Consider the following 56706-nt stretch of genomic DNA (forward strand, 5'->3'; position numbering starts at 1 on the left):
GCGCCTGCACACGGGTGAAGGCGGCCGGAGCCGGTCGACCCGTCGAGCAACCGCTCGAACCTGAGAAGTCCGTCCACGCTGATCCGGGCGCCGGCCAGGCCCGGTGAACAGAGGAACCACGCGCACACCTGGACCAGGGGGATCTTGGGAACCGTCCACCACCACCGCTCCTCGGCCGCCCGCCAGCGCTGTGCGGCCTCGGTGGGGTCCTCGCAGACCTCCGCCAGATCCAGCAACTCGTCGAATCGTTCGTCGGCGAAGGCACTCTGCCGGGCGGCACGGCCGGTCGAGCGCCAGAAGGACAGGGATCCCGCTGGATGGTCGAAGACGGGCGATGTCAGGGCGTAGAGGAGGCAGAAGTCCCGGTCGGCCGACGCGCGCACGTACTGCGCGAAAGTCAGCTCGGTGGTGGTGACGGCGACACCCAGGGAGGCACCGAGCTGCGAGGCCAGTTCGGTCACTGCCTCCGCGTTGGGGGCAAATGCCGAGTAGGCGATGTCGAGTCCGTCTTTGGCCGCTCGACGCAGTGCGTCCCGGTCGGCCGGGCTGACGGATTCCCAGACGCCTGTCGACGGAAGCCAGGGTCGGGTCAGCGCCTGCGTGGCCGAACTCAGAGCAGCCCGGTCGATGAGCCCGGCCAGGGCCCGTCGGGCCTGCGGCGCATGCAGAAACCCCTGGGCTCTTCGTCCGAAGTCGAGCGATCCATGGACGGCTATGGGACGCCGGACTCCGTGGGGATGCTCAGCGAATTCTGCGGCCTGTTTCACCCCGAACCCAGTGGTGGCCGTCATGTCAATGGCGCCGCTCAAGTAAGACCGGACGGCCTCCTCGGGTTCGGCGATACAGGTGAAACGCAGCTCGTCCGGGCACGGATCCACCTGTTCCCAGTGGGGATTCCGCCGGAGCACGATTTCCCGATCCTGCCACCGCTCCACGGCAAATGGGCCGAGCGCGACACCACCGGACAGACCCTTCCCCTCCGTGCGGCGACGCGGCGCGAAGTCCGGAATGGACATCAACTCAGGCGCGAAAGTGATCGGCCGCCGGAACCGGTATTCCACGGTGCGTTCGTCGATCGCGACCACAGGCGCGGCTTTTCCGGAGTGGTCGAGGAATGTCGTGGCGGCATTCGACCCGCGCTTGAGCGCATGGGCGATTCCGCGTACGGCGTCCACTGCACGCAGGGGTGCGCCGTCCGACCAGCGCAGGCCCTCATCGAGTCGCACCTGCCATCGCGCACCACCCTCGCGGGGAGATGCTTCGACCGCAGAGTTGACGGCGGAACCACTGGCGAAGAGGGGCGCCAGAACACCTTCGGCGATGAAGCGAGCGCTGTAGTCCACCGGGAGATGGAGGTCACGCGTGAGCGGCATCGCGTCGAGGGCGAATGCTATCGTGGCGCTCATTTCACTGCTCCCCGTTTTCCATTCAATGACCGGGTTCGCAGTGCGGACACATCCACAGACTGCGAACCCGGCATGCCACCGCATTAGCAGCGGTTGACGAAAGCAAGCTGCTCATTGAGCGTCACCTGCTCGAAGTCGAGCTCCTCGTCGACCTCAGCAGCCGCGACGACCTCGATGGTCTCCTCGATGTTGTTCATTCGAATTCACCCCCCCTCGAAATCCCAGGTGATCACGCCATCACGCGTCACCAAAAACCGTCAAGAAGAAACGACATGCATGATCTACGTCACACACACTGCAAAACCCTGAGGGGTGGACGAAACAGACATATGGAAGTGGCCGGATGTGGTCCGTTTGCCTATCGACTGGACAGGGAAAAGCGGCAGTCCAGTCCAGGGGAGGCATTATTCAAGCGACACAGGTGCTGTCTTGCTTCGCTCACCCCGGCAGAGGCAAGCTGCAAGAGCTATGCAACGGAATGGCCCATGCCGCGTTCATGAGAGTGCCGTCGGCAGGCCATCGCGACAGAGAGATCTACTCCTCACTCATGGGCTTTCTTCAGTTCAACGGTGTTCGGTACACAGTCGACGACGGCAGGACGCTCTTCCGGGACGTGAGCTTCTCGTTGAGCTCAGGCGAGGTGGCAGCACTCATCGGCCACAACGGCGCGGGTAAGTCGACCCTCGTCAACATCGCGTCCGGCGCCCTGACACCGCAGGACGGGAGCGTCACCGTCCAAGGCGGCCTCGCGGTGATGCCACAGTTCATCGGATCGCTGAGGGACTCCTCGACTGTGCGTGACCTGCTCCTCGCCACGGCCCCGTCCCGGCTCGCCCGGATCGCGGCGGCCCTCGACACCGCCGAACTGAAGATGATGGAGCAGGACGACGAAGCCACCCAGATGCAGTATGCGGAGGCGCTGACCGAATGGGGCGAGGCCGGCGGTTACGACATGGAGGTGTTGTGGGACGTCGTGACCATAGCGGCCCTCGGCATCCCCTACGAGCGCGCACGGTTCCGCGAGGTCAACACCCTCTCCGGCGGGGAGCAGAAGCGCCTCGCCCTGGAAGCGCTGCTGCGTGGACGCGAGCAGGTCCTCGTCCTCGACGAGCCCGACAACTACCTGGACGTGGCTGGCAAGCAATGGCTTGAGCAGCGGTTGCAGGAGACGGACAAGGCGGTCCTGCTGGTCAGCCACGACCGGGAGTTCTTGGGCAACGTGGCGACCAAGGTGGTCACGTTGGAGGGCCGCGGCTGCTGGGTCCACGGCGGTTCGTTCGCCAGTTGGAAGGAAGCCCGGACAGCCCGCAGGGAACGTCTCGAAGAGCTGCATCGCCGATGGGACGAGGAGCACGACCGGCTCAAGGAACTCGTGCACACGCTCGGCGAGCAGGCCAAGGTCAGTCCGGCCATGGCCGCCCGCTACCGTGCGGCCCAGACCCGGCTGAGGAAGTACGAGGAGGCGGGCCGGCCACCCGAACTGCCGCGCAAGCAGCGCGTGGTGCCCCGGCTGGCGGGCGGGCGCACCGGCACGCGCGTGGTCACCTGCAACCGGCTGGAACTGACCGGCCTCATGCGTCCGTTCGACCTCGACGTGTTCCTGGGCGACCGGGTCGCGGTGCTCGGCTCGAACGGCTCCGGCAAGAGTCACCTGCTGCGGCTGCTCGCCGGTGAGAGCCTCGACCACACCGGTGAGTCGAGACTCGGCGCTCGCGTGGTGCCGGGCCACTTCGCACAGACCCACCAGCACGCCGACTGGGAGGGCCGCACACTGGCCGAGATCCTCGGCCGCGGGCACGGGACGCGGGAGGGGATCGACCGGGCTACTGCAGCGCGAGCGCTCTCCCGCTACGAACTGGCCGACGCGGCGGACCGCCGGTTCGAGGCTCTCTCCGGAGGACAACAGGCCCGATTCCAGATCCTCCTGCTGGAGCTCGGCGGTGCCACGCTCCTGCTGCTGGACGAGCCGACCGACAACCTCGACCTGGTGTCGGCCGAGGCCCTGCAGCAGGCGATCAGCGAGTTCGACGGAACTGTGATCGCCGTGACCCACGACCGTTGGCTCGCCCGCTCCTTCAACCGCTTCCTCCTGTTCCGCGCAGACGGCGAGGTGGTGGAGACAGCGGAGCCGGTGTGGGACGGGGCCCGCGTGAAGCGAGCGCGGTGAGCCCTCGGTTTCCAGGAGTGACCTGACCAGGGCATTGTGAGACCGCGAGGGCACATCCAGGGCACATGGGCATGGGAAACGGCGTAGAACGGTGAGAACTACGTAGAGGTGTCTCCGCAGCTCAGCGCACATTTCAACAAGAAACCCCAGATTCCCCCGGCCCCTCCCATTCGCTGCACGAGTGGCAGGATTTCAGCCATCGGTTGCATGAGGCGGGGCATCAGCCTTATTGCCTTGTGTGGCCCTGAGCTGGGGTTTCGTGGTCAGCGGGCTGTCGTCGAAGATCTCGTTCCCCCGTCGCCGACAGCCCGTCTACGATCAGCGGCCATGGACTGGCTGGAGCGGATCGCCGAGCTGAGGCAGTGGACCAAAGGCGGAACTCGCGCTCCGCACAAGCCGCTGCTGCTCCTGTACGCCCTCGGCCGGTTCCAGAGGGACGCCGACGAAGGTTTGCGATACACCGCCGTGGAGCACGACCTGCAGCGCCTGCTGACCGAGTACGGCCCGCCTCACAAGACGACGCCCGCCTACCCGTTCCACCACCTGGTCAGCGACGGCGTATGGGAGGTCCGCACCGATCGCGGACCGGGCAGCCCCGGCAGCGGAGTACGGGACCTCCGCGAGACGGGCGCCACCGGCCGGCTCGCGCCGGACATGAGAGCCGCCCTGCGACGCGATCCGGACCTGCTCGGCAGAATCGCGCGATCGCTGCTCGACCTGCACTTCCCGCCCTCCCTGCACGGGGAACTGTGCGAAGCCGTCGGCCTCGACCTGGAACCGACGGAGTCCGAGCGACTCTCCGCTGTACGCAGACAGCGGGACCGGACGCTGCGGGAACTCGTGCTGACCGCCTACGAGTACCAGTGTGCCTTCTGCGGATACGACGGCAGGATCGGCGCGGTACCGGTCGGGCTGGAGGCCGCTCACGTGCGCTGGTGGGCGTTCGGCGGACCCGACGAGATCGAGAACGGGCTGTGCCTGTGCGCGCTGCACCACAAGCTCTTCGACAAGGGCGTCCTCGGCGTGGGAGACGGCCAACGCATCCTGGTCTCACAACGCTTCGTCGGCCACAGCCCTGCCGCCCGCGAGCACGTCATAGCCCTCGCGGGCCGCCCGCTCATCGGACCACAGCCCGGCTCACACCCTGTTGCTGCGGTTCACCTCGACTGGCATACCCGGCAGGTCTTCCACGGCGAACCGCGCCCTGCCACGACTGCCTGACCTGAAAGACGGGCACGGTCGCGTGCCAGTTCTGTACGTCGCTCGTCAGGCAACGCAGTCGAAGCGCTGAGTGGGCGAGCGCCGACTTCCAGGTCATGGTGCGCTTCCGATGGCGCAAGCAGGGCATCGCCGAGCGAATGCACAAGGCGCGTTGCAGATCGCCCACCGACATGTGCACGACGAGCTTCTCGTCTCCTAGCCCCGGCGTTCGTCTTCCTCCCGGGCCGTCTGGCGTCCGGTCTCCCCGCCGCGTGAGGACGATTCCTGCGCTCGTTGCGCGAAGGCGAGCTCCACGCCCGCCATCAGCGGGTAGGCGACGGACACCGCGAGCGCCGTCACCGGCCAGGCGGCCACGCCGCCGAGGAAATAGGCGATGCCCCAGGCGAGGGTGGCCGAGGCGCCCACGGACATCAGGCTCAGCGAGATGCCCAGCGCGGTGACCGTGCCGGGCTCCTGCTCCAGCGGGCGTCGGAGGCCGACGGACGCGACGGCCTCCAGCAGGCTGAACGCGAGGGCCGCGCCCAGCGCGAAGTAGACGAAGTGCGCTGATCCGGAGACCTTGGCCTCGGTGTTCAGCAAGCCGAGGGCGGCGGTGATCACCACGGAGAACCCGTAGGCCTGCCCGTTGTTGCGCAGCGAGGCCCGCAGCCCGTGTGCCGTACGCGTCAACCGCATGACTTGCCTGTCTCCGCCCCTGGGAGCGGGAGCCCGCAGTGGCCGTCCACTGCGGGCAAGCTAGCGCGTGCACCCACCGGGCGCGGTGCGCGAACCGCCGATCGAAGTCCCTCGGGAGGGGCCCGGCCGGGGCCCCGCGCTCGCCCGGGGAGCGGGGCTCCCGTGGGCGGGCTACGGCGTCGGCGTCAGCGGGGGCACGTGCCCGTGCTGTGGTCGTAGGTCGCCGTGTGGCGGGAGTGCTGCCACTCCGGGTCGAGGAGGTCCCGCTCCAGCTGCCGTGCGGCGGCCGGGTCCTCGACGATGTAGCCGAAGTCCTGGAGCCAGGACGGGTAGAGGTTCTTCGAGCCGATGTAGAAGGCCGAGTCGTCGACGGAGATCAGCTTGTGGTGCAGGGCGTAGGGCTTGCCGTCCGCCCAGGTGCCCGGGCCGGCCGCGCGGAACGAGGCCAGTTGCAGGTTGGCGCACATCACCCGGTCGGCGTCGGCCGTGCTGCCCGTCGCGAGGGTCAGGCGGTCGCGGAGCGTGTCGCTGATCTCGGTGAGGGACTTGATCTGCGAGTAGCCGCCGCTGCCGATCAGGCCGCGGTTGGCCGGGTCGCTGACGACGATCCTGACCTTCACGCCCGCGGCGAGCCTGGCCGCCAGGGTGTCGTACAGGCGGACGTCGTAGCGGGGCAGCGGAGGGCACGTGGAGTTGAGGTCCTGCTGGGAGATCTCCACGTGGTCACGGGCACTGGCGATCAGGGCGCGCAGCGCGCTCTCCTCGGGGTTGACCGTGTCGTAGTCGCGGTCGGTGTTGGTGCGGTCGCCCAGCACGCGGGGGAAGCAGGTGGCGTCCCTGGGCGAGGCCATGGCAGGGAGCGCGAACGACGAGGCGGGGTCGCGGTCCTCGATGCCGACCCCGAGACCGCCCACGGCGATGACGGGTGTCGTGCCGTCGGCCGGGGCGGGCCCGGGGTTGGCGTCGCGTTCGAGCGAGGCCATGCACGGGGCGTGTCCGGAGGTGGCCAGCCACACCTTCGCGGGGTTGCCCGCGTTGCGGCAGGTCCAGTCCCACAGGGTGTCCAGGTAGGCGCCCGCGGTGCGGGCGGCGGGGCCGCGCAGGGCCAGGTCGACGTCCGTGACCGGGTGGGAGGTGTCGAGATAGTCGCCCTTCCAGTCGTTGATCCCACCGGTGATCACCGACTCGCCGTCGACCACGACGAGTTTGGAGTGGTTCCAGGAGAAGGCGGTCTTCGACGTCGTCATGGAGGCGACGTCGAGGGTGACGGCGTCCGCCGCGTCACCGAGCCGGTCGAGCAGGTCGTTCTTGTACACGGACGGGATGACGTCGGCGTGGTAGAGCGGGGCCGCACCGACGAGGACGCGGACCTTGAGCCGGTGACCGGCGGCCACCGACGCCCGGAGCCCGTCGGCGATCGCGTCGTTGAACGCCCCGTCGGGCAGCGGGGCGAGCGAGGAGATGTCCACGGTGCGCCGGGCACGTGAGATGTCGCGGACCATGGCCGACAGCAGCTTCCGGGAGCCTGTGCGGTGTGCGCAGGAGGCATCGCCCCAGCAGCCCGGGGTCTGCAGCAGCCAGCCGGCCGGGTCGCCGGGCTCCGCGGCGAGGGTGTTGCCGGCGCTCCGCCCCCACACCCTGCCCTCCAGGCCGGGCGACACCTGCCGAAGGACGTCCTCGACCCGGTCGAGATGCGGGGTGCCGACAGGGGCGCCGGAGTCGGCGCCGACGTTGGTGCTGGGGCTGGTGCCGGCAGTGGTACTGGTGCCGGCGGCGTGGGCGGGCGGGGCGCCCAGCGTGGCCAGGGCTGCGGACAGGACTGCGGCCGGGGCCATGACACGGCGGAACTGGCGGTGCACGGAGGTCCTTCGACGGAGGCGGGTCGCGGACCTCGACGGTCGGTCCGGATCACGAGTGCGAAGAAGCTACCGCCTGGTAGCCGCGTGTCGGCGCCGGACCGGTGATGATCGGTCAGCGGAGCGCCCCCGGCGCGCGCCGACCGGACGACGCGGTACCCCCGTGCCCCGCCGTGCGCCCGGGCCCGCGGCCGTCGGGGCCGCCGGCGCCCGCACCGGGGAAGAGTTGACCGGAAAGTGACGCCTACCGGGCGCAACGGGGCCCGTTCCGCCCGAAGCGGTCAACTGGCTGGATCAGTACGATGATTGGCGTGATCTGACTGCACCTGCACGGGGTGGGAGCTGTCTCGCTCTGCAACAGGCGGTGGACCGGTACGGCCGTCCCGAAGGCGGCCGCCGGCACGAGTGCCCCGGTCCACCGACCCCCCTTGACGCAAGAGGTGACGACAGCAGATGACCTCGAATCGCTTCCGGCGCTACGCCGGACGTCTGGTGCCCCTGGTGACCGTCGGCGGACTCGCGCTGGCGGCGGCACCGTCCGCGGTGGCCGACGAGCAGCCGACCCGCCGGCAGCTCCTGACGGACTGCGCGTCCGGCGTGGGCAAGTGCACGTTCAACTCCCCCACGGTCGGCAAGGCCTACCTCGGAGGGTTCCACAAGGTCTCCGACCACCTCTACAACTGCAGCAGCTCCACCGCCACCCAGTCGGTGACCTGGAACGACACCGTGGGGTCGAGCGACTCGCTGGGCGTCTCGGTCACGACGGGCGGCAAGATCGCCGGGATCGTGGACCTGAGTGTGACCGCCAGCTACAACCACAGCTGGTCCACGTCCCACTCGGAGAGCAGCTCGCTCACCATGACGGTGCGGCCCGGTGAGGTCGGCTGGATCTCCCGCGCCCAGGTGATGCGGCAGGTCTCGGGCACGTGGCAGACCCACTACGACAGTCCGAAGTGGGGCCACTACTACTGGTTCTTCGGTGACACCGTCACCAGCCCGGCGCCCAACGGGACGGACGGCGTCACCAACTCACTCGTCGTCAACTCCCGCAAGATGACGGCGACGGAGAAGCGCATGTGCGGCGCCGACGCGCACCGCGGCAAGGCCTTCGCCCGGTAGCCGACGGCGTCACTTCCTCCGGCCCGGGGTGTTCTGCAGAATCCCCAGACGCCGCTGGTACTCGTCCTCGTCGATCTCCCCGCGTGCGAAGCGCTCGGCGAGAAGTTGTTCCGGAGCGCCGGGTCCGGCGGGGGGCGGCGGGGGCGTGTCCGGGTGGGACAGGGCGCGGAAGAGCAGGACGCCGAAGGTGATGAGGACGGCCCAGAAGAGGATCATGCCGGCCGACATCGCGAACCAGCCCCAGCCGCCGACGTCGTGGTCATACCAGAACATCACGGTGCTCACCGCCTCTTCGTGACAGGGGAGCGCGGCTCCGGCGGCTGCGGGGGCGCCCCTGCCCTCCCCTTCACCGTCGCCCTCTCCCGGCGGGACGTCATGGGCCGAAGCGGTCAAGGCGCAGGGCCCTTCGGCCCGGGCCTTCCCTCCGGCGCGGCGGAGGGTACCTCCCCCGGGTACATTGACCCTGCCCGGAAACATCCAGCACGGACGGATCACATGACGACGACGACAGCGGCGGCACCCGCCGCGGCGAGGGACCGGCACACCGCCCGGCCTGTCGTCGCGTCCTGGGCGCGGGCCGCCGTCGTCGCGGTGCTCGCGGTGCTCGCGGTGCTCGTGCACCACGAGACGTCCGCGCCGGTGAGTCATGCGGCGCCGGCCTCCGCGCCGCATCGCGCCTCCGGTCCCTCCACGCCGCACCACCCTTCCGGTCCCTCCACGCCGCACCGCGCCTCCGGTCCCTCCGGCCCTTCCGCTCACGTGTCCCCCGCCCCCGGCGCGTCCGCGCCGTCGCAGGTCACCGCCACCGCCACCGCCGTGGCCCCCGTTCCGGTCGCCATCGGCGACGGCGGACCCTGTTCGGGCTCGGCGGGGCAGCACTGCTCAGCCGCCGGGGTCGACACGGTCAAGATCCTGCCGCCGGCCGGGGCCATCGCCGGGCGGGCTCCGGCCCGGGCCGGGCGCCTGGCCGGCGGGCCCGGCATGCCGGGAACGGTGGGGCGGGCGCCACCCGATCTCTCCGTCCTCTCCCGACTGCTGCTGTAGAGCGCGCCCACGGCCGCGCACGTCCACGGGGAGCCCCCTGTCCTCGTTCGAGGGCCGTAGGCCCCTGTCAGGGTTCCGCCTCCCCCGGGCACACATGTCCCCGGACGCGCCGCCGTGACCGTCAGCCACCACAGCGAAACGCATCGTGAGAAGAGGCCCCCGTGAACAACACCCCTGCGCACAGCACCCCCGCCCACGCCCCTGTGAACAGCACCCGTGTGAGCGAAACCCCTGGAAGCACCCCCGGCCGCCGCTCCTTCCTCCTGGCCGGGCTCGGTGTCGCCGGCGCCGGTGTGCTCGCCGCCTGTGGCGGTGGCTCCGGCGCCGGCCGGCCCGCCCTGGTCAGCCCGTCCGGTGCCGCGGTCGGCGCGGCGGACGGCAAGCGGAACCGGACCGGCCGGACGCACGAGGTGAGCCTGGTCGCCGCGCCGGCCCCGGTGGAGCTGGGCGGCGGTGTCACGGCCGGCACCTGGGCCTTCGCCGGCCGGACGCCCGGCGAGGAGCTGCGGGTCTCGGCCGGTGACCTGGTCGCCGCCACACTGTCCAACCGCCTCCCCGACCGGACCACCACCTCCGTCCACTGGCACGGCATCGCCCTGCGCAACGACATGGACGGCGTACCGCCCGTCACCCAGACGGCCGTCGCCTCCGGCCAGGACTTCACCTACCGCTTCCTCGCCGACGCGCCGGGCACCTACTTCTTCCACCCGCACGTCGGCCTCCAGCTGGACCGGGGCCTGTACGCACCGCTGATCGTGGAGGACCCCAACGAACCGCTGTCGTACGACGACGAGTGGGTCGTCGTGCTGGACGACTGGCTGGACGGAGTCGCGGGCACCCCGGACGAGGTCTACGCCGAGCTGAAGCGGGGCATGGGCGCGATGCACGGCGGCGGCATGGCGATGAAGCACATGCTGATGGGGGCGGAGAGCCCGCTGCTGGGCGGGGACGCCGGCGATGTGAGGTACCCGTACCACCTGGTCAACGGCCGGGTTCCGGGCGACCCGCAGGTCCTGCGGAGCGCCCCCGGCCGGCGGGTCCGGCTGCGGCTGGTCAACGCCGGGGGCGACACCGCGTACCGCGTGGCCCTCGGCGGGCACCGGATGACCGTCACCCACACCGACGGCTTCCCCGTCCGGCACCAGGAGGCCGACGCCCTGCTGATCGGCATGGGCGAACGCTACGACGTGCTGGTCACCCTCGGCGACGGCGTCTTCCCGCTGGTCGCCCTGGCGGAGGGGAAGAACGCCGTCGGGCGGGCTCTCGTCCGCACCGGTTCCGGCGCCGCCCCGGTGGCGGACTTCCGGCCCGGGGAACTGGAGGGGGCGGTCGCGACCGGGTCCCGGCTGAAGGCCGCGGACGACGTCCGGCTGCCGTCGGGGAAGGCCGACCGGGTCCACCGCGTCGAGCTGACCGGCGGCATGATGGCGTACGACTGGGCGATCAACGGCGAGCGGTTCGACATGGACGACCCGGCCCGCCGGCCGATCACCGTGGCCGAGGGGCAGCGCGTCCGGCTGGACTTCGTCAACTCCACCGGGATGTGGCACCCGGTGCACCTGCACGGCCACACCTACCAGCTCGGCGCCGACGGGCCCCGCAAGGACACCGCGATCGTGCTGCCCGGGAGGACGGTGTCGGTCTTCTTCGACGCGGACAACCCCGGCCGGTGGCTGCTGCACTGCCACAACGCGTACCACGGGGAGGCCGGGATGATGGCGCTGCTGGCCTACGAGGACTGACCCCACCGGCGGCGGCCGGGGCCGTTCAGAGGCCGTTCAGAGCCGTACGACGATCAGCGCGACGTCGTCCCGGCCGCCGCCGCGGACGCCGAGGCGGTCCAGGACGGTGTCCGCGAGCTGTTCGGCGCCGAGCCGGCCGGCGTACTCGCCGAGTACGTCGGTCAGCCGGCGCAGGCCGACGTCGATGTCCTCGCCGCGGCGCTCGATGAGCCCGTCGGTGTAGAGCACCAGGGTGTCCCCGGGCCGGTAGGACGCGCTCGACTGGGGGCGCGGGACGTGCTGCGGCCGGGCGCCGAGCGGTGGGTCGGTGGCCCGGTCCAGGAAGTCCCAGCCGCCGTCGGGGCGGACGAGCACCGGCGGCGGATGGCCGGCGCTGCTGTAGGTGATGAGCCGGCTGCGGGCGTCGATGATCGCTTTGAAGGCGGTGGTGCCGAGCGCCCCCTCTACCGACCGGGCGTACAGGCCGAGCACCTCCAGGGCCTGCGCCGGGCGCTCCAGGGCGCGGATGGCGGCGGACAGGGCGGCGCGCAGCATGCCCATGACGGCCGCCGCCTCCAGTCCGTGGCCGATGACGTCGCCGACCGCGACGGCGAGCCGGTCGGGCGGGATGTCGACGACGTCGTACCAGTCGCCGCACACGTTGAGGGAGCCCGCGGCGGGCAGGTAGCGCACCGCGACATCACGGTGGTGGTCCAGGTCGGGGGTGCGCAGCATGGCTTGCTGCAGGGTGACGGCGACCTTGCGTTCGCGGGTGTGCGCCTGCCGCAGCTCCTCGTTCAGCCGCTGCACCTCGCGGGCCCGGGTGTACAGCTCGGCGTGCAGGGCCTGGGCCTCCTCCAGGCGCCGGCCCACCCGGATGCTGTCCGGGGCGAGCGCCTGGTGCTCCTTGACGAAGACGGTGACGTCCTCCACCCAGTGGATGATGTAGGCCACCTGGCCGTCCGAGCCGAGGACGGGCGTGTTCACCGGCGACCACCAGCGCTCGTCGAACGTCCCGGGCCGGCCCGCGACCGGGATGTCGTACTTCTGCAGCACCATGGTGTCGGCCCGGCGGGTCACCAGCACCCGGTCCAGGGAGGCGCGCAGGTTGCGCACCCCGGTGGCCTCCGGATCGGCCGGGTTGTCGGGGAACGCGGTGAAGATGTGGCGGCCGAGGAGGTCGTCGCGGGTGCGTCCGGTGGCCGTCAGATAGGCGCGGTTCACGTCGACGATGACCAGGTGCGGGTCGAGGACCAGGTAGGGGCTCGGTGTCGCGGCGAACAACGCGGCGTGGTCGACCTGCGAGGCCACTGGCAGCACTCCCTTCCCGCCCCCGCCGACTGGTCCTCAATCTACGGGCGCCGGTACCGGAGCGCGCGTTGCCGACGGTGCACGACGGCCGGGGCACGGCGTTCACCAAGCCTCCGCCTCGGTCGTCGGCAGGGACGGCGGCTCCGCCCGGCCCCGGCCGTGCAGGAGCCGCAGTGCCGGCAGGGGCAGCAGGAGCACGGACAGCATGGCGGCGCCGACCAGGGCGGCGGCCTCGTCCGTGCCGATGACCTTCTGGTCCACGCCGATGGTGGTGATGGCCACGACGAGCGGCAGGCAGGTGGACGTGAAGAGGGTGAGCGCCACCCGCTCGGCCCGGCCGAGGCCGCGCGGCGCGAACAGGTACACCGGGCCGCCGCGCACCAGCAGGAACAGCAGCAGGAACACCGGGACCAGCAGCAGGGCCCGCCCGCCGTCCAGCAGGGCGGCCAGGTCGAACTCGATGCCGGTGACGACGTAGAACAGCGGGACGAGGAAGCCGAAGCCCATCGCCTCGACCTTGCCGAAGATCTCGGCGCCGTGGGCGGGCGGGGCGCCGCGCAGGACGAGGCGGGTGAGGAGACCGGCGGCGAACGCGCCGAGCAGGATGTCCAGGCCGAACGCCTCGGCCAGCGCCAGCATGCCGGCCAGCAGCAGCATCACGAAGCGGACCGCGAACTGCCCGCTGGTGTGCAGGGTCTTCTCCACCAGCCGGGAGAACCACGGCGTCCGGGGCCGCAGCGCCCACCACACGGCGCCGGCGGTGATCGCCGCGAACACGACGAGCAGGGCCGCGGACTGAGCCGGCCGGCGCCCGCTGAGCAGCAGCGCCATGGCCACCACCGGGCCGAACTCGCCGATGGCGCCGAACGCCGACATCAGCGTGCCGAAGGGCGTCCGCAGCATGCGCTCGTCGCGCAGGATCGGCAGCACCGTCCCGAGCGCGGTGCTGGTCAGCGCGGTGCCGACGACGTACGCCTCGTACCGGTCGCCGCCGCCCACCAGCAGGCCCAGCCCGATGCCGACGGCCAGGGACACCAGCCAGGCCGCCACCGACCGGCGCAGCGGCGAGCCGCGGACCGCCAGGAAGTCGATCTCGTAGCCGGCGAGGAAGATCAGCATGGCCAGCCCCAGGTGGGACAGGGTGCTCACGACCTGGTCGGGGCCGGCCCAGCCGAGCACATCCGGTCCGAGGAGGATGCCGAGGCCGATCTCGAAGATGACCAGGGGGACGCGGATCCGGCGTGCCACGCCCTCCGCAAGGAGCGGCGCGAGCACGGCGGCCGCCATGATCAGGACAAGGGTGCCGGGATGCGCCATGAACCGCTCGACCGGGGTCGCCGGGTCACGGGGTCACGAGGGCGAAGTCCGGGTCGGGATCACTCAGATGCCCGAGGAGCTCGGTGAGCCTGCCGAGGTCGCCGCCGACCGTGACCCCGTCACGGGCCGCCAGGTCGGCGGGGGCGAGCACGCCGGCCAGGACGGCGCGCAGGTCCGCCTCGGCGAGGGTGATCTCGACGTCCGGGTCGGCGGCGGCCGGCCCGGCGCCCGTGACGTGGGTGAGGACACCGTTGCGCAGCCGCAGGGTGACGCGTTCACCGCCCGTCAGGTTCCAGCGCACCGTGATGTCGGCCTCCCAGCTGCGCGGCCCGTCCACCCGGATGGCCAGCGCGTCGAAGAGCTGGTCGAGGGTCAGCGCGGTCATCAGGTCGGGCGAGTTGCTGGCGGTGGGGGTGCCCACGGAGCCGTGCCGCAGTTCGAGCGCGCCCATGAGGTAGAAGTTGCGCCAGGTGCCGTTCTCACTGCCGTAGCCGAGCTGTTCGAGGGCGTCGGCCTGCAGGGCGCGGGCCTCGGCGTTGTCCGGGTCGGCGAAGACGACGTGGTTGACGACCTGGGCGACCCAGCGGAAGTCGCCGTCGGCGTACGACTGCCGGGCCCGGCGCAGGACTTCGTCGGCACCGCCCATGAACGCGACGTACCGGCGGGCGGACTCGACCGGTGGGTGCTCCCACAGGTGGGCCGGGTTGCCGTCGAACCAGCCCAGGTAACGCTGGTACACCGCCTTGGTGTTGTGGCTGACCGAGCCGTAGTAGCCGTGGGTGTGCCAGGACCGCTCCAGCGCGGGCGGCAACTGCATGCGCTCGGCGATCTCCGCCGCCGTCAGGCCCTGGTTGAGCATGCGCAGGGTCTGGTCGTGCAGATAGGCGTACAGGTCGCGCTGCTCGGACAGGAAGCCGACGACCCGGTCACGGCCCCACACCGGCCAGTGGTGGGAGGCGAAGGCGACGTCGGAGGAGTGGGCGAAGAGACCGATGGCCTCGGTGAGGTAGCGGGCCCAGACCCGCGGGTCGCGGACCTCGGCGCCGCGCAGCGTGAGCAGGTTGTGCAGGTTGTGGGTGGCGTTCTCCGCCATGCACAGGGCCGCGTGGTCGGGGAAGTGCAGGTTCAGCTCGGCGGGGGCCTCGGTGCCGGGGGTGAGCTGGAAGACCATGCGGATGCCGTCGACCGTCTCGGTCTGCCCGGTGCGCGTGATGGAGGCGGTCGGCGGGATCAGGCCGACCGTGCCGGTGGAGACGGTCTGGCCGAGTCCGGCGCCGATCTGCCCGCGCTCGCCCTTCGGCAGGGCGGCACCGTACATGTAGGCGGCGCGGCGGCTCATCGCCGTACCGGCGTAGACGTTCTCGCTGACGGCGTGCGCGAGGAAGCCCTGCGGGGCGAACACCGGGACGCCGCGCTCCACGTCCTCGTCGGTGATCACACCGCGTACGCCGCCGAAGTGGTCGGCGTGGCTGTGGGTGTACAGCACGGCCGTCACCGGCCGCTCACCCCGGTGGGCCCGGTACAGGGCGAGCCCCGCGGCGGCGGTCTCCGCGCACAGCAGCGGGTCGATGACGAGGACACCGCGCCCGCCCTCGACGACCGTCATGTTGGACAGGTCGAAGCCGCGCACCTGGTAGATGCCCTCGGTGACCTCGAACAGACCGTGGTCCGAGCAGAGCCGGCTCTGCCGCCACAGGCTGGGGTTGGCGGTGGCCGGGCAGTCCTGTGCGAGGAAGCCGTACGCGTCGAGGTCCCACACCGTGCGCCCCTCGCCGTCCCGGATCACCGGGTCCGCCGCCGTGCCCATGAAGCCGCGCCGCGCGTCCTTCAGGTCCTGGGTGTCGTCGAACGGGAAGCGCCGCCGGACGGCCTCGTTGGCCTTCGCCACAGCCGGTTCGGCCGGCTTGGTGTCGGTGTTCAGGGGCATCGCGGTCTCCCTCGGTCTCCGGGCGGGCGCCGGGCCGTCGGTGCGGCGCCGGGACGACGGCGCGACGGAAACGGCGGACGGAAACGGCGGCCCGGCGGCGGACTCGGCCAGTGCCACCCTCGCCCGGCGCCGGGCGGCGCACGAGCGGATGGGGGCCGTCCGGGGTACGCGGCCCGGAGCGGCGCTGCCGGGGCACGCCGGGACGGACAGCCCGGAACGGCGCTGCCGGGCACGCCGGGACGGACAGCCCGGAGGCACTACGTGCGGCGCGCTCCGGCGTACGCCGCCCCGGCCCGGCCGGCGTGGCAACGCCCCGCCGGGCTGCCGACGCCCCGGTTCAGCCCTCGCCGCGGACCACCGCGACCGGGCAGTCGGCGTGGTGGAGCAGGGCCTGGCTGACGGAGCCGAGCAGCAGGCCGGTGAAGCCGCCGTGGCCGCGGGCGCCGGTCACCAGCAGCTGGGCCTCGGCGCTGGCCTCGATCAGGGCGTGCCGAACCCGGGAGCGCACCAGTCGGCGTTCCACGCGCACCTCGGGCCGGCGGCTCTGCCACCGGGCGATCGTGTCGTCCAGCAGCCGCTGTTCCTCCTGCTGGAGGCGGTCGATGTCGACGACCACGTTCAGGGGGTCCCCGGGGCCCTCGTAGGCCCGTTCGGTCCGGGTGTTCCACACGTGCAGGGCGAGCAGGTCGACGCCGCGCATGGCCGCCTCGGCGAAGGCGAACCCGACCGCCGCCTCCCCCGCCGGCGAACCGTCGACCGCGAGCAGCACCGGGCCGGCCGGCTCGGGCCGGCCGCGTACCACGAGGACGGGGCTGTGGCCGTGGGCGGACAGGTGAACCGCGGTGGAGCCCAGCAGCAGGCTTCCGAAGGCGCCCCGGCCCCGGCTGCCGACCACGACCAGCGAGGCGGTGCGCGACTCCAGCTCCAGCACCATCACGGGTTCGCCGACGGTGACCTCGCGGTCGATCTCCAGCCGCGGCTCGGCCTCGCGGGCGCGCGATTCGGCCTCGGCGAGCGTGCCGTCCACCAGCTCGCGCACCCCGGCCGTGGTGGGGTTCCACGGCGCCGCGCGGGGCGGCACGTGCACCGACGGCCAGCCGAAGGCGTGCACCAGGCGCAGGCTCGTCCCGCGCAGCGCGGCCTCGTGCGCGGCGGTCTCGACGGCGGCCAGCGCGGCCGGCGACCCGTCCACTCCCACGACGACGGCTTGCACCATGTGGCTCCTCCTGAATCCCGGCCGGGTCCCTCCCGGGCCCCCTCCAGCCTGCGCCCGTCCGGCGCGCCGCGCATCGGGCCGGACGGCCCCGGCCCGTCCCCGGCAGGGCCCCGGACCCTCGTCACTCCTCCCCGTCACGCTCCCGCGGCCCCCCGCCGCCGACCGTGAACCCGATGACCGTGCCGCCCCCGTCGCGGCCGAAGGCGAACTGGGTGCCGCCATGGGCGAGGGCCACCTCGCGGACGATGGACAGGCCGAGACCCGACCCGGGCAGGGAACGGGCGTCGGCGGCGCGGTAGAAGCGGTCGAAGACCCGGGTCAGATCGGTGTCGGCGATACCGGGCCCGCGGTCCAGCACGGCGACCCGCACCGTCCCGCGCCGCGCCGGACCCGCGGGCACCGACGGCCCGCGGACGTCGATCTCGATCGGCGCGGTGCCGTCCCGGTCGAACTTGGCGGCGTTCTCCACCAGGTTGGACACGGCCCGGGTCAGCAGTCCCGGCCGCCCGTCGGTGGTGGTGTCCCCGCTCGCCCGCACCACGATCTCCCGCCCGGTACGGCGCCGGGCCACCGCCGCGACCTCGTCGGCGAGGTCGGCGAGGTCGAGCCGGCGCGCCGGCTCGGTGTCCGACTGCCCGGCGGCCAGCTCGACGAGTTCGTTGACCAGGTCGGTCAGTTCCCGGGCCTCCTCGGCGAGGTCGGCGACGAGTTCCTCGCGGCTGCCGGGCGGCAGTTCGTCGATGCGCCGCAGCAGCGAGATGTTGGTCCGCAGCGAGGTCAGCGGCGTCCGCAGCTCGTGCCCGGCGTTCTGCACCAGCCGACGCTGGTCCTCCTCCGACTGGGCGAGCCGGCCCAGCATGCGGTCGAAGGCGCGGCCGAGCCGGCCCACCTCGTCGGAGCCGGTGACCGGCACCGGCACACCGAGCCGCCGGGTGCGGGCGACGTCCTCGGCGGCGGTGGTGAGCACCACCAGCCGGCGGGTGATCCGGCGGGCCAGCCACCAGCCGAACAGCCCGGCGGCCGTGACGACCGCCGTCATCAGGACGAGCGTGCGCCGCTGGAGCGCCCGCAGCAGGTCCTCGGTGTCGCTGAACTGCTGCGCGACCTGCACCGCGCCCCGTCCACCGCCGAGGGAGACGGTGGCGACGCGGTACACGTCGCCGTCGACCCCGACGTCCTTGTGGACGGCCACGACGCCCGCGCCGCCCGCCCCCGCCGTGGCCCGGTCGGCCGCCGCGACCGGCAGGGCGGGGCTGCCGGGGTCGATCACGCTGCCGTCCGCGGCGAGGACCTGCACATCGGTGCGGGCCGGGCGGACCAGGTCGTGTCCGGGCGCGGAGGAGAAGTCCTCGGGGGTCATGGTGCGCCGCCGCACCTCGTAGCGGACGTCCTGCACCACCTCGTCGAACACCGTCTGCTGGTCGACGCGGACCAGCCGGGCGGCGGCGTTGTAGGAGAGGATCCCGACGAGCACGGTCACCGCGGCGGTGACGGACGCGAAGGAGACGGCGAAGGTCGTACCGAGCGACACCAGCCTGCGGCGCCGCCAGGGCGGCCGACCGCCCACTCAGGACTCCCGCAGCACGTAGCCCACGCCCCGCACGGTGTGGATCAGCTGGGGGGCGCCGGGCTCGTCGAGCTTGCGGCGCAGGTAGCCGACGTAGACGGCGAGGTTCTTCGAGCCGGGCCCGAAGTCGTACCCCCAGATCCGGTCGTAGATCGTGGAGTGGTCGAGCACGATGCCCGCGTTGCGCACGAGCAGTTCCAGCAGTTCGAACTCGGTGCGCGTCAGCTCCAGCTCGCGCCCGCCGCGCCACACCCGGCGCGCCTGCGGGTCCATCCGCAGCCCGGCGGCCTCGACGTACCGGGTGGGGGCGGCGGCGGGGGGCGTCTCGCCGGCCGGGGCGGCGGCGTCGGCGGCCGGGGCGGAGGCGGGGCCGGCCCGCCGCAGCAGGGCGCGCAGCCGGGCGAAGACCTCCTCGATGTCGAACGGCTTGACCACGTAGTCGTCGGCCCCGGCGTCCAGGCCGGCGATCCGGTCGGCGGTCTCCACCAGCGCGGTCAGCATGAGGATCGGCGTGCGGTCCCCCTCGGCCCGCAGCACCCGGGCAACCTGCAGCCCGTCGATGCCCGGCATCATCACGTCCAGGACGAGCACGTCGGGCGGGCTCTTGTGGGCGTGGGCCAGCGCCTCCACCCCGTCGGCGACCGCCGTGACCCGGTAGCCCTCCAGGGTGAGGGCACGTTCCAGGGCGTGCCGGATCGCCCGGTCGTCTTCAGCGAGGAGAACGTTCTGCGCCACGCTCCCAGTCTGCCAACGCCGTCGGCCGTTCAGCCTCCTCTTACCGGCCTCTCACCGTCACAACCGGGCTCCGCCGCAGCTCGGAGCGGTCGGCGGCCGGGCCCGGCCCGGTTGTCCCGGCATCGGTGTCAGTGCCCCGCCCTACGATCCCGTCATGGCCGCTCCCCGCCGCGACACCCGAGGCATCGTCGACGCCGCGCGACTGTTCGCCCGCGTGCGGTTCCGCCGCCGCGAGCCCGCCGCGCCCCTCGCTCCGTACCTGGAGCACTACTGGCTCATCGACTGGGACCTGTCCGAGCCGCACGTCTCGCGGGTCGTCCCGCACCCGTCGGTCAACATCGTCTTCCAGCGGTACGACCACCGGGCGCCCTTCGCCGAGGTGTCCGGCGTGGGTCTCGGCCTGTTCACGCAGCGGCTGGAGGGGCGCGGCCGGGTCTGCGGGGTCCAGTTCCGCCCGGGCGGCTTCCGCCCCTTCTCCCCCGGCCGGCCGGTCAGCCACTGGACGGGCCGGCGTCTGCGGCTGACCGGCACCGATCCCGCCCCGGTCCTGGACCCGCAGGACGACGACGCCCGGGTGGCCGCGCTGGACGCCCACCTGCTCTCCCTGGGCCCCCGGCCCGACCCCCGCGCCGAGCTGGCGACGGCTCTGGTCGACCGGGTCCGCACCGACCGGTCGATCCGCCGGGTCACCGACCTCGCCCGTGACGCCGGCCTCTCGGTCCGTCTTCTGCAGCGGCTGTTCGCCGAGTACGTGGGGGTGCCGCCGAAGTGGGTCGTCCTGCGCTACCGCATCCACGAGGCCCTGGAACGCGCCGAGACCGACCACGGCGTCGACTGGCCCACCCTCGCCGCCGACCTCGGCTACGCCGACCAGGCCCATCTGACCCGCGACTTCACAGCGACGGTGGGCATACCCCCGACCACGTACGCGGAGGCGACCCGCTGACCCCACCGGCCATGGACAGCCGGTCCGGCCGGCCCACCGACCGGGGGCACCGGGCCGCCGCGGGGCCGGCCGGACCGCAGGTCACCGGGCAATCCGGCGTCCGCAGGGCAACGGGCCCGCCCGCACGACCACCGGGCCTGCCGACCACCGGACCTCCCGCGCCGGGCCTCCCGACCACCGGCCCGGGCCCCGAGCCACCCGACCACCGAGCCCCACGGCCCCCGCCACCCAGCCACCCAGCCACCCGACCACCGAGCCCCACGGCCCGGCCCCCCGGCCACCCGGCCACCCGGCCACCCGGCCACCCGGCCACCCGGCCACCCGGCCAGCGAACCGTCCCCCCACGCCCCGCCTCAGAAGTGGTACCGATCCCCCGTGTCCAGCACCAGCACCCGCTGCCGGTCGTTGCCCCGGTTGACGTCCACGGACCCCCCGCTCCACACCGTGTCGATCTCCAGCAGCACCTCGGTCGGCCGCCCCCGCAGCCACACGCCGAACGCCATCCGCTCGCCCCACGCGTCGGCGTCCAGCTCACCCGTCCGGCACACCACGTCCCGGGCCGCCGTCCGCACGCACCCGTCGGGCAGCCGCTGTGTCCGCTTGGCGAGCGGCACCGACCAGCGCAGCCGTACGGTGGCGTCGGCGACCGGTGCGGGCCCGTGGTTCTGCGCGGTGAGGCGCATCTCCAGCCGCCCGCCGGCCAGCAGCGCGTACCCGTGGTAGGCGAGGTCCGCCTGCGGTGCCTCCTCCGCCCGCGCCGGGCCGGCCGCCAGTGCGCCCGCCGCCAGCGCCGTCGCCGCCGTCACGCCCAGCAGCCTCGTCCCGCGCATGCCATCCACTCCTCGTCAGCCGACACCCTCACCGGGTCGTACGCATGTATCCCCCGCGAGGCGAGAGGCAGGCGCCCTCCATCAGGTGACGTCTGGGAGTCTCGACACCATGCAGATCCTCCGCTCCGCCGCCCTCTTCGTCGTCGCCGCGCTGTTCGAGATCGGCGGGGCCTGGCTTGTGTGGCAGGGGCTGCGCGAGCACCGGGGCTGGCTGTGGATCAGCGGCGGCGTCCTCGCCCTCGGCGCCTACGGCTTCGTCGCCACCTTCCAGCCCGACGCCCACTTCGGCCGCGTGCTGGCCGCGTACGGCGGCGTCTTCGTCGCCGGCTCGCTGCTGTGGGGCGCCGTCGCGGACGGCTACCGCCCCGACCGCTGGGACGTGACGGGCGCCGTGATCTGCCTGACCGGCATGGCGGTGATCATGTGGGCCCCGAGAAGCGGCTCGTGACGCCACCGACCCCACGCGCTCGAACACCAGACCCACCCCCGTCGCCCGCCGCCTATCCTGGGCCGGGACCGCACACCCCGCCGAGGAGCAGCCCATGGCCCCCGCCACCCCGTCCCGCATCGCCGTAGTGACCGGCGCGAGCAGCGGCATCGGCGCCGCCACGGCCCGGCAGCTCGCCGCCGCCGGCTACCGCGTCGTGCTCACCGCCCGCCGCGAGGACCGCATCGAGGCGCTGGCCAAGGAGATCAACGAGGCCGGCGGTTCGGCGACCGCGTACCGGCTGGACGTCACGGACCGCGCGGCGGTGGACGAGTTCGCCACCGCGTTCAGGACGATCGGCGTCCTGGTCAACAACGCGGGCGGCGCGCTCGGGGCCGACCCGGTGGCCACCGGTGACCCGGACGAGTGGCGCACGATGTACGAGACCAACGTCCTCGGCACCCTCCATGTCACCCAGGCGCTGCTGCCCAAGCTGGAGGCGAGCGGCGACGGCACGGTGGTCGTGGTGTCGTCGACGGCCGGACACGGCACGTACGAGGGCGGCGCGGGCTACGTCGCCGCCAAGCACGGCGCGCACGTCCTCGCGGAGACGCTCCGCCTGGAGATCGTCGGCAAGCCGGTCCGCGTGATCGAGATCGCCCCCGGCATGGTGAAGACGGAGGAGTTCGCCCTCACCCGGTTCGGCGGCGACCGGGAGAAGGCGGACAAGGTCTACCAGGGCGTGGCCGACCCCCTCACCGCCGACGACGTGGCGGAGACCATCGCCTGGGCGGTCACCCGGCCCAGCCACGTCAACGTCGACCTGCTGGTCCTGCGCCCCCGCGCGCAGGCGTCGAACACCAAGGTCCACAGGGAGCTGTGATGGCGGAACCGAGCCCCGAGCCGATGCCGGCCTCGGACCCGTCGGCGCCGGCCTCGGCCGAGAAGCGGCGGCTGGCCCAGGAGACGAAGGACGAGCGCCAGGTCTGGTACTTCCTGGCGTACTTCCTCTTCGGCATCCACATTGTGGCGTTCGTCATGATCTACGCGGTACGGCACGGCCACTGACCGGCCCGGGGAACACTGGGGCGGTGGACAGACACCTCCCCTTCCGGACGCTGCACAACTTCCGCGACCTGGGCGGCTACCGCACCGCCGACGGCCGCCACCGGGTCCGCCCGGGCCGGCTGTACCGCTCGGACTCCCTGGGCAAGCTGCGGCAGGGCACGGCGGACTGGTCGGCGTTCCTGTCCCTGGGCGTCGGCACGGTGATCGACCTGCGGTACCCGTGGGAGATCGAGAGCCGGGGCCGGATCCCGGACCACCCGTCCTTCACGTACCGCAACCTGAGCATCGAGCACCGCCCCTACGACCAGGCGGCGCTGACGGCGGACGTCGACCCCGGCCCGTACCTCTCGGAACGGTTCATGGAGGTGGCGGAGGACGGCAAGAAGGAGATCCGGACCGCGCTGCGGCTCATCGCCGACGCGACCGCCCCGGTGGCCTTCCACTGCGCCTCCGGCAAGGACCGCACCGGCGAGCTGGCCGCCCTGGTGCTGACCCTTCTCGGTGTCGACGAGCCGACCGTGGTGGAGGACTTCACCCATACCGAGCCCGCCCGCCCGGCCCTGCTCGCCGAGTGGCGGGCGCGCAACGGCGGCCGCAGCCCCGGCTGGCCGGCCTTCGCGAGCGCGCCGGCCTCGGTGATGCGGCTCTTCCTGGCCGCGATGAGGTCCCGTCACGGCTCGGTCGACGGCTATGTGACCGGCACCCTGGGCCTGGACGCGGCCGAGCTGCGGGAGAGCCTGCGCGCCGCGTACCTGGAGCCGGTTCCCGTGTCCTGGCCCGAGCCGGCGTACCGTACGGCGACCCCCGCCGACGCGCCCGCGCTGGTCCGCCTGCGCGACTCGGCCGCGCTGTGGCAGCAGGCGCGCGGCATCGCCCAGTGGCGGCCGGGTGAGAAGGACGAGGCCCACTTCACCGCGCGGATGGCCGAGGGCGAGGTGTGGCTGGCGTACACGGCCGGTCATCTGGCCGCCGCCTGCGAGGTCTGGTGGGACGACCCGGCGGCCTGGGGCCCCCGGCCCTCCGACGCCGGCTATGTCCACCGGCTGATGACCGCCCCGCACACGGCCCCGCCCGGCGTAGGCCGCGCCCTGCTCGCCCACGCCGAGTCGCGCATCGCCGCGGCCGGCCGCCCGTACAGCCGTCTCGACTGTCTCTCGTCCAACCCGCGGCTGCGGGCGTACTACGAGGCGGCGGGCTACCGCGTCGTGGGCGAGCAGCCCGCCAAGACCGACGGCACGGGCAGCCCGTACGCGGTGACCCTCCTGGAGAAGTCGCTGCGCGACTGAACGCCGCGGGACCTCAGCCCTTGACGCACACCACCTGCTTCAGCTGCGCCACGACCTGGACGAGGTCCCGCTGCTGGTCGATGACCTGCTCGATCGGCTTGTAGGCGCCCGGGATCTCGTCCACCACGCCGGAGTCCTTGCGGCACTCCACGCCCCGGGTCTGCTCCTCCAGGTCCCGGGTCGAGAAACGCCGCTTGGCCGCGTTGCGGCTCATGCGCCGGCCGGCGCCGTGCGAGGCGGAGTTGAAGGACTTCTCGTTGCCGAGGCCCTTCACGATGTACGAACCGGTGCCCATGGAGCCGGGGATGATGCCGTAGTCGCCGGAGCCGGCCCGGATCGCGCCCTTGCGGGTCACCAGCAGGTCCATGCCGTCGTACCGCTCCTCCGCCACATAGTTGTGGTGGCAGGAGATCTCCGGCTCGAAAGTCGGCTTGGCCTTCTTGAACTCCTTGCGGACGACGTCCTTGAGCAGCGCCATCATGAGGGTGCGGTTGTACTTGGCGTACTCCTGCGCCCAGAACAGGTCGTTGCGGTACGCCGCCATCTGCGGGGTGTCCGCGACGAAGACGGCGAGGTCGCGGTCGACCAGGTCCTGGTTGTGCGGAAGCTTCTGCGCCACGCCGATGTGGTGCTCGGCGAGTTCCTTGCCGATGTTGCGGGACCCGGAGTGCAGCATGAGCCACACCGCCCCGTCGGCGTCGACGCAGACCTCCACGAAGTGGTTGCCCGAACCGAGCGTCCCCATCTGCTTGGTGGCGCGTTCCTGACGGAACCTGACCGCCTCCGCGACGCCGTCGAAACGCCCCCAGAAGTCGTCCCACCCGCCGGTGGACAGGCCGTGGAACCGGTCCGGGTCCACGGGGTCGTCGTGCATGCCCCGCCCGACCGGGATGGCCTGCTCGATCCTCGACCGCAGCCGCGACAGGTCCCCGGGCAGGTCGTTCGCCGTCAGCGACGTCCGCACCGCCGACATCCCGCAGCCGATGTCCACACCGACCGCCGCCGGACACACCGCCCCGCGCATCGCGATGACGGACCCGACGGTGGCGCCCTTGCCGTAGTGGACGTCGGGCATGACGGCCAGCCCCTTGATCCAGGGCAGCGTCGCCACGTTGCGCAGCTGCCGCAGCGCCACGTCCTCGACCGACGCCGGGTCGGTCCACATACGGATCGGCACCTTGGCGCCGGGCATCTCCACGTACGACATATCGCCTCGTTCCCCCGGGAATCACTGAAAAAGCCTCAATACGCAAAACCGGCGCCAAGGTCGACGAAAGGGACGGCAGACCGGCATCCACGGCGTTGCGTGCGATACACATTGTGGTCAGGGCCCGCCCCTGCCCAGCAAGCCATTTAGGGTCCTTCTCCCACGGAGACCCGTCAGAAGGACCCCAGCCCGTCAGCCCCCGTCGGAAGGAGCCGCACCGTGCAGCGGAAGGCCTACGGACCCGGCGTCGCCGCCCTGCTCGCGGCGGTCCTCGCCGGCTGCACGGGCAGCTCGGACACCGGGGGCGCGACCGACGACTCCAACCCCGGGCAACCCGGCACCGCCACCGCCGCGGCCGAGCCCGGCCGGTACGCCACCCTCCCCGAGCCGTGCCGCGCGGTCGGCCGGAGCGCCCTCGACGCCCTGCTGCCCGGCATCAAGCAGCTCACCGACGAGACCCGGCGCGAGGCCGCGTACACCGGCAGCCCGACCCTCACCTTCGACACCGACCGCAAGGTCGGCTGCCGTTGGAAGGTGGAGTCGCCCACCGCCACCGACCACCTCTCCGTCGACCTCGAACGCGTCGTGTCCTACGACACCTCCGTCAGCGACGACTCGCAGGCCGAACTGCTCTTCGCCGAGCAGCGGACCGCCGCCCGCCTCCCGGTGCCCGCCCCGACCGGCACGGGCACCGGCTCCCCCGTCCCCGGCGCCAGCGCGGCCGCCGCCGGCGCGAGCCCCGGCCCCACCCCGAGCGGTGGCGCCACCCCGAGCGGCAGCGCCGACGGGACACAGAGCGGCACACCGAGCGGCACGCCGAGCGGCAGCGCCACCCCCGCCGGTCTCCAGCCCCGCGTCCTCGACGACCTGGGGGACGAGGCCTTCCTCGACGACGCCCTGGGCAGCGGCGGTTCGACGGCCAAGCGACGCACGATCACTGTGGCGTTCCGCACGTCCAACGTCATCGTGACCATCCAGTACGAGGAGCAGCCGGCCACCGTCGGCACCGTGCCCGACAGCGAGGAAATGCAGGACAAGGCCCGGAAACTCGCCTCCCAGCTGGCCGAGTCGCTCGCCGGTTAACCCGGACGATCACCCTGCGGCCAACCCCGGCAACCGCCGCCACGCGGTCGGCTCACCGCGTACCGTGACCCCTCGGACCCGATCCGACCGCAGGATCCACGAGCGTCATGAGTGAAGGAACCATGCAGCGACGAGCCCAGCGAGACGACCAGAGCCACCGGCGAGCCGAGCGCACCGCCGACATGCCCCGGCCGGACGGCACCCGCCCCGTACGCCGCGCGCCGCGCGCCCTCGCCGTCGCGGCCGCCCTCCCGGTGCTCCTGCTCGCCTCCGCCTGCTCCTCCGGCTCCGGCGGCGACTCCGGTTCCGGTTCCGCTTCGGGGTCGTCCGCCGAGCGGGACGCCGGCGCCTCGGCCTCCGCGACCGCGAGCCCGTCCCCGACCGTGCCGGCCGCCACGTACGCCTCGCTGCCCAAGGCGTGTGCGACGCTGCCGAAGAAGACGCTCGGCGAGCTGGTCCCCGAGGCGGAGCCGGCCGGCAAGCCGGGCTCCACCGACGAGCCGGGCACGCGCGCCAGTTGCTCCTGGAGCAGCCTCGACAACAACGGCGTCAAGGGCTCCCAGTTCCGCTGGCTGAACGTCTCCCTGGTGCGCTTCGAGTCCGACGTGACCCGCGGCTCCGGCGACGACCTCGCCAAGGACCACTACACCCGCCAGGTCGAGGACCTCCGGACGGTGCCGGACGCCAAGAACACCAAGTCGGCCGCGCTCGCCGGCGCCGGCGACCAGGCGACGTCCGTGCGCTACGACCTGAAGAAGAAGGAGGGCGCCTTCAAGCAGCAGACGGTCGTCGTCCGGGCGGGCAACGTCGTCGTCACGGTCGACTACAACGGCGCCGGCCTGGCCGGTGACAAGACGCCGGACGCCGACGGCCTGGCCAAGCTCGCGGAGAAGGCCGCCAAGGAAGCCGTCGCGTCCGTCCGCGCGGCCAACGAGCCGAAGGCCTCGGGCACCCCCGCCCCGGCCGCCTCGAAGCCCGCCTCCTCCGCCCCCTCGGCCTCCGCTTCGGCCTCCGCTTCCCAGAAGAGCTGACGGTCCGGCGACACGTTCGCCGTACATGTGTGCCACTCTGTTGCGCGCAAGAACACGCAATGGGAGGGGAGTACGGGTGGCCGCGCCACTGCAGCTGACTCGGATGCACCGCGTTCTCATCGGCGTGGTCGTGGCCGGTGCCGTGATCATCGCCGGCATCGGCTTCGCCGGTTCGTACGCGGCCGTCCGTGAGCTGGCCATCAAGAAGGGCTTCGGGAACTTCTCGTACGTCTTCCCGATCGGCATCGACGCGGGGATCTGCGTCCTGCTGGCCCTCGACCTGCTGCTGACCTGGATCCGCATCCCGTTCCCCCTCCTGCGCCAGACGGCCTGGCTGCTGACGGCGGCGACGATCGCGTTCAACGGCGCCGCCGCCTGGCCGGACCCGCTGGGTGTGGGCATGCACGCGGTGATCCCGGTGCTGTTCGTCGTCGCGGTCGAGGCCGCCCGCCACGCCATCGGGCGCATCGCGGACATCACGGCGGACAAGCACATGGAGGGCGTCCGCCTCACCCGCTGGCTGCTCTCCCCGGTGCCGACCTTCCTGCTCTGGCGCCGCATGAAGCTCTGGGAGCTGCGCTCCTACGAACAGGTCATCAAGCTGGAGCAGGAACGTCTCGTCTACCAGGCGAGGCTCCGCTCCCGCTTCGGCCGCGCCTGGCGCCGCAAGGCCCCCGTGGAATCCCTGATGCCGCTGCGCCTGGCCCGCTACGGCGTCCCCCTGGCCGAGACGGCCCCGGCGGGCCTGGCGGCGGCGGGCATCGAGCCGGCGCTGCTCCCGCCGGTCAAGCCCGCGGTCACGGACGCCCGGGCCGCCGAGCCGGCGCCCGCGCCGCAGCAGGCGGCACCCCCCGCCGAACAGCACCCCTCGCTCCCCCACCAGCGCACCGGGCGCCCCGAGGAGGCCACCGGCCCGGAGGGAAGCCCCTGGCTGCACGCCCGCCACCCCCAGCAGATCGAGTACCACGGCGGCTACGACCCGACGTACGACCCGATGATGCAGGAGCCCCAGTACGCCCCCGAGGAGCAGTACGGGGACTGGTACGAGGAGCAGCAGCCGGAGGACTTCCAGCAGCCCTCCCCCGACGAGACCGGCAGCTTCCCGATCCCTGTCGGCCCCAACCGCAGCCGTGAGCTCGGCGAGGGCGGCGGCTCCCCGGAACCGGGCGAGGAGGAGTACTACCAGGTCTTCAAGCAGTCGATCAACGGCAGCTACCCGACGCCCCGCGAGTTCGGCGAGAACGTCGAGGCGGAGTTCAGCATCACCCTCCCGCCGGAGGACGCCAAGCGCATGGTCAACCGCTTCACGAACCGCTACAACGCGGAGCTCGAAGAGGACCACATCGCGTAGGAGCCAGGACAGGAAGAAGGGGCCCTCGTGCGAGGGCCCCTTCTTCCTGTCCTGGCTCGTGCCGCCTACTCCCCGAGCAGCGCCCGCACCCGCTCCTGACCCACCGCCAGCAGCAGCGTGGGCAGCCGCGGTCCGGTGTCCCGCCCGACGAGCAGGTGGTACAGCAGCGCGAAGAACGCGCGCTGGGCCGTCTTGATCTCGGCCGGCAGCTCCTTCGGCGTCGCGTCGGCGGAGAACCCGGCCTGCACCTTGGGCACGCCGTACACGAGGTGGGTCAGCCCGTCCAGCGACCAGTGCTCGGCGAGCCCGTCCAGCAGCAGCCGCAGCGACTGCCGGGACGCGTCGTCGAGGGACTTCAGCAGCTCCGCGTCGGGCTCCTCGCGCACGATGGTCCGCTGGTCGGCGGGCACCTGCGTGTTGATCCACGCCTCGGCCTTGTCGTACCGCGGCCGCGCCTCGTCCAGCGAGCCCAGCGGGTTCTCCGGGTCCAGTTCGGAGAGGATGCGCAGCGCCTGGTCCTGGTGGCCGGCGGTGATGTCGGCGACGGACGCCAGCGTGCGGTACGGCAGCGGCCGCGCCGTGCCCGGCAGGTCACCGGCGGCGGTCCGCACGGCGCGGGAGTGCGCGGCGACGTCGGCCGGCAGCGCGGACCCGTCGGCCACCTTGGCGTCGAGCTTGTCCCACTCGTCGTAGAGCCGCTGGATCTCCTGGTCGAAGGCGATCTTGAAGGACTGGTTGGGCTTGCGCCGGGCGTACAGCCAGCGCAGCAACTGCGGCTCCATGATCTTCAGCGCGTCGGCCGGGGTGGGCACGCCGCCCCGCGAGGACGACATCTTCGCCATGCCGGAGATGCCGACGAAGGCGTACATCGGGCCGATGGGCTGCTCGCCGCCGAAGATACCGACGATCTGCCCGCCGACCTGGAAGGAGGACCCCGGCGACGAGTGGTCGACACCGCTCGGCTCGAAGATCACGCCCTCGTACGCCCACCGCATCGGCCAGTCGACCTTCCAGACCAGCTTGCCGCGGTTGAACTCGTTCAGCCGGACCGTCTCGGAGAAGCCGCACACCGTGCAGGAGTACGTCATCTCCGTGGTGTCGTCGTCGTAGGACGTGACGGTGGTGAAGTCCTTCTGGCAGTTGCCGCAGTACGGCTTGTAGGGGAAGTACCCGGCGGACCCGGCGGAGCCGTCGTCCTCGGCGGCCGCGCCGGAGCCCTCCGCGGCCTCCAGTTCGGCCTCGTCGACCGGCTTCTGCGACTTCTTCGCCGGGGCCTTCTTGGTCCGGTACTGGGCGAGCACGGCGTCGATGTCACCGCGGTGCCTCATGGCGTGCAGGATCTGCTCCCGGTACACGCCCGAGGTGTACTGCGCGGTCTGGCTGATCCCGTCGAACTCCACGCCCAGCTCGGCCAGCGCCTCGGTCATCGCGGCCTTGAAGTGCTCGGCCCAGTTCGGGTACGACGACCCGGCGGGCGCGGGTACGGAGGTGAGCGGCTTGCCGATGTGCTCGGCCCAGGAGTCGTCGACACCCGCGATCCCGGCCGGGACCTTGCGGTAACGGTCGTAGTCGTCCCAGGAGATCAGGTGGCGCACCTGGTGGCCGCGACGCCGGATCTCGTCGGCGACGAGGTGCGGGGTCATGACCTCGCGGAGGTTGCCCAGGTGGATGGGCCCGGAGGGGGAGAGACCCGACGCGACGACGACCGGTTTGCCGGGGGCCCGACGCTCCGACGCCTCGATGACCTCGTCCGCGAAACGGGAGACCCAGTCGGTGGTCTCGGTGCTCTGCCCCACGATCGGCACGTCCTCTTGATCTGAGCTGGAATGGTCGATTGACCACCCCATACTCCCAGACGCCCCGGCGACCGGAAAAACGGCTTTACCCCCATGGGATACTGGCCGGGTATATCCATCCCCACGAGGAGAACGGCACCCATTCCTATGGCCTCGGTCACGTCCCTCAGCGACTCCGTCCGGCAGCACCTCGCGTCCGCCCTCTCCGCCGGCCTCCCGGAGGCCGCCGGCGCGGACCCGCTGCTGCGACGAAGCGACCGGGCCGACTACCAGGCCAACGGCATCCTGGCGCTGGCGAAGAAGGCCAAGGCGAACCCGCGCGAGCTGGCCACGCAGGTGGTGTCCGGGGTCGTCACCGGTGACGTGATCAAGGACATCGAGGTCTCCGGGCCCGGCTTCCTCAACATCACCCTCACCGACCGGTCGATCACCGAGAACCTGGCCGCGCGGTACGCGGACGACACCGGCCGCCTGGGCGTGCCCCTCGCCGAGCACCCCGGCACCACGGTCATCGACTACGCCCAGCCGAACGTGGCGAAGGAGATGCACGTCGGCCACCTGCGCTCGGCGGTGATCGGCGACGCCCTGCGCGGCATGCTCGACTTCACCGGCGAGAAGACGATCGGCCGCCACCACATCGGCGACTGGGGCACCCAGTTCGGCATGCTGATCCAGTACCTGCTGGAGCACCCGGGCGAGCTGGCCCCGGCCTCCGAGGTCGACGGCGAGCAGGCCATGTCGAACCTGAACCGGGTCTACAAGGCGTCCCGCGCGGTCTTCGACTCCGACGAGGAGTTCAAGGAGCGGGCGCGCAAGCGGGTCGTCGCGCTCCAGTCCGGCGACAAGGAGACGCTCGACCTCTGGCAGCAGTTCGTGGACGAGTCGAAGGTCTACTTCTACTCGGTCTTCGAGAAGCTGGACATGGAGATCCGGGACGAGGAGATCGTCGGCGAGTCCGCGTACAACGAGGGCATGCCGGAGACCGCCCGCCTCCTGGAGGAGATGGGCGTCGCGGTCCGCTCCGAGGGCGCGCTCGTCGTCTTCTTCGACGACATCCGCGGCAAGGACGACCAGCCGGTCCCGCTGATCGTGCAGAAGGCCGACGGCGGCTTCGGCTACGCGGCCTCCGACCTGACGGCGATCCGCAACCGCGTCTTCGACCTGCACGCGACGACCCTGCTGTACGTCGTGGACGTCCGCCAGTCGCTGCACTTCCGGATGGTCTTCGAGACGGCCCGCCGCGCCGGCTGGCTGAACGGCGACGTCACCGCGCACAACATGGGCTACGGCACGGTGCTGGGCAAGCACGGCAAGCCGTTCAAGACGCGTGAGGGCGAGACCGTACGGCTTGAGGACCTGCTGGACGAGGCCGTGCAGCGGGCCGCCGAGGTGGTCCGGGACAAGGCGCGCGACCTCACCGAGGACGAGATCCAGGAGCGGGCCGCACAGGTCGGCATCGGCGCCGTGAAGTACGCGGACCTGTCGACGTCGCCGAGCCGGGACTACAAGTTCGACCTCGACCAGATGGTCTCCCTGAACGGCGAGACGTCGGTCTACGTCCAGTACGCGTACGCCCGTATCCAGTCCATCCTCCGCAAGGCGGGCGACGTACGCCCGTCCGCGCACCCGGAGCTGGAACTCCACCCGGCGGAACGGGCCCTGGGCCTCCACCTGGACGCGTTCGGCGACACGGTCTTCGAGGCGGCGGCGGAGTACGCGCCGCACAAGCTGGCCGCGTACTTGTACCAACTGGCGACCCTCTACACGTCGTTCTACGACAAGTGCCCGGTCCTCAAGGCCGACACCCCCGCCCAGGTCGAGAACCGCCTCTTCCTGTGCGACATGACGGCCCGCACCCTGACCAAGGGCATGGGCCTGCTGGGCATCCGAACGCCCGAGAAGCTCTGACCGTCCACCCGACCAGCGAGCAGCCCCGCCGGACACTACGTCCGACGGGGCTGTCGGCTGTCAGAGGCTCAGGTGAAAGCGATGGCTGCCCCGGTCGCGATCGAGAGTTTCGCAGCCTGGAGAAGTTGCAGGCAGACATACGATTCGACGCCGTAACGCTGCCATCCCTTACTGGTTGCCTCTTCGGCGTCGGCGGCCTCGAAGACCTCCTCGGAGTGCGGATCGAGGTCTTCGGGAAGACCAAGGGCTTCAGCGAGTCGACGGGCTTCCACCAGCAGCCGCGCCGAAGAACCGAGGTAGCCGCCCGGAGCCCTTTTATCAACGATGACGTGGGGGAAGTCGACGGGGACGTAGTACCCCTCGCAGTCCGAATGATGGATCAGGTGGTCGAACGGTCCCGGAGGATTTCCCGGAAGAGTCTCGTAAGCTTTGCTCAACAGCGGGTCGTCAGTCGCACGCTGGGCCTCATGCAACGGCTCGGGCAGGCGCCCACCCGCCGCGAGGTGGACGGCAAGACGACGAACGGCATGCAAGCCCGAGTAGCCCCACATCTCGAACTCCGCGCCCTCCGCCCCGACCGGATCGGGCTCGGCCCACTGCCGCACTCCCGCCCGCTCCAGCAGCTCACCGATCCCGACGAAGTCAGCGCGAACCATCTCGGTGTAGTCATCCTCGGCATCGCTGAGCACACCAACGACCATGTTCAAACCCATGACCCGATCTTGTCAGCACCCACCTGCCCGCGTTCAGTTGTCGCACAGGTCGTCCAGGCCGTCACCGATGCGTGCGCTGTCCTCCGCGTACGGAATCATCGCTTCGCGCAGCAACTGGTCACAGCCGAACGCGCACCACACGACCTTCCCGAGCTCCCGTTCCCGCACCCCCCAGTCGTCGCTGAGCGCGGCGACCAGCAGCAGCCCGTGTCCGCCCTCGCCGCGCCGCTCGGCGACGCGCGGGTGGCCGGGGCCGCTGTCGTGGACCTCGACGTGCAGGACGCGGCCGTTGCAGCGGAGGAACAGCAGGAACTGGCGGCCGGGCGGTACGCCGTGCAGCAGGGCGTTGGTCGCCAGTTCGCTCACGCAGAGCAGCACGTCACCGGCCCGCTCCCACTCCGCGAGCTCCCACCACCGCAACGTCTCGGCCGCGAACTGCCGGGCGGCGGGCACCGACCTGCGGTCCCGCCGGAAGAACTTCTGCCGTAGTGGCTGGAGTTGGATCGTTTCGTTCACGGGTCGAGAGTTGCGCAGAGTTACTACCGTAGTGCACTCAGTGAACCCGTACGAAAGATTTGTACGGGCTGCAACGGGTTCGCGTACGGGCGTGTCTGGGGGATCTCGACAAGCATGAGCGCCAGGAAGCTTCCGCAGAAGAAGAACCACTCGTCGATGAAGATGCTGGGCCGCCAGCTCGGGACGGCCCGCCGGGCGGCCGGACACACCCAGGCGGCGCTCGCGCAGCGGGCCAACGTCGACGAGGAGACCATCGCGTCGATCGAACAGGGGAGGCGGTTCCTGAAGGCCGACCTGGCAGAGCTGTTGGACGAAATCCTGGGGACAAAAGGTGTGTTGGCGACTGGGGTGGCCAACCTGCCGGAGGTGGACCAGTTTCCTTTGTGGGCGGAGGAGTACATGGAGCAGGAGCGGGTGGCGATCACCTTGTCGTGGTACGACAACGCGGTGATCCCGGGCCTGCTCCAGAGCGAGCCGTACGCGCGGGCCGTGCTGCGCAATCGGGTTCCGGCCTATGAGGTGGAGGAGCTTGAGAAGACGCTGCGCCTACGCCTCGACCGCCAGGAAATCCTGCACCGCAAGAGTCCGCCGACCATGAGTTTCGTGGTGTGGGAACCGACGCTGTATATGCAGATCGGCGACGCGGAGACACGCAGGGAGCAGTTCTGCTTCCTGCGCGAGGCTGCCGACCTGCCCAACCTGTCCCTCCAGTTCCTTCCTCTCAGCAGCCCGTTCCACGCGGGACTCAACGGCCCCTTCACGCTCCTCGAAACCCCCGATCACCAGCACCTCGCCTACACGGAATCGCAACGCGGCAGCCAGTGGGTTTCTGACCCGGATGAGGTGTCCAGGCTGGCGCGCAAATATGCGATGCTGCGGACACAGGCCCTGACCACTCAGGACTCCACGAGCCTGCTCGACCGCCTGCTAGGAGAGCAATGAGCACGGAAGCGCTTCGGTGGTACAAGTCGACGTACAGCGGCGACGAGGGCGGCCAGTGCCTCGAAGTCGCCCTCTCCCCCCGGACCGTCCACATCCGCGACTCCAAGAACCCCTCTGAGAACGGCCCGGCCCTCCGCGTCGCCCCCTCCGCCTGGTCCGCCTTCCTCGGCTTCGCCGCGCGCTGAGTCCGTTGTCAGTGGCTGCACTTACAGTCACTGGCATGGCGACTCTTCCCAACCCGCTGCCCAGACTGGCGACCGACCCGAGCGGCCGTTCCCTCGGGCTTCAGCTCCCGCCCGGGAGACTCATTCAGGAGACGGACGACGGCCCGTGGCACGAGCCGCTGCTGTGGCACGCCGAGAAGGCGGCCGCCTCCGGTGTGTGGAAGGCGCTGGGCGTCCCGGCCGCGCGGGCGGGCCTGCTGCCGGTGCTCGTGGACGTGAGCGCGCAGGGCGGGCCGACGGGCTGGGAGTTGATGCCGGGGGACGTGTCGTACCCCGGTGACCACGACGCCGAGGAAGTCCTCGCGGAGTACTGGGGCGACCAGAACGATGGCGATGACGGGAACGGGAACGGGAACGGGAACGGGGAGACGGTCGAGGGCACGCCGTGGCCCGGTCTCGCGCCCGCCGGGGTCCTGACCGCCGACCCGGACGTCCGGGCGGCCGGCGTCGCGGACGCGCTCGCGGAGAACGGCCCGGGCTGGTTCAAGGACCCGAGTCTGGCGCTCGTGCCCGCTCGCCGGTCGGCCGACGTACCGGCCGCCATCGGCTGGTCGGGCCCGCTGAACCACGAAAACGACGTGGCGCGCCTGTGCGCCGTACTGAGGTCCTGGGAGGACCGCTTCGGCATACGCGTGGTCGCCCTCGGCTTCGACGTCCTGGTCGTCTCGGTGGCCGCCCCGCCGACCGACCGCGCGACCGCCGAGGCGCTGGCCGTGGAGCACTCCGCCTTCTGCCCGGACAACATCACCACCACGCTCGCCGCCTACGCCGAGGAACTGGTCGGCGCGGACTCGTGGACCTTCTGGTGGGACTGAGGATCACCGACACGATGGACGACGAAGAACTGCTGAGCGGCGTCCACGCCCGCCTGCTCCCCGCCGGCTCGATCACCCCGGAGATCGTCGGCGCCCTGACCTACGCCCGCCGGATCAGCGACGACCTGGTGTTCGCCTACGCCCTCGACCGCCCGGCCGACGTCCGCGTACTCACCGACCCGGACGTGGCGCACGTGGACCGGGAGGAGCTGGGGCGGGCGGCGTACGAGAACCTGATGCGGGTGCCGGTGACGCACGAGGAGATCCCCCACGAGGGGACGGTCCTGCACTCCCTCCACGGCGACTCGCACTTCGTCGCGAGCAAGGCGCTGTACCTGGCCGCCGCCGTCCACCGGGCGACCGGCGCGTCCCTGCCGCACGAGGGCGCCCTCGTGGTCATGCCCAGCCGCCACAACCTCGTGTACCACCCGATCGCCGACGGCACGGTGGTCGACGCGGTCAACGCCCTCGCCTCGTACGGACTCGGCGCCTACGAGGACAGCCACGGCCGGGGCGCGCTGTCCCCGCGCCTGTACTGGTGGCACCGGGGCGGTCTGACGTCCCTCACCGTCATCGACGAGGAGGCCCGCCGCTTCTCCGTCCAGCCGCCGCCGGAGCTGCTGGCCCTGATGAAGGGTCTGGTCGGCCTGGACCGGGCCGGCCGTATACCCGGCCGGGCGACGGCCGGGACACCGGACCCGGCCGGACTGACCGCCCGCGCCGCCGAGTCGATGACGGCCCTCAGCCCGAGCCCGGCCCCCGCCGCTCTGGAGGCCGCCTTCTCGACGGTCGTCCAGCTCGCCCACGCCCGCTGTGCCGCCGATCCCAGGGCGAGTTCGGGGTTCACCTGGGCCGCCTGGGCCACCGCCGTACAGCTCGGCACCGCCCTGTTCACCGGCACGGACCAGGCGCTGGACTGCCACCTGGACGAGGACCTGGTACGCCCGCTCCCGGCCGGTCCCGCCGCGCCGCCCGCCGACGCGCGGGCCTGGCTCGACGCCCTCTACCTGGCGGTCCTCTGCCGGCAGCGGGACCGCGTCCGCCGGCTGTGCGCGGTGCCTATGGAGCGGCTGCGCGAGGACGACTCGGTCGACCCGTACGTCCTGCACTGGGCCGACACCCTGCGCACCTACTTCTCCGACGACGGCTCCATGGACGACGTCGTGGCGAAACTGGGCGCCACGATCGAGGCGTCCGGGCCCGGGGTCACGCATGCGCCGAGGACGTTCGTGGACGCGATCGACTACCAGCCGGTGGCCCTCTTCCACCGCCTCATCACACGTGACCACGACACCTTCGCCAAGACGCTCACCGAGGCCCTGGCCGAGCACCGGTCGTACTGGGGAGGGTCGGCTGCGCCGCGCGCCCGGGTCGCCCTGGGCCCGCTGGCGCTGGCGAGCCTCGCCCACGACTGGGGTTTCCCCCTCCCCGAGGACCTGCCGTTCCTGCCGGTCCACCTCCTCGACGGACAGCGCATCGAGCACATCCCCTGACGGCCGCTCAGCCGACGGCCACGGCCCCGGACCCGGACCCAGTCCCGGCCAGCCCCTCGCCCAGCCGGCGCAGCCCCTCCCCGATCTCCTCCGGCGTCTGCGTCACGAAGCAGAGCCGGAGGGTCGCGGGGTCGGGCTCACCGGCGTAGAAAGGCGCTCCGGGGACGTACGCCACGTCGTGCGCGACGACCCGCGGCAGCAGGGCGGTGGTGTCGTGGCCGTCGGGCAGCCGCACCCACAGGAACATGCCGCCGTCGGGCCGGTTCCAGGTCGAGCCCTCGGGGAGCGCGCCCGGCAGCCCGGCGAGCATCGCGTCACGCCGCTCGCGGTAGACCCCGGCGACCCGGGCCACATGGGCGTCCAGGTCGCGGTCGGCGAGATAGCGGGCTGCGGCGAGCTGGTTGACGGTCGGGGTGTGCAGGTCGGCGGCCTGCTTGGCGACGGCACAGGCGCGGAGCAGTCCGGCGGGGGCACGCAGCCAGCCCAGCCGCAGCCCGGGCGCCATCACCTTGGAGAAGGAGCCGAGCAGCACCGTACGGTCCCCGGCGCCGTCGCAGGAGGCGATCCAGGGGACGCGCTCGCCGTCGTAGCGGAGTTCGCCGTAGGGGTCGTCCTCGACGATCCACAGGCCGTGGCGGGCGGCGACGGCGGCGATCGCGGCGCGCCGCTCGGCGGGCAGGGTGCGGCCGGTGGGGTTCTGGAAGGTGGGGACGGTGTAGAGCAGCTTGGGCCGCTCGCGGGCGACGAGTTCGGCGAGCGCGTCGGGGTCGGGACCGGCGTCGTCCCCGGGGACGGCGACGACGCGGGCGCCGGCCAGTCCGAAGACCTGGAGGGCTGCGAGGTAGCAGGGGCTCTCGACGAGGACGGTGTCGCCGGGGTCGAGCAGCGCGGCGGCGAGCAGGGAGAGGGCCTGCTGGGAGCCGGTGGTGACGAGCAGGTCGTCGGCGTCGGTGGCCAGCCCGCGCACGGTGTGCCGTTCGGCGAGCAGCGCGCGCAGGGCTGGTTCGCCCTCGGTGGTGGCGTACTGGAGTGCCTGGGCGGGGAGTTCGTCGAGGACGTGGCGGAAGGCGGCGGCGACGCCCTCGCGGTCGAAGACGTCGGGCGCGGGCAGGCCGCCCGCGAAGTTGATGACCTCGGGGCGCGCGGTGACGGCGAGGATGTCCCGCACGGGTGACCCTCCGACGGAGCGCGCCCGTGCGGCGAGCGGCGGCGGCACGGCGGGAGCGGCTGTGGCAGGGACGGCGGGAGCGCCTGCGGCAGAGGCTCCAGGGGCGGGGGCGAGGGCAGGGACGGCGGGGGCGGTCATTCACGGCTCCTTCGGCTGAGGGGCGGTACCTCGCGTTGCCCGCAGCCTAAGGAGATCAGTGCCGTGTACAAGGTTCTTTTCGCGATCCGGACACCGCCTCGCCCGGGCGTCCCACGGACCGTCCCGGATGACCGCCGTCGCAGCAGGTCAGAGCGGTGGACGGGCAGCGGCCGTCCCGGATCGCCCGGCGGCCCTGGCCATCGGTGCCGGGGCGCAGCAGGCTGAGGCCGTCCCCGGTCCGCCGCCCTGCACCCCCACGAGAGGCCGCCATGCCCCCGCGCCGCCGCCCCACGATCCGCCTGTTGCTGCTCGCCGCGCTGACGGTCACGGCCGCGCTCTCGCTGACGGCCTGCGACGACGGGGAGGGCCTGCGGGACGAGGGCCCGTCGGCCCTCACCCGCGGCCTCGGCCCGGCCCCGGACTTCAGCCCAGCCCCGGACGTCGGCCCGGCCCCGGACGTCAGCGGAGCTTCTGCGCGGCCTCCGTCGCCCAGTAGGTGAGGATGTTGCGCGCCCCGGCTCGCTTGATACCGGTCAGCGTCTCCAGGATGGCCCGGTCCCGGTCCACCCAGCCCTTCTCGGCGGCGGCCTCGACCATCGAGTACTCGCCGGAGATCTGGTAGGCGGCCACGGGCACGTCCACGGCGTCGGCGACCCGCGCCAGGATGTCGAGGTAGGGGCCGGCCGGCTTCACCATCACCATGTCCGCGCCCTCCTCCAGGTCGAGGGAGAGCTCCCGCAGGGACTCGCGCCAGTTCGCGGGGTCCTGCTGGTAGGTCTTGCGGTCCCCGCGCAGCGAGGAGCCGACTGCCTCCCGGAACGGGCCGTAGAAGGCGGAGGAGTACTTGGCGGTGTAGGCGAGGATCGCGACGTCCTCCCGCCCGATCTGGTCGAGGGCGTCCCGGACGACCCCGATCTGCCCGTCCATCATCCCGCTCGGGCCGACCACGTGGGCCCCGGCGTCGGCCTGGACCTGGGCCATCTCGGCGTACCGCTCCAGGGTGGCGTCGTTGTCGACCCGGCCCTGCGCGTCGAGCACCCCGCAGTGCCCGTGGTCGGTGGTCTCGTCGAGGCACAGGTCGGACATGACGAGCAGGTCGTCGCCCACCTCCGCCCGCACGTCGCGGATGGCGACCTGGAGGATCCCCTCGGGGTCGGTGCCGCAGGTGCCCACGGCGTCCTTCTTGCTCTCCTCCGGCACGCCGAACAGCATGATCCCGGAGACCCCGGCCTCGACCGCCTCGGCGGCCGCCTTCTTCAGGCTGTCCCGGGTGTGCTGCACGACCCCCGGCATCGCCGCGATCGGCACCGGCTCGCTCACCCCCTCCCGCACGAAGGCGGGAAGGATCAGATCGGCCGGGTGCAGCCGGGTCTCGGCGACCATGCGCCGCATGACGGGAGTGGTACGCAGCCGCCGCGGGCGCGCCCCGGGAAAGGAACCGTACTTCGCCATACTCCCCAAGCTACGCCCGCCGGCGCCGCCCTCTTGCCGACGCGGCGTCGGCCGCCCTGGTCCCGCCCTCGGTGCCCGAGCCTCAGAACCACCCCCGCTCGCGGGCGAGCAGCGCCGCCTGGAAGCGGTTGGTCGCCTGGAGCCGGGTCATCAGGGCCGCCACGTGCTTGCGGTACGTCCGGACCGAGATGCCCAGGTCACGGGCGCCGCTCTCGTCCTTGTCCGCGCTGTGGAGGGAGTGCGGAATCCTGCGCTCGAGGTCACGCTCGTCTCGGAGCGGCAGACCGCGCTTGTCCGCACGCCCCCGCCGCTGATCTCCGAGGTGCTGGACGAAAGCTGTCCGCGTCGGCCCGTCGGCGCACCCACTGTCATGAATGCCCAGTTGGAGCGGCTGATCGAGTTCGCAGACCTGCCGAACACCGTGCTCCAGGTCGCGCCGTTCGACATGGGGGTCCGCCGCCCCTTCGACCTGCCGGTCACTGTCCTCACGATGTCAGACCGCTCGCTGATGTCGTACGCCGAATCCGCCCAGCGGGGCCATCTGGAACGGGACAGCAGGTTCGTCCTGCCCATGCTGGCGGCCTACCATCAACTACAGGCCGAAGCGCTCTCCCAGGCCGAATCCGTGGCCATGATCAACCAGTTGCGAAAGGGCACCCCGTGACGATCGGAAGCCCGCGTTGGTTCACGTCCTCGTACAGCAACAACGGCGGCCAGTGCATAGAGATCGCCGCAAACCTCGTCGCCTCGCGCGGCGTGGTCCCCGTCCGTGACTCCAAGAACCCGAGCGGTCCGGCTCTCCGCCTCACCGCCGACGCGTTCTCGTCCTTCGTGGCGGGCGTCAAGGCCGGGGAGTTCGGCTCTGTCTGACCGCTGCGTGCCGACATGCGGGCAGGGTTAGCCACGGCGAGACAGAAACGGCGGAGCGCCCCCGCGAGGAACGCTCCGCCTCACCCTCAGGTAGCCGCGCGGCGCCTGCGCGCCCCCGGCCTCCGCTCGCTCGGCCGCGTCACCGGGTCGCCGGCCTCCAGCGCGGCCGTCCGGCGTCTGCGGCCGAAGTCGGCCAGCGCCTCGGCGAGCTTGTGCACGGACGGCTCGGGAGCCATCACGTCGACCCGCAGCCCGTGTTCCTCGGCCGTCTTGGCGGTCGCCGGACCGATGCAGGCGATGACGGTCACGTTGTGCGGCTTGCCGGCGATGCCGACCAGGTTCCGCACCGTGGACGACGACGTGAACAGCACGGCGTCGAAGCCACCGCCCTTGATCGCCTCCCGGGTCTCCGCCGGCGGCGGCGAGGCCCGTACGGTGCGGTAGGCGGTGACGTCGTCGACCTCCCAGCCGAGCTCGATCAGCCCGGCGACCAGGGTCTCGGTGGCGATGTCCGCCCGCGGCAGGAACACCCGGTCGATCGGGTCGAAGACCGGGTCGTAGGGCGGCCAGTCCTCCAGCAGGCCGGCCGCCGACTGCTCGCCGCTCGGCACCAGGTCGGGCTTCACGCCGAACGCGATGAGCGCCTTGGCGGTCTGCTCGCCCACCGCGGCCACCTTGATGCCCGCGAAGGCCCGGGCGTCCAGCCCGTACTCCTCGAACTTCTCCCGCACCGCCTTGACCGCGTTCACCGAGGTGAAGGCGATCCACTCGTAGCGGCCGGTCACCAGGCCCTTGACGGCCCGCTCCATCTGCTGCGGGGTGCGCGGCGGCTCGACGGCGATGGTCGGCACCTCGTGCGGCACGGCCCCGTAGGAGCGCAGCTGGTCGGAGAGCGACGCCGCCTGCTCCTTGGTGCGCGGTACGAGGACCTTCCAGCCGAACAGCGGCTTGGACTCGAACCACGCCAGCTGGTCGCGCTGGGCGGGGGCGCTGCGCTCCCCGACCACGGCTATCACCGGCCGGCCGCCCTCGGGGGAGGGCAGCGCCTTGGCCTGCTTCAGCGTCTGGGCGATGGTGCCGAGAGTGGCGGTCCAGGTGCGCTGCCGGGTCGTCGTACCGGCGACCGTCACGGTCATCGGGGTGTCCGGCTTGCGGCCGGCCGCGACCAGTTCCCCGGCGGCCGCGGCCACCGAGTCGAGCGTCGTCGACACCACGACCGTCCCGTCCGAGGCGCCGACCTCGGTCCAGCACCGGTCGGAGGCGGTACGGGCGTCCACGAACCGGACGTCCGCGCCCTGCGCGTCCCGCAGCGGCACACCGGCGTACGCGGGCACGCCGACCGCCGCCGCGACACCCGGCACCACCTCGAAGGGAACACCGGCCGCCGCGCAGGCGAGCATTTCCGCCGCCGCGTACGTATCAAGTCCCGGGTCCCCGGACACCGCACGGACGACCCGCCTGCCGCCCCGCGCGGCCTCCATGACAAGATGTGCCGCATCCCGCACGGCGGGGCCGCCAACGGTTGTTGACGTGGCGTCAACGACCGTCGGCTGGGGCGTGCCCGTGCCCGGAACGGGGTCCGACGAGGGGCCCGGGTCCAGGTGCGTGACGCCCGCCCGGGCGTGCGCCCGCACGACGTCGAGCACCTCGTGCTCGGCGACGACGACGTCAGCGTTCGCCAGCGCCTCCACGGCGCGCAGAGTCAGCAGTCCCGGATCCCCGGGTCCGGCACCGAGGAAGGTGACGTGCCCGTGTTCGAGGCCGGCGGCAGGAACGGTGGTGGGGCTCAATGTGCTCGCTCCCCCATCAGACCGGCCGCGCCCTGGGCAAGCATCTCGGCAGCGAGTTCGCGACCGAGCGTCATCGCCTGGTCATGCGTCTCGGGCACGGGACCGGTGGTGGACAGCTGCACCGTGCGGGAGCCGTCGGTCGTACCGACGACGCCCCGCAGGCGCATTTCCTTGACAATCTGCCCGTCGACCAGGAGGTCGGCCAGTGCGCCCACAGGGGCGCTGCAGCCGGCCTCCAGGGCGGCGAGCAGGGACCGCTCGGCGGTCACGGCGGCCCGGGTGAACGGGTCGTCGAGTTCGGCGAGCGCGGCGATCAACTCCGCATGATCGGCGGAGCATTCGATCGCCAGTGCCCCCTGGCCGGGGGCGGGCAGCACGGTGTCGACCGACAGGAAGTCGGTCACCTCGTCGATCCGGCCGAGCCGGTTCAGGCCGGCGGCGGCCAGCACCACGGCGTCCAGTTCGCCGTCGTGCACGAACCGGATCCGGGTGTCGACGTTCCCCCGGATCGGCACGGTCTCGATGTCGAGGCCGTGGGCCCGGGCGTACGCGTTGAGCTGCGCCATGCGGCGCGGCGAACCGGTGCCGATGCGCGCCCCGCGCGGGAGGTCGGTGAACTTCAGCGCGTCCCGGCCGACGATCACGTCGCGCGGGTCCTCGCGCTCGGGTACGGCCGCCAGCACCAGCCCGTCCGGCTGGGCGGTCGGCAGGTCCTTGAGCGAGTGGACCGCGAAGTCGACCTCGCCCTTCAGCAGCGCGTCGCGCAGCGCGGTGACGAACACACCGGTGCCGCCGATCTGCGCCAGCGCCTCGCGCGAGACGTCGCCGTACGTGGTGATCTCGACCAGTTCGACGGGCCGTCCGGTCACCTGGCGCACGGTCTGCGCGACCTGCCCGGACTGGGCCATGGCGAGCTTGCTGCGCCGCGTGCCGAGCCTCAAGGGCCTCAGTGCCTCGTCACTCATACCGGGCCTCGGTTCTTCGCGTTCTCATCGGTGCTGTCCTCGGCCCGCGACACGGCGGCCACCGTCTCCGGGTCGAGGTCGAACAGGGTCCGCAGCGCGTCCGCGTACCCGGCGCCGCCGGGCTCGGCCGCGAGCTGCTTGACCCGGACGGTGGGCGCGTGCAGCAGCTTGTCCACGACACGTCGCACGGTCTGGGTGATCTCGGCCCGGTGCTTGTCGTCCAGGCCGGGCAGCCGCCCGTCCAGGCGGGCGATCTCGCCGGCCACGACGTCCGCGGCCATGGCCCGTAGCGCCACCACCGTGGGGGTGATGTGCGCGGCCCGCTGGGCGGCGCCGAACGCGGCGACCTCGTCGGAGACGATCCGCCGCACCTGGTCGACGTCCGAGGCCATGGGCGCGTCCGCCGACGTCTCGGCCAGCGACTCGATGTCCACCAGCCGCACGCCGGCGAGCCGGTGCGCGGCCGCGTCGATGTCCCTCGGCATGGCCAGGTCGAGCAGGAACAGCGCGGGCTCGGGCCGTACGGCGTCGGCGACCGCCTCGGGCCGGCGCCGCTCGGGGATCCGCCCGACGGTGGCGGCGGTCGCGGCGAGCGCGGTGATCAGTTCCGCGTCGGCGCGGACGTCGTCCCGGCGTTCGACCACGGTCCCCTTGTCGACCCAGACGGCGTGCTGCTCCAGGGTCGCGGCGTCCATCCCGGCCACGGCGGCCTCGCCGAGCACGGAGAAACCGGTCTGCACGGGCGGTAGGTCGAGCGGGCAGTTGTCCTCCCCACCGCGGCCGGACTGGCCCGCCGGTACCCGGGCGGCGTGGGCCAGCGCGGGCGGTGCCCCGTCGGCGCCGAAGGGCGCGGCCGGGACCCGGCCCACGCGTCCCTGCACCGCGGTGGCGACCGCCTCGGCGGTGAGCACCAGGCCGGTCGCTCCGGTGCAGGAGACGGCCACGTCGGCACGTGTCAGCTCGGCCGGCACCGATTCCATCGGTACCGCGCGGGCCGCCACGTCCGTGCCGTCGCCCTCGGAGAGGATCTGGGCGAGCCGCTCGGCCCGCTCGAAGGTGCGGTTGGCGACGACGATCTCCGTGACACCGGCGCGCGCGAGCGTCGCCGCGGCCAGCGAGGACATCGAACCGGCGCCGATGACCAGGGCCTTCTTGCCGGCCGCCCAGTCCCGCACCTCGCCGCTCCGGGCCAGCTGCTCCAGACCGAAGGTGACCAGGGACTGCCCCGCGCGGTCGATGCCGGTCTCGGAGTGCGCCCGCTTGCCGACCCGCAGGGCCTGCTGGAACAGGTCGTTGATCAGCCGGCCGGCGCTGTGCTGTTCCTGCGCCCTGGCCAGGGAGTCCTTTATCTGGCCGAGGATCTGGCCCTCGCCGACGACCATCGAGTCCAGCCCGCAGGCCACCGAGAAGAGGTGGTGGACGGCCCGGTCCTCGTAGTGCACGTAGAGGTAGGGGGTGAGCTCGTCCAGGCCGACCCCGCTGTGCTGGGCGAGCAGCGTGGACAGCTCGGCGACGCCCGCGTGGAACTTGTCCACGTCGGCGTAGAGCTCGATGCGGTTGCACGTGGCCAGGACGGCGGCCTCGGTGGCCGGCTCCGCGGCGACGGTGTCGTGCAACAGCTTGACCTGCGCGTCCGTGCCCAGCGAGGCCCGCTCCAGCACGCTGACCGGCGCGCTGCGGTGGCTCAGCCCGACGACGAGGAGACTCATGCCGGCATCACGGCGGGTACGTCCCCGTCGGGCCCCTGCTCGGCGGCGCTCCCGCCGCGGGTGACGGCGGCCGGCGCCGCGGCGTCGGGCAGCGCGGCCTCCTCACCGGCCTTGCGCTGCTCGTGGAAAGCGAGGATCTGCAGCTCGATGGAGAGGTCGACCTTGCGCACGTCGACGCCGTCCGGCACGGACAGCACGGTCGGCGCGAAGTTCAGGATGGAGGTCACCCCGGCGGCCACGAGCCGGTCGCAGACCTGCTGGGCGGCGCCTGCGGGGGTGGCGATGACCCCGATGGACACGCCGTTCTCCTGGATGATCTTCTCCAGGTCGTCGGTGTGCTGGACGGGGATCCCGGCCACGGGCTTCCCGGCCATCGAGGGGTCGGCGTCGATCAGGGCGGCCACCCGGAAGCCGCGCGAGGCGAACCCCCCGTAGTTGGCGAGCGCGGCGCCGAGGTTACCGATACCGACGATCACAACCGGCCAGTCCTGGGTGAGCCCCAGTTCCCGGGAGATCTGGTAGACGAGATACTCGACGTCGTAGCCGACGCCGCGGGTGCCGTACGACCCGAGGTACGAGAAGTCCTTGCGCAGCTTCGCCGAGTTGACGCCGGCCGCCGCCGCGAGCTCCTCGGAGGAGACCGTGGGGACCGAGCGCTCGGACAGTGCCGTCAGCGCGCGAAGGTACAGCGGAAGACGGGCGACGGTGGCCTCGGGAATCCCTCGGCTACGGGTCGCCGGTCGGTGAGTTCGGCCAGTTGCCACGGTGCTCCTGCGGGTAGAGCGGGGCTGCAGGCGGCCATACGTCCCCGGACCGCCCCGTCGAATGCAGGCTATGTCTTTGTGAACGCGTGCACAAAGATTGTGTCCGATTTGCCCGGCCAACGTGACCGGGGTCACGCGGCTTCGCCGCGCTCGCGGGGAACCGGGACACATGGGCCCGCGTTCCTCTCTTCTCGGGGGCAAAATCGGTCACTCTCCTCACGAATCCCGCCCCCGAGACCAAGTCGCCGTCGATCCTAAGCGACATTTCCAGCCACTTGTACTGGTCGGTCAGTTTCCGGTGAGTTCCCGGCGCAGCCGTTCCTCGTTCACGCGCCAGAAGGTGTGCTGCGCTCCGTCGACGAGCACGACGGGGATCTGCTCCCAGTACTGGTCGTGGAGTTGGGGGTCCTCGGTGATGTCCTTCTTCTCCCACGGAACACCCAGCTCCCCGCAGACCTTCTCGATGACGATCTGTGCGTCATCACACAGATGACACCCGGGCTTGCCGATGAGCGTGACGAGCCGGTCCCGGGGCGCGGGACCCTTACGGCGAAAGAGGGGACTCATGCCGGCCATTCTCCCGCGTCCGGCCCGGAACCGGAGCGGGCCGGACGGCCCCTGGTGCCCAGGTGGCGCAACGATCCCTTTAACGGGACGGTCGCGGAGAGTTCACACCTGGCGAACCTCGCCGCCGACCGAACCACCGAACAAACTGGCTATGCTCACGCCATGGCCGCTCTCGGATGGCTCACCCCCCGTAGGCGCTCCGCCACGGCGCGGAGCGTGTTGGCAGGCGAGGCCTCGGCGGAGGCCGCGCGCAAGTCCGCCCAGGACACCCAGGAGATCGCCGAGGAGGAACCGCAGTTCCCGGTCCCCGGCGACCATCGCGCCGCCGCGTTCTTCGACCTGGACAACACCGTCATGCAGGGCGCCGCGCTGTTCCACTTCGGCCGGGGCCTGTACAAGCGGAAGTTCTTCGAGACGCGCGACCTGGTCAGGTTCGCCTGGCAGCAGGCGTGGTTCCGGATGGCGGGGGTCGAGGACCCCGAGCACATGCAGGACGCCCGCGACTCCGCCCTGTCGATCGTCAAGGGCCACCGGGTCTCCGAACTGACCTCGATCGGCGAGGAGATCTACGACGAGTACATGGCCGAGCGCATCTGGCCCGGCACCCGGGCGCTCGCTCAGGCCCACCTGGACGCGGGCCAGAAGGTGTGGCTGGTCACCGCGGCCCCCGTGGAGATCGCCCAGGTGATCGCCCGCCGCCTCGGCCTGACCGGCGCGCTCGGCACGGTCGCGGAGTCGGTGGACGGCGTCTACACCGGCAAGCTGGTGGGTGAGCCGCTGCACGGCCCCGCCAAGGCGGAGGCGGTCCGCGCCCTCGCCGCGGCCGAGGCCCTCGACCTCTCCCGCTGTGCCGCCTACAGCGACAGCCACAACGACATCCCGATGCTGTCCCTGGTCGGCCACCCCTACGCGATCAATCCGGACGCCAAGCTGCGCCGGCACGCCCGCGACCTGGACTGGCGCCTGCGCGACTACCGCACCGGCCGCAAGGCCGCCAAGGTCGGCATCCCGGCCGCGGCCGGCGTCGGCGCGGTGGCCGGCGGCACCGCGGCGGCCATCGCGCTGCACCGCCGCCGCCGCTGACACCCGGCCGGTCGCGCTGGATCCCGGCCGGTCGCGCTGGATCCCGGCCGGATAGCGGCTGGAACGCGCACACCCGGTCACATCAGTCACGCCAGGCCCGGGAGCCGGCCAATCCGACGGTCGTACCCCGTTTCCGCCCCCTCCAGCCCTGTTGTCCGCGCACAGCCACAACACGCCCCGGACCGACCGGAAATCCGAAGAATTTCGATCAACAAGCGGTCACTCTGCGGCACTTGGTCGGGCGTCAATCGGTTACGGAAGCGACGTAATCGATGATTTGAGCAACTGGGTGTAGCAGGCCCTGCACGAAGCGTTATTCTCCTCAGACGCAATCCGGTAACCCCTCCGTCGCTACGACGGGTGAAAGGTTCCGTACTGCACGTGATGGAAGCTCTGCCTCTGGGAGTCCCGTGTACCCACACGTCGGGGTTGACGCCTCGGGCCTGGCTACGCTGCGCGCGACCGTCGCAACGGTCAAGGAGACGCTGCGCGATCTCGTCCCCACCGCGTACGCCGTCCCCGCCTTCGCCGCCGCCCCCGTCGGCCCGTGCTACGCACTGGCCGACGGCAGCGCCGCGGTGGGCAGACGCGGGCGCACGGCCGCCGGCGCCGCCACCACCGCCCGGCGGCCCGCCGCCGACAGCGACAGCGCCCGGATGATGGACCTCGTGGAGCGCGCCCAGGCCGGCGAAGCCGACGCCTTCGGCCGCCTCTACGACCAGTACAGCGACACCGTCTACCGCTACATCTACTACCGCGTCGGCGGGAAGGCGACCGCCGAGGACCTCACCAGTGAGACGTTCCTGCGCGCCCTGCGCCGCATCGGGACCTTCACCTGGCAGGGCCGCGACTTCGGCGCCTGGCTCGTCACCATCGCCCGCAACCTGGTCGCCGACCACTTCAAGTCCAGCCGCTTCCGGCTGGAGATCACCACCGGCGAGATGCTCGACGCCAACGAGGTCGAGCGCTCGCCCGAGGACTCCGTCCTGGAGTCCCTCTCCAACGCCGCCCTCCTGGACGCCGTGCGCCGGCTCAACCCCCAGCAGCAGGAGTGCGTCACCCTGCGCTTCCTGCAGGGTCTGTCCGTCGCCGAGACCGCCCGGGTGATGGGCAAGAACGAGGGCGCCATCAAGACCCTCCAGTACCGCGCCGTCCGGACCCTCGCCCGCCTCCTGCCGGACGACGCCCGCTGAGCCGACCCCACACAGCCACTCCCTCACACTCCGCGATTTCCAACTCACGGTCAGTGACAGTCCGTTGACTTCCCGATCCGATCATCCGCAGTCCGTAACCCAAGTGCCGCGCCACTCGTTGTGCGGGATGCAGGCTCCCTGTGGTCACGTACCGACCGGCCCCGATCACCCGATCGGGACCACCCGGCCGCGTGCGTGCAACCCCGAGAATCCCCGGGGAGTCGACCGTGATGACGAGAGGAGGTGCCGCCAGTGATCGCGAACGTATCGGCGCACCGGCGGGCGAACGCCTTCGCCCAGGCCCTGGAGGAGCAGTCCGAGCGGGGCACGGCGGCCGAGCAGTCCGAGGGATCGCCACCGGCACCGGCCGCCGACCAGACCGAGCAGGGCCACCTCCTGGCCCTGGCCACGGGTCTCGCCGAGCTGCCCAGACCGGAGCTCGACCCGGAGGTCAAGGTCGTCCAGCGGGCGCAGTTGGTCGCCGCGATGGAGGCCATGCTGCAGGAGGGCACGCTCGGAGGCGAAGCCGCTGACCCTTCGGTACCCGAACAGCGAAGCCGCAGCAGGGGAGCACACCGGGCGACCGCGCTGGGCAGATTGCGGCCGCGCTCCCGGCTCGCCAAGGGACTCACCGCCGGCGGCCTCAGCGTCGGCGTCGCCGCGGGGGCCTTCGGCGGCGTCGCCGCCGCCAGCTCCGACGCCCTCCCCGGTGACTCCCTCTACGGCCTGAAGCGAGGCATCGAGGACTTCAAGCTCAACTACCTCAGCGACGACGACAGCGAACGCGGCGAGGCCTATCTCGACCAGGCCTCGACCCGTCTCGGCGAGGCCCGCCGCCTCATGGAGCGCGGCCGCAGCGGCCATCTCGACCACGAGTCCCTCGGCGAGATCCGCCGCACGCTGTCCGGCATGCGTCACGACGCCTCCGAGGGCCACCGCCTGCTCCACGAGGCCTACGAGCGCGACCCGGACTCGCTCGGCCCCATGCAGGCCCTGGACGCGTTCTCCCGCTCCCACCGCGAGGCGTGGAGCGCCCTGCGCCAGCGGCTGCCGGTCCAGCTCGGCGACGTCAGCGAGGAGGTCTCGTCGGTCCTGGACGCCATAGAGCAGGAAGTCGCCCCGCTGCAGTCCATCCTCCCGCAGCCCCCCACCCAGGGCGGCGGCGGCACGGATCAGCGGCAGGGCACCGGCCCGTCGTCCACCGGCACCTCCGGCACCGGCGGCTCCAGCACGCCCCGCACCGGTGGCACCGAGGCTCCCGGTGCCGGCGAAACCGGCAGCGGCCCGAGCAAGCCGGCCGACTCCACGTCCGAGGACGACGGCCTCCTGGGCGGCAGCACCGGTGGTCTCCTGGACCCGCTGGAGGACACCTCGACCACCGCCCCGACCAGCCCCTCCCCCGCCCCCGAGCCGGAAGTCACCATCCGGCCCCTCCTGCCGGGCCTCCTCCCGGGCCTCGGTATCGACAGCGAGGACGCCGGCTAGGCCGGGCCGACGGTGAGCACGCGGTGGGGGCCCTTCTCCGGGCAGGGTCCCCACCGCGTGCTCACCGTCAGAAGAACACCGACCTCCGCTGCACCAGCAGCTTGTAGAGCGTGTGCTGGATCTGCTCGCGGACCTGGTCGGTCAGGTTGAACATCAGCATCGGGTCCTCGGCTGCCTCCGGCGGATAGCCGTCCGTGGCGATCGGCTCGCCGAACTGGATCGTCCACTTCGTCGGAAGCGGGATCGCCCCCAGCGGCCCGAGCCACGGGAACGTCGGCGTGAGCGGGAAGTACGGGAAGCCCAGGACCCGCGCCAGCGTCTTGGCGTTGCCGATCATCGGGTAGATCTCCTCCGCCCCGACGATCGAGCACGGGATGATCGGAACACCCCGGCGCAGGGCCGTGGAGACGAAGCCGCCCCGCCCGAACCGCTGCAGCTTGTACCGCTCCCCGAAGGGCTTGCCGATGCCCTTGAAGCCCTCCGGCATCACCCCGACCAGCTCCCCCTGCCCGAGCAGCCGCTCCGCGTCCTCGGCGCAGGCCAGGGTGTGGCCCAGCTTGCGGGCGAGCTCGTTGACGACGGGCAGCACGAACACCAGGTCCGCGGCGAGCAGCCGCAGATGCCGCCCGGCCGGATGCCGGTCGTGCACGGCGACCTGCATCATCAGCCCGTCCAGCGGCAGCGTGCCGGAGTGGTTGGCGACGATCAACGCTCCGCCCTCGGCGGGGATGTTCTCGATGCCCTTCACCTCGACCCGGAAGTACTTCTCGTACACCGGCCGCAGCAGGGACATCAGGACCTGGTCGGTCAGCTCCTCGTCGTAGCCGAAGTCGTCGACCTCGTAGTCCCCGGTCAGGCGCCGGCGCAGGAAGGACAGGCCGCTCGCCAGACGGCGTTCCAGCGCCGAGGCGGCCTCGGTCCGCTCCGGCTCCCGTTCATCCGTCACACGGCCGTCCTCCTGCGCCACGGACCCGCTGGGCAGGGCCGGGACCGCGCCGGCCTCCGGTACCCCGCGCAACTCGCTCACTTCCCGTACCGGCACGGTCTGCTCGCCGCCGGCCGTGCGTCGGCTCCCCCCGCCCCCGCCCCTGCGCCGGGCCGGCCGCTGTCCGGCGCCCCCGCGAGACCGGTCGTCGTCGAACGGAATGACCTTGGCGTCCGCCATCGTTGATGCGCTCCTCGGTTGGCACCGCGCGTCAGTCGGCGCTCTGCATCGGGGGGTGACCGCCGCCCGGGACGGACAGGGCGGCGATCCGGTCGACGGCCCCCGCAAGGGCCTCGGGGGGCAGCAGTCCGGGTCCCCGGCTGCGCGCGAAGTCCGCGAAGGTCTCGGCGGTGGTGTATTTCGGCGCGAACCCCAGCGTCTCGCGCATCTGGTCCGTCGCCACGACCCGGCCGTGGGTGAGCAGCCGGATCTGCTCGGGTGAGAAGTCCGTCATTCCCAGCGTACGCACCAGCGACCCGGCCCAGGTCACGGCGGGCAGCAGCAGCGGCACGGTGGGCCGCCCGAGCCGCCGCGAGCACTGCGACAGCGTCAGCACGCCGTCACCGGCGATGTTGAAGGTGCCGCTGTTGAGGGTGCCCCGCATCGGCTCGTGCGAGGCGATCCGCAGCACCTCGATCGCGTCGTCCTCGTGCACGAACTGCAGCCGGGGGTCGTAGCCGAACACCGTCGGCAGCACCGGCAGCGAGAAATAGGAGGCCAGGGGGGTCTCCGCGGTGGGGCCGAGGATGTTGGCGAAGCGCAGCACACACACCGCGACGTCGGGCCGCCGCCGCGCGAAGCCGCGCACGTACCCCTCGACCTCGACGGTGTCCTTGGCGAACCCACCGCTGGGCAGCGACTTGGCCGCCGTGGTCTCGGTGAACACGGCCGGGTCCCGCGACGCGGAGCCGTACACGTTCGTACTGCTCTTGACGACGAGCCGGCGCACACCGGGCGACTTCTGACAGGCACCGAGGAGCTGCATGGTGCCGATGACGTTGGTCTCCTTGACGGTGGCCCGGCTGCCGCTGCCCAGCGCGGTGGCCGTCACGTCGAGGTGGACGACGGTGTCGGCGCCGCTCTCGGCGAGCACCCGGGCGATCCCTGGCTGCCGGATGTCGGCCTGGACGAACTCGGCCGCACCGAGCCGGTGCTCGGGCCGCACCACGTCCACGGCGATCACCCTGTCGACGCCCGGGTCACGCTGGATCCGTCGTACGAACCGGCCTCCCAGTTGGCGGGCCACTCCGGTCACGAGCACGACCTTGCCCAAGATCAGCGCCTTTCTTCCAGGACCTGGTACTCCGCATCGTCCACCGCGTTCCCCCGTGGAGCCAACCTAGCGGTTCGATGTTGCCCTGTGATGACCGCCGGTCCGGACAGAAGAACGACCCCCCACCGTTATCAGGTGGGGGGTCGAACCGCGCTCGTAACGCTCGGCGCGTCGCCTTACTTCTTGTTGCGACGCTGAACGCGCGTGCGCTTGAGCAGCTTGCGGTGCTTCTTCTTGGCCATCCGCTTGCGCCGCTTCTTGATAACAGAGCCCACGACTACCCTCGCTCACTTCTCATCACTCGGTGTTTGGGCGCCATGGGCCCACACGACCTACGAGGGGCTAGCCTACCCGCCCGAGCGCCGAGGTCGTTAATCGAGGGTTTCCGGGGAGGTCCGGGACACGGGGTACACGAACCTCCCCGGTGTGGAGCTAGGCGGTTTCCACCCCCACATAGCTATCGCGGAGGTACTCGTGAACCGCGTCCTCCGGGACGCGGAAGGACCGCCCCACCCGGATCGCGGGCAGATGACCGCTGTGCACCAGCCGGTACACGGTCATCTTGGACACTCGCATCACCGCGGCGACTTCCGCCACGGTAAGGAACTGAACCTCGCTCAGAGGCCTCTCGCCAGCAGCCATGACACACCTGAACCTTCCGCACTCGACTCGACGGCCACCGGCTTCCCCTTCCGGTGACTCTTCGTCGCTGCGTGCTCACTCCCCAGACTAGGGGCGGGTGATGCGAGTGGGGAAGAGGTGCACCCATCAACGGCCTACTGTGACAGACACGCCCGATTGAGTACGTAGCGGGTAAGCGGCCGGTAGTAAACAGACCGCACAGCGTCATCAAGCGGAACGACCACCGACACGACCCCCTCGGCCTCCCCCACGAACGGCGCCGGGTCGTCGACGTCGGCGAGCCCGATGGCCTCGAACCCCAGCTGACCTGCCCCACAGAGCCATCCGTGGTCTCCGATCACCAGCTGAGGCAGCGGTCCGCCGGCCTCCGCGAGGGCTCCGAGCGCGACTCGGACCGGCAGGGGTGAGTGGGTGTGCGCGCCGGTCGCACGACCGGCGCGACCGCCACCGGTTTCCCGCAGGAACCCGACTCCCCGTGCGTACACAAGACGGTGCGTACGTAGACCGAACCGGGTCGTTATGTCGACACAGCGACCATACGCGGGGGTGAGGACGGTACATCCCGCCGCCGACAGCGCGTACGCGAGCCCGGCGTAGAACCCGAGCAGCCGCCCCGGGTGCCCGGTCCCGATCAGCACGGCACCCCGGCGCCCGGCGACGTCTCCCACCCGTTCGGCGAAGGCGTCCAACCCGCTGATGGTGAGCCCGGGATCGATGTACTCGTCCCCCGTCGCCACCTCGGGCCCCCTCCCGCACCGCTCCCCCATCAGCCGCAGCACCTCCGCCGTCCCCCACCGGCCCAGCGGCCCCACCCCCAGCACCACCCGGGGGTCCCCCGCGGCGAACGCCCGGTATCTGCGCAGGCTCACCTCCCGCGGCGTCCCCACCACCCCGGCCAGCCGGGCCCCCACCAAGTGCCGCCGCAACCCGCACCCACTGACCACCCCCCGATACTCCTCCCGCCCCGCCTCCCGCCACCGGCGAATGCCCCCGACACCCCACCGTCGGGGGAACGCCGCGAGGCCGCGGGCCCCACCGGAACACCCTCACCCTCGGGGAACCACCGCAAGACCGCCGACCCCACCGGAACACCCTCACCCTCGGGGAACCACCGCAAGACCGCCGACCCCACCGGAACACCCTCGCCCTCGGGGGCGCTCCTCACGCCAGCAACCCGCGCAACGGGAACACCGCCCGCCGGGTCGCCAGCACGGCCTGGTCCAACCGGTCGGCGGGGTCGTATCCCGCCTCCCACTCCGCCCACCCCACGGGCCACCGGCCATCGGTCATCCGCACCGGCCCCAGCTGCCGGGTCCGCGCGAAGACCTCCGCCCGCCAGCTCTCCGGGATCACCGTCTCCGGCTCCACCGGCTTCCCCGCGGCCACTCCCACCAGATGCGCCCACGACCGCGGCACCACGTCCACCACCGCGTACCCGCCGCCGCCCAGCGCCACCCACCGGCCCCCGGCCCAGGCGTGCGCCAGCTCATGACACGCCACCTGCACGGCCCGCTGGGCGTCCAGCGACACCGCGAGATGCGCCAGCGGATCCTCGAAGTGCGTGTCGGCGCCGTGCTGCGTCACCAGCACGTCCGGCCGGAAGTCGGCGATCAGCTCCGGCACCACCGAGTGGAAGGCCCGCAGCCACCCCGCGTCCCCGGTCCCGGCCGGCAGCGCCACGTTCACCGCCGACCCCTCCGCGGCGCCCTCCGCCCCGGTCTCCTCCGGCCACCCCGTCTGCGGGAACAGCGTCCGAGGGTGCTCGTGCAGCGAGACCGTCAGCACCCGGGGGTCCTCCCAGAACGCCGCCTGCACCCCGTCCCCGTGGTGCACGTCGACGTCCACGTAGGCCACCCGCTCGGCCCCCAGCTCCAGCAGCCGCGCGATCGCGAGGGCCGCGTCGTTGTAGACGCAGAACCCCGACGCGCCCCCGGGCATGGCGTGGTGCAGGCCACCCGCGAAGTTCACCGCGTGCAGCGCGTCGCCCCGCCAGACCGCCTCCGCCGCCCCCACCGACTGCCCGGCGATCAACGCCGAGACCTCGTGCATCCCGGCGAAGGCCGGATCGTCCACCGTGCCCAGCCCGTACGCCGTGTCGGCCGAGCCCGGATCCACGGAGGCCGCCTTCACCGCCGCGATGTAGTCCTCCCGGTGCACCAGCCGCAGCGTGGAGTCCCCGGCCGGCTTCGCCGAGACGACCTCCACCTCGCGGTCGAGCCCCAACGCCTCCACCAGACTCCGGGTCAGCCTCAGCCGAACCGGATCCATCGGATGCTCGGACCCGAAGTCATAGCCCGTTACTGCCTCGTCCCACATCAGCTGTGCGCGGCCGCTCATACGCGCCACCGTATCGGTCCGGTTGAGCCGCGAACGACCGGGCGTACACCAACGTCACCAGCACCAACACCATCGGCACCAGCATCGCCCCCCGGTAGCTCCACACGTCGCCGAGCGACCCCACCAGCGGCGAACCGACCAGGAAGCCGACGTAGTTGAAGATGTTCAGCCGCGCGACCGCCGCGTCGGACGCCCCGGGGAACAGCCGCCCGGCCGCCGCGAAGGTCTGCGGCACCAGCACGCACAACCCCAGCCCCACACAGGTGAACCCGAGCATCCCCACCCACGCCCCGGGCGCCCCCGCCACCACCGCGAAACCCGCCGCGGCCACCACCGTGCCGCCCCGCACCACCGCCACCGCCCCGAACCGCCGCACCCCGAAGTCTCCGATGGCCCGCCCCACCAACGTGGTCACCATGTACACGTTGTACGGCACGGTCGCCAGCTGCTCCGAACTGCCCAGCACGTCCTGGAGGTACTTCGCGCTCCAGTTGGAGACGGTCGAGTCGCCGATGTAGGCGAAGGCCATCACCAGGCACAGCGGCAGCAGCAGCTTGAAGACGACACCGGCCCCGTCCCCCCGGCCCGCGTCCCCCGCCTCCCGCGGCCCACCACTGTGCGCACTGTCCGCGCCGACCCCGTCGACGTACCACCGGCTCCCCACCAGCACCGCCGGTACCAGCACCGCCACCACCGGCAGGTACGACACCCACAGCGCCAGCTCCCAGTGCGCCCCCGCCCACGCCAGCGAGGCCCCCACGATCCCGCCCAGGCTGTAGGAGGCGTGGAAGCTCAGCATGATGCTGCGCCCGTACGCCCGCTGCAGACTCACCCCGAGCATGTTCATCGAGGCGTCCAACGCGCCCACGGCCAGCCCGAAGACCGCCAGCGACAGCCCCAGCACGGCCATCCCGTCGCCCGCGCCGACCCCGACCAGCGCCAGCAGCACCAACGGCTGGGACCAGCGCAGCACCCCGCTGGGCCGGAACCGCCGCACCAGCCGCTCGGTCGCCACGCTGCCGGCCCCGGCGAGGACCGGCACCGCCGCCAGGAAGGCCGGCAGCAGCGCGTCGGAGACCCCGTACCGGTCCTGGATCGCCGGGATCCGGGTCACGAGCAGCGCGAAGGCGGCCCCCTGGGCGAAGAAGCTGAACGCCAACGAGGCCCGGCCGCGCCGCAGGACTTCTGTCATGGCGGCGAGCGTAGGGCCCCGGGCTACCGCTGGGTAGATCCAGCCAAAGATGAATTACGCTCAACTTCCCTGGCCCGCGAGGGCGAGGGCGCGCGCGGGAGCCGGGACGGCCTCCTCGGCTGACTTCACCTCGTCCGCGAGCAGCCGCTTCATCGTCTCCACCGCCAGGCCGCCG

Annotated in this window: 52 protein-coding genes and 1 pseudogene (1 of these 53 only partly in view); 23 read left to right on the forward strand and 30 right to left on the reverse strand. The window is 72.0% G+C overall.

Going from position 1 to position 56706, the window contains the following annotated elements; translation table 11 throughout:
- Window positions 1-1406 (reverse strand): ABC transporter substrate-binding protein (locus AC3ET3_RS30775; protein ID WP_432134358.1); only part of this gene is annotated, 1406 nt, incomplete at its 3' end.
- Window positions 1407-1953: 547 nt separating this feature from the next.
- Here AC3ET3_RS30775 and AC3ET3_RS30780 point away from each other — a divergent pair.
- Both AC3ET3_RS30780 and AC3ET3_RS30785 read left to right on the forward strand, forming a co-directional pair.
- Window positions 1954-3573 (forward strand): ABC-F family ATP-binding cassette domain-containing protein, encoded by a 1620-nt coding sequence (locus tag AC3ET3_RS30780; protein WP_432134359.1) that lies wholly within the window; start codon window positions 1954-1956, stop codon window positions 3571-3573.
- A gap of 327 nt (window positions 3574-3900) precedes the next feature.
- The gene (locus AC3ET3_RS30785) at window positions 3901-4794 is read left to right on the forward strand and encodes a phosphorothioated DNA-binding restriction endonuclease (RefSeq protein WP_432157582.1); all 894 of its coding nucleotides are present in this window, start codon (window positions 3901-3903) and stop codon (window positions 4792-4794) included.
- 195 nt (window positions 4795-4989) lie between these two features.
- Here the strand turns inward: AC3ET3_RS30785 and AC3ET3_RS30790 are convergent, their stop codons facing one another.
- Window positions 4990-5469, reverse strand: coding sequence for a hypothetical protein (locus AC3ET3_RS30790; protein WP_435613307.1), 480 nt, complete (start codon window positions 5467-5469; stop codon window positions 4990-4992).
- Between the two features lie 185 nt (window positions 5470-5654).
- The gene (locus tag AC3ET3_RS30795; protein WP_432134362.1) at window positions 5655-7328 is read right to left on the reverse strand and encodes a phospholipase D-like domain-containing protein; all 1674 of its coding nucleotides are present in this window, start codon (window positions 7326-7328) and stop codon (window positions 5655-5657) included.
- Window positions 7329-7778: 450 nt separating this feature from the next.
- On the opposite strand from AC3ET3_RS30795, the gene AC3ET3_RS30800 reads away from it, so the two are divergent.
- Window positions 7779-8444, forward strand: a complete 666-nt coding sequence (locus AC3ET3_RS30800; protein WP_432134363.1) for a hypothetical protein — start codon at window positions 7779-7781, stop codon at window positions 8442-8444.
- A gap of 9 nt (window positions 8445-8453) precedes the next feature.
- On the opposite strand, the gene AC3ET3_RS30805 is transcribed toward AC3ET3_RS30800, so the two are convergent.
- Window positions 8454-8720, reverse strand: a complete 267-nt coding sequence (locus AC3ET3_RS30805) for an SHOCT domain-containing protein (RefSeq protein ID WP_432134416.1) — start codon at window positions 8718-8720, stop codon at window positions 8454-8456.
- A 219-nt stretch (window positions 8721-8939) separates the two neighbouring features.
- Here AC3ET3_RS30805 and AC3ET3_RS30810 point away from each other — a divergent pair, with 219 nt between their 5' ends.
- Both AC3ET3_RS30810 and AC3ET3_RS30815 read left to right on the forward strand, forming a co-directional pair.
- Window positions 8940-9488, forward strand: coding sequence for a hypothetical protein (locus AC3ET3_RS30810; RefSeq protein WP_435613308.1), 549 nt, complete (start codon window positions 8940-8942; stop codon window positions 9486-9488).
- A gap of 218 nt (window positions 9489-9706) precedes the next feature.
- Window positions 9707-11230, forward strand: coding sequence for a multicopper oxidase family protein (locus AC3ET3_RS30815; RefSeq protein ID WP_435613309.1), 1524 nt, complete (start codon window positions 9707-9709; stop codon window positions 11228-11230).
- A 36-nt stretch (window positions 11231-11266) separates the two neighbouring features.
- Here AC3ET3_RS30815 and AC3ET3_RS30820 read toward each other — a convergent pair whose 3' ends face one another.
- The 6 genes from AC3ET3_RS30820 to AC3ET3_RS30845 form a co-directional block, all read right to left on the reverse strand.
- Window positions 11267-12520: a PP2C family protein-serine/threonine phosphatase gene (locus tag AC3ET3_RS30820; RefSeq protein WP_432157585.1), complete on the reverse strand. Its 1254-nt coding sequence runs from the start codon at window positions 12518-12520 to the stop codon at window positions 11267-11269.
- A 102-nt stretch (window positions 12521-12622) separates the two neighbouring features.
- Window positions 12623-13837 (reverse strand): cation:proton antiporter, encoded by a 1215-nt coding sequence (locus tag AC3ET3_RS30825; protein WP_435613310.1) that lies wholly within the window; start codon window positions 13835-13837, stop codon window positions 12623-12625.
- A 25-nt stretch (window positions 13838-13862) separates the two neighbouring features.
- Window positions 13863-15764, reverse strand: coding sequence for an alkyl/aryl-sulfatase (locus AC3ET3_RS30830; RefSeq protein WP_432134367.1), 1902 nt, complete (start codon window positions 15762-15764; stop codon window positions 13863-13865).
- Window positions 15765-16101: 337 nt separating this feature from the next.
- On the reverse strand, window positions 16102-16980 hold the full coding sequence (locus tag AC3ET3_RS30835; protein WP_432157587.1) for a universal stress protein: 879 nt from the start codon (window positions 16978-16980) through the stop codon (window positions 16102-16104).
- 121 nt (window positions 16981-17101) lie between these two features.
- Window positions 17102-18547 (reverse strand): HAMP domain-containing sensor histidine kinase, encoded by a 1446-nt coding sequence (locus AC3ET3_RS30840; RefSeq protein ID WP_432134369.1) that lies wholly within the window; start codon window positions 18545-18547, stop codon window positions 17102-17104.
- Window positions 18548-19282 (reverse strand): response regulator transcription factor, encoded by a 735-nt coding sequence (locus AC3ET3_RS30845; RefSeq protein WP_432157588.1) that lies wholly within the window; start codon window positions 19280-19282, stop codon window positions 18548-18550.
- A gap of 154 nt (window positions 19283-19436) precedes the next feature.
- Here AC3ET3_RS30845 and AC3ET3_RS30850 point away from each other — a divergent pair, with 154 nt between their 5' ends.
- A complete protein-coding gene (locus tag AC3ET3_RS30850; RefSeq protein ID WP_432134371.1) occupies window positions 19437-20228 on the forward strand; it encodes a DUF6597 domain-containing transcriptional factor in 792 nt (263 codons plus the stop codon).
- 353 nt (window positions 20229-20581) lie between these two features.
- Here AC3ET3_RS30850 and AC3ET3_RS30855 read toward each other — a convergent pair whose 3' ends face one another.
- Window positions 20582-21058 (reverse strand): hypothetical protein, encoded by a 477-nt coding sequence (locus AC3ET3_RS30855; RefSeq protein WP_432157589.1) that lies wholly within the window; start codon window positions 21056-21058, stop codon window positions 20582-20584.
- 109 nt (window positions 21059-21167) lie between these two features.
- Between AC3ET3_RS30855 and AC3ET3_RS30860 the strand changes: the two genes are divergently transcribed.
- The 4 genes from AC3ET3_RS30860 to AC3ET3_RS30875 all read left to right on the forward strand — a co-directional run bounded on the left by AC3ET3_RS30860 (window position 21168) and on the right by AC3ET3_RS30875 (window position 23839).
- Window positions 21168-21506: a YnfA family protein gene (locus tag AC3ET3_RS30860; protein ID WP_432134418.1), complete on the forward strand. Its 339-nt coding sequence runs from the start codon at window positions 21168-21170 to the stop codon at window positions 21504-21506.
- A gap of 94 nt (window positions 21507-21600) precedes the next feature.
- Window positions 21601-22368, forward strand: a complete 768-nt coding sequence (locus AC3ET3_RS30865; RefSeq protein WP_435613311.1) for an SDR family NAD(P)-dependent oxidoreductase — start codon at window positions 21601-21603, stop codon at window positions 22366-22368.
- Window positions 22368-22553 carry a hypothetical protein gene (locus AC3ET3_RS30870; RefSeq protein WP_432134420.1) on the forward strand — a complete coding sequence of 62 codons (186 nt, stop codon included), beginning with the start codon at window positions 22368-22370 and terminating at the stop codon, window positions 22551-22553. Before AC3ET3_RS30865 ends, AC3ET3_RS30870 begins: the two co-directional genes overlap by 1 nt.
- Window positions 22554-22576: 23 nt before the next feature.
- Window positions 22577-23839 carry a GNAT family N-acetyltransferase gene (locus tag AC3ET3_RS30875; protein WP_432157590.1) on the forward strand — a complete coding sequence of 421 codons (1263 nt, stop codon included), beginning with the start codon at window positions 22577-22579 and terminating at the stop codon, window positions 23837-23839.
- Between the two features lie 13 nt (window positions 23840-23852).
- Here the strand turns inward: AC3ET3_RS30875 and AC3ET3_RS30880 are convergent, their stop codons facing one another.
- Window positions 23853-25046, reverse strand: a complete 1194-nt coding sequence (locus AC3ET3_RS30880; protein ID WP_432157591.1) for an RtcB family protein — start codon at window positions 25044-25046, stop codon at window positions 23853-23855.
- A 219-nt stretch (window positions 25047-25265) separates the two neighbouring features.
- Between AC3ET3_RS30880 and AC3ET3_RS30885 the strand changes: the two genes are divergently transcribed.
- The 3 genes from AC3ET3_RS30885 (at window position 25266) to AC3ET3_RS30895 (ending at window position 28511) form a co-directional block, all read left to right on the forward strand.
- Complete coding sequence (locus AC3ET3_RS30885) at window positions 25266-26129, forward strand: DUF3558 domain-containing protein (protein ID WP_435613312.1); 864 nt, start codon at window positions 25266-25268, stop codon at window positions 26127-26129.
- A 107-nt stretch (window positions 26130-26236) separates the two neighbouring features.
- The gene (locus AC3ET3_RS30890; RefSeq protein ID WP_432134377.1) at window positions 26237-27160 is read left to right on the forward strand and encodes a DUF3558 family protein; all 924 of its coding nucleotides are present in this window, start codon (window positions 26237-26239) and stop codon (window positions 27158-27160) included.
- A 103-nt stretch (window positions 27161-27263) separates the two neighbouring features.
- Entirely contained in the window at window positions 27264-28511 is a 1248-nt protein-coding gene (locus AC3ET3_RS30895) for a DUF2637 domain-containing protein (protein ID WP_432134419.1), read from the forward strand.
- A 65-nt stretch (window positions 28512-28576) separates the two neighbouring features.
- Here the strand turns inward: AC3ET3_RS30895 and lysS are convergent, their stop codons facing one another.
- A complete protein-coding gene (gene lysS, locus AC3ET3_RS30900) occupies window positions 28577-30316 on the reverse strand; it encodes a lysine--tRNA ligase (RefSeq protein WP_432134378.1) in 1740 nt (579 codons plus the stop codon).
- 138 nt (window positions 30317-30454) lie between these two features.
- On the opposite strand from lysS, the gene argS reads away from it, so the two are divergent.
- Entirely contained in the window at window positions 30455-32215 is a 1761-nt protein-coding gene (gene argS / locus AC3ET3_RS30905; protein ID WP_435613313.1) for an arginine--tRNA ligase, read from the forward strand.
- Window positions 32216-32283: 68 nt separating this feature from the next.
- On the opposite strand, the gene AC3ET3_RS30910 is transcribed toward argS, so the two are convergent.
- The gene (locus AC3ET3_RS30910; RefSeq protein WP_432134380.1) at window positions 32284-32928 is read right to left on the reverse strand and encodes a hypothetical protein; all 645 of its coding nucleotides are present in this window, start codon (window positions 32926-32928) and stop codon (window positions 32284-32286) included.
- 33 nt (window positions 32929-32961) lie between these two features.
- On the reverse strand, window positions 32962-33444 hold the full coding sequence (locus tag AC3ET3_RS30915; RefSeq protein ID WP_432134381.1) for an ATP-binding protein: 483 nt from the start codon (window positions 33442-33444) through the stop codon (window positions 32962-32964).
- 114 nt (window positions 33445-33558) lie between these two features.
- Here AC3ET3_RS30915 and AC3ET3_RS30920 point away from each other — a divergent pair, with 114 nt between their 5' ends.
- Genes AC3ET3_RS30920 through AC3ET3_RS30935 form a run of 4 tightly spaced genes read left to right on the forward strand, consistent with a single transcriptional unit; the run spans window position 33559 to window position 36918 of the window.
- Entirely contained in the window at window positions 33559-34386 is an 828-nt protein-coding gene (locus AC3ET3_RS30920; RefSeq protein WP_432134382.1) for a helix-turn-helix domain-containing protein, read from the forward strand.
- Window positions 34383-34571, forward strand: a complete 189-nt coding sequence (locus AC3ET3_RS30925; RefSeq protein ID WP_432134383.1) for a DUF397 domain-containing protein — start codon at window positions 34383-34385, stop codon at window positions 34569-34571. The genes AC3ET3_RS30920 and AC3ET3_RS30925 overlap by 4 nt, the downstream gene beginning before the upstream one ends.
- A 35-nt stretch (window positions 34572-34606) precedes the next feature.
- Complete coding sequence (locus AC3ET3_RS30930) at window positions 34607-35425, forward strand: DUF4253 domain-containing protein (protein WP_435613314.1); 819 nt, start codon at window positions 34607-34609, stop codon at window positions 35423-35425.
- A 14-nt stretch (window positions 35426-35439) separates the two neighbouring features.
- A complete protein-coding gene (locus tag AC3ET3_RS30935; protein ID WP_435613315.1) occupies window positions 35440-36918 on the forward strand; it encodes an immunity 49 family protein in 1479 nt (492 codons plus the stop codon).
- 7 nt (window positions 36919-36925) lie between these two features.
- On the opposite strand, the gene AC3ET3_RS30940 is transcribed toward AC3ET3_RS30935, so the two are convergent.
- A complete protein-coding gene (locus AC3ET3_RS30940) occupies window positions 36926-38224 on the reverse strand; it encodes an aminotransferase-like domain-containing protein (protein WP_432134386.1) in 1299 nt (432 codons plus the stop codon).
- Between the two features lie 459 nt (window positions 38225-38683).
- Window positions 38684-39676, reverse strand: a complete 993-nt coding sequence (gene hemB / locus AC3ET3_RS30945) for a porphobilinogen synthase (protein WP_432134387.1) — start codon at window positions 39674-39676, stop codon at window positions 38684-38686.
- A 277-nt stretch (window positions 39677-39953) separates the two neighbouring features.
- Here hemB and AC3ET3_RS30950 point away from each other — a divergent pair.
- Both AC3ET3_RS30950 and AC3ET3_RS30955 read left to right on the forward strand, forming a co-directional pair.
- Window positions 39954-40340 (forward strand): annotated as a pseudogene (locus AC3ET3_RS30950) (Scr1 family TA system antitoxin-like transcriptional regulator); the annotation flags it as partial.
- Window positions 40337-40546 carry a DUF397 domain-containing protein gene (locus AC3ET3_RS30955; RefSeq protein ID WP_435613316.1) on the forward strand — a complete coding sequence of 70 codons (210 nt, stop codon included), beginning with the start codon at window positions 40337-40339 and terminating at the stop codon, window positions 40544-40546. The pseudogene AC3ET3_RS30950 and the gene AC3ET3_RS30955, both read left to right, overlap by 4 nt.
- 86 nt (window positions 40547-40632) lie before the next feature.
- Here AC3ET3_RS30955 and AC3ET3_RS30960 read toward each other — a convergent pair whose 3' ends face one another.
- The 5 genes from AC3ET3_RS30960 to AC3ET3_RS30980 form a co-directional block, all read right to left on the reverse strand.
- A complete protein-coding gene (locus AC3ET3_RS30960) occupies window positions 40633-42336 on the reverse strand; it encodes a bifunctional uroporphyrinogen-III C-methyltransferase/uroporphyrinogen-III synthase (RefSeq protein WP_435613317.1) in 1704 nt (567 codons plus the stop codon).
- A complete protein-coding gene (gene hemC / locus AC3ET3_RS30965; protein ID WP_432134389.1) occupies window positions 42333-43301 on the reverse strand; it encodes a hydroxymethylbilane synthase in 969 nt (322 codons plus the stop codon). The genes AC3ET3_RS30960 and hemC overlap by 4 nt, the downstream gene beginning before the upstream one ends.
- Entirely contained in the window at window positions 43298-45010 is a 1713-nt protein-coding gene (locus tag AC3ET3_RS30970) for a glutamyl-tRNA reductase (RefSeq protein WP_435613318.1), read from the reverse strand. The genes hemC and AC3ET3_RS30970 overlap by 4 nt, the downstream gene beginning before the upstream one ends.
- Window positions 45007-45774: a redox-sensing transcriptional repressor Rex gene (locus tag AC3ET3_RS30975; RefSeq protein ID WP_432157599.1), complete on the reverse strand. Its 768-nt coding sequence runs from the start codon at window positions 45772-45774 to the stop codon at window positions 45007-45009. The genes AC3ET3_RS30970 and AC3ET3_RS30975 overlap by 4 nt, the downstream gene beginning before the upstream one ends.
- 288 nt (window positions 45775-46062) lie before the next feature.
- Window positions 46063-46350 carry a glutaredoxin family protein gene (locus tag AC3ET3_RS30980; RefSeq protein WP_432134392.1) on the reverse strand — a complete coding sequence of 96 codons (288 nt, stop codon included), beginning with the start codon at window positions 46348-46350 and terminating at the stop codon, window positions 46063-46065.
- Between the two features lie 153 nt (window positions 46351-46503).
- Between AC3ET3_RS30980 and AC3ET3_RS30985 the strand changes: the two genes are divergently transcribed.
- The 3 genes from AC3ET3_RS30985 to AC3ET3_RS30995 all read left to right on the forward strand — a co-directional run bounded on the left by AC3ET3_RS30985 (window position 46504) and on the right by AC3ET3_RS30995 (window position 50102).
- Window positions 46504-47424, forward strand: coding sequence for an HAD family hydrolase (locus AC3ET3_RS30985; protein ID WP_432134393.1), 921 nt, complete (start codon window positions 46504-46506; stop codon window positions 47422-47424).
- A 410-nt stretch (window positions 47425-47834) separates the two neighbouring features.
- Window positions 47835-48617, forward strand: coding sequence for an ECF subfamily RNA polymerase sigma factor, BldN family (locus AC3ET3_RS30990; RefSeq protein WP_432134394.1), 783 nt, complete (start codon window positions 47835-47837; stop codon window positions 48615-48617).
- Window positions 48618-48869: 252 nt separating this feature from the next.
- Window positions 48870-50102: a DUF5667 domain-containing protein gene (locus AC3ET3_RS30995; RefSeq protein WP_432157600.1), complete on the forward strand. Its 1233-nt coding sequence runs from the start codon at window positions 48870-48872 to the stop codon at window positions 50100-50102.
- A gap of 67 nt (window positions 50103-50169) precedes the next feature.
- On the opposite strand, the gene AC3ET3_RS31000 is transcribed toward AC3ET3_RS30995, so the two are convergent.
- From AC3ET3_RS31000 to AC3ET3_RS31035, 8 genes are all read right to left on the reverse strand, one after another.
- The gene (locus AC3ET3_RS31000) at window positions 50170-51267 is read right to left on the reverse strand and encodes a lysophospholipid acyltransferase family protein (RefSeq protein WP_432134396.1); all 1098 of its coding nucleotides are present in this window, start codon (window positions 51265-51267) and stop codon (window positions 50170-50172) included.
- Between the two features lie 31 nt (window positions 51268-51298).
- Window positions 51299-52360 carry an NAD-dependent epimerase/dehydratase family protein gene (locus AC3ET3_RS31005; RefSeq protein ID WP_432134397.1) on the reverse strand — a complete coding sequence of 354 codons (1062 nt, stop codon included), beginning with the start codon at window positions 52358-52360 and terminating at the stop codon, window positions 51299-51301.
- 176 nt (window positions 52361-52536) lie between these two features.
- On the reverse strand, window positions 52537-52635 hold the full coding sequence (locus AC3ET3_RS31010) for a 30S ribosomal protein bS22 (RefSeq protein ID WP_003948845.1): 99 nt from the start codon (window positions 52633-52635) through the stop codon (window positions 52537-52539).
- 157 nt (window positions 52636-52792) lie between these two features.
- Window positions 52793-53002, reverse strand: coding sequence for a helix-turn-helix domain-containing protein (locus tag AC3ET3_RS31015; protein WP_432134398.1), 210 nt, complete (start codon window positions 53000-53002; stop codon window positions 52793-52795).
- Between the two features lie 134 nt (window positions 53003-53136).
- Window positions 53137-53946, reverse strand: coding sequence for a phosphatase (locus tag AC3ET3_RS31020; RefSeq protein WP_432134399.1), 810 nt, complete (start codon window positions 53944-53946; stop codon window positions 53137-53139).
- A 217-nt stretch (window positions 53947-54163) separates the two neighbouring features.
- Window positions 54164-55339: an acetoin utilization protein AcuC gene (locus AC3ET3_RS31025; protein WP_432134400.1), complete on the reverse strand. Its 1176-nt coding sequence runs from the start codon at window positions 55337-55339 to the stop codon at window positions 54164-54166.
- A complete protein-coding gene (locus AC3ET3_RS31030) occupies window positions 55290-56531 on the reverse strand; it encodes an MFS transporter (protein ID WP_432134401.1) in 1242 nt (413 codons plus the stop codon). Before AC3ET3_RS31030 ends, AC3ET3_RS31025 begins: the two co-directional genes overlap by 50 nt.
- Before the next feature lie 60 nt (window positions 56532-56591).
- Window positions 56592-56706, reverse strand: partial view of a VC0807 family protein gene (locus tag AC3ET3_RS31035; protein ID WP_432134402.1) — the 3' end only. It continues 602 nt past the right edge of the window; 115 of the gene's 717 nt are visible here — the last part of the coding sequence; its start codon lies beyond the right edge, outside the window — the gene reads right to left on this strand; its stop codon occupies window positions 56592-56594.

It is taken from the genome of Streptomyces sp. bgisy159 (assembly GCF_057707805.1).

Excerpts from the sequence above, each read along its gene's own strand:
- AC3ET3_RS30780 (WP_432134359.1), top strand. The coding sequence starts at position 1,954 with ATGGGCTTTCTTCAGTTCAACGGTGTTCGGTACACAGTCGACGACGGC.
- AC3ET3_RS30785 (WP_432157582.1), top strand. The coding sequence starts at position 3,901 with ATGGACTGGCTGGAGCGGATCGCCGAGCTGAGGCAGTGGACCAAAGGC.
- AC3ET3_RS30790 (WP_435613307.1), bottom strand. The coding sequence starts at position 5,469 with ATGCGGTTGACGCGTACGGCACACGGGCTGCGGGCCTCGCTGCGCAAC.
- AC3ET3_RS30800 (WP_432134363.1), top strand. The coding sequence starts at position 7,779 with ATGACCTCGAATCGCTTCCGGCGCTACGCCGGACGTCTGGTGCCCCTG.
- AC3ET3_RS30810 (WP_435613308.1), top strand. The coding sequence starts at position 8,940 with ATGACGACGACGACAGCGGCGGCACCCGCCGCGGCGAGGGACCGGCAC.
- AC3ET3_RS30825 (WP_435613310.1), bottom strand. The coding sequence starts at position 13,837 with ATGGCGCATCCCGGCACCCTTGTCCTGATCATGGCGGCCGCCGTGCTC.
- AC3ET3_RS30830 (WP_432134367.1), bottom strand. The coding sequence starts at position 15,764 with ATGCCCCTGAACACCGACACCAAGCCGGCCGAACCGGCTGTGGCGAAG.
- AC3ET3_RS30835 (WP_432157587.1), bottom strand. The coding sequence starts at position 16,980 with ATGGTGCAAGCCGTCGTCGTGGGAGTGGACGGGTCGCCGGCCGCGCTG.
- AC3ET3_RS30850 (WP_432134371.1), top strand. The coding sequence starts at position 19,437 with ATGGCCGCTCCCCGCCGCGACACCCGAGGCATCGTCGACGCCGCGCGA.
- AC3ET3_RS30855 (WP_432157589.1), bottom strand. The coding sequence starts at position 21,058 with ATGCGCGGGACGAGGCTGCTGGGCGTGACGGCGGCGACGGCGCTGGCG.
- AC3ET3_RS30860 (WP_432134418.1), top strand. The coding sequence starts at position 21,168 with ATGCAGATCCTCCGCTCCGCCGCCCTCTTCGTCGTCGCCGCGCTGTTC.
- AC3ET3_RS30865 (WP_435613311.1), top strand. The coding sequence starts at position 21,601 with ATGGCCCCCGCCACCCCGTCCCGCATCGCCGTAGTGACCGGCGCGAGC.
- AC3ET3_RS30870 (WP_432134420.1), top strand. The coding sequence starts at position 22,368 with ATGGCGGAACCGAGCCCCGAGCCGATGCCGGCCTCGGACCCGTCGGCG.
- AC3ET3_RS30880 (WP_432157591.1), bottom strand. The coding sequence starts at position 25,046 with ATGTCGTACGTGGAGATGCCCGGCGCCAAGGTGCCGATCCGTATGTGG.
- AC3ET3_RS30890 (WP_432134377.1), top strand. The coding sequence starts at position 26,237 with ATGAGTGAAGGAACCATGCAGCGACGAGCCCAGCGAGACGACCAGAGC.
- AC3ET3_RS30895 (WP_432134419.1), top strand. The coding sequence starts at position 27,264 with ATGCACCGCGTTCTCATCGGCGTGGTCGTGGCCGGTGCCGTGATCATC.
- argS (WP_435613313.1), top strand. The coding sequence starts at position 30,455 with ATGGCCTCGGTCACGTCCCTCAGCGACTCCGTCCGGCAGCACCTCGCG.
- AC3ET3_RS30910 (WP_432134380.1), bottom strand. The coding sequence starts at position 32,928 with ATGGGTTTGAACATGGTCGTTGGTGTGCTCAGCGATGCCGAGGATGAC.
- AC3ET3_RS30920 (WP_432134382.1), top strand. The coding sequence starts at position 33,559 with ATGAGCGCCAGGAAGCTTCCGCAGAAGAAGAACCACTCGTCGATGAAG.
- AC3ET3_RS30925 (WP_432134383.1), top strand. The coding sequence starts at position 34,383 with ATGAGCACGGAAGCGCTTCGGTGGTACAAGTCGACGTACAGCGGCGAC.
- AC3ET3_RS30930 (WP_435613314.1), top strand. The coding sequence starts at position 34,607 with ATGGCGACTCTTCCCAACCCGCTGCCCAGACTGGCGACCGACCCGAGC.
- AC3ET3_RS30935 (WP_435613315.1), top strand. The coding sequence starts at position 35,440 with ATGGACGACGAAGAACTGCTGAGCGGCGTCCACGCCCGCCTGCTCCCC.
- AC3ET3_RS30940 (WP_432134386.1), bottom strand. The coding sequence starts at position 38,224 with ATGACCGCCCCCGCCGTCCCTGCCCTCGCCCCCGCCCCTGGAGCCTCT.
- hemB (WP_432134387.1), bottom strand. The coding sequence starts at position 39,676 with ATGGCGAAGTACGGTTCCTTTCCCGGGGCGCGCCCGCGGCGGCTGCGT.
- hemC (WP_432134389.1), bottom strand. The coding sequence starts at position 43,301 with ATGAGTGACGAGGCACTGAGGCCCTTGAGGCTCGGCACGCGGCGCAGC.
- AC3ET3_RS30970 (WP_435613318.1), bottom strand. The coding sequence starts at position 45,010 with ATGAGTCTCCTCGTCGTCGGGCTGAGCCACCGCAGCGCGCCGGTCAGC.
- AC3ET3_RS30980 (WP_432134392.1), bottom strand. The coding sequence starts at position 46,350 with ATGGCCGGCATGAGTCCCCTCTTTCGCCGTAAGGGTCCCGCGCCCCGG.
- AC3ET3_RS30985 (WP_432134393.1), top strand. The coding sequence starts at position 46,504 with ATGGCCGCTCTCGGATGGCTCACCCCCCGTAGGCGCTCCGCCACGGCG.
- AC3ET3_RS31000 (WP_432134396.1), bottom strand. The coding sequence starts at position 51,267 with ATGGCGGACGCCAAGGTCATTCCGTTCGACGACGACCGGTCTCGCGGG.
- AC3ET3_RS31015 (WP_432134398.1), bottom strand. The coding sequence starts at position 53,002 with ATGGCTGCTGGCGAGAGGCCTCTGAGCGAGGTTCAGTTCCTTACCGTG.
- AC3ET3_RS31025 (WP_432134400.1), bottom strand. The coding sequence starts at position 55,339 with ATGAGCGGCCGCGCACAGCTGATGTGGGACGAGGCAGTAACGGGCTAT.
- AC3ET3_RS31030 (WP_432134401.1), bottom strand. The coding sequence starts at position 56,531 with ATGACAGAAGTCCTGCGGCGCGGCCGGGCCTCGTTGGCGTTCAGCTTC.